Source organism: Candidatus Kerfeldbacteria bacterium (assembly GCA_016214565.1).
In the GTDB taxonomy this organism is placed as follows: Bacteria; Patescibacteriota; Patescibacteriia; order UBA10025; family JAHIVO01; genus JAXDBW01.
This window is the reverse complement of the sequence record JACROE010000002.1, coordinates 518,549-576,219: the sequence shown is the minus strand read 5'-3', so window position 1 is coordinate 576,219 and position 57,671 is coordinate 518,549. Positions and strand designations below refer to the sequence as shown.

Sequence of the window (57,671 nt, the reverse complement as noted above, 5' to 3'; positions counted from 1 at the left end):
TTCAATCTGGTTTCTCGGTACACTCTGGGTAATCCTGACCAAACGAACGCCGTCGAGTAAAAAATAATGTATGCAGACAATCCATCAAAAAGTTTTCAAAAGCTACGACGTCCGCGGAATTTACCCGACCGATTTAACGGTTGAAACCGCTTTTCTCATCGGACAAGCCTATGCCCAATTAACCAGCGCGAAAAAAGTGGTGATTGGACGCGATATGCGCATCGGGTCTCCTGAGCTGGCCGCGGCACTCATCAAAGGTCTCACCAGCCAGGGCGTAATCGTAGATGATATTGGCATGGTATCCATCGACATGACATATTTTACCGTCGGCACCTATGACTATGATGGCGGTATGATGGTGACCGCATCGCATAATCCCAGGGAATACAATGGCATCAAAATGGTAGTCAAACATGGTGACCAACTGCAGTATGTCAGAGGCAAAGAATTATACGACTTCATTCAAGACAAAAAATTTACTGACAGTGACCAACCCGGCACCGTACAATCACGTGATGTCATGAATGCATATATTCAGCACGTGCTCTCGTTTGTCGATCAGAAAGCGCTGAAACCATTCACCATTGTCGTCGACGCAGGCAATGGCATGGCTGGTAAAGTTATTCCTGAATTAACGAAGCAATTACCCGGCACTATCATCCCCCTCAACTTCACTCTGGATGGTACCTTCCCCGCCCATCCCTCAAATCCGCTTATGCCGGAATCACAAGTAGAAATCACTCAGGCGGTAATCAAGCACAAGGCAGACTTCGGCGTTATCTTTGACGGTGATACCGACCGACTATTTTTTGTCACCGAGACAGGAGTGTTTATTCGAGCCGATGCTACCCTATTAATCCTGGCAAAATACTTCCTGGAGCGGTACCCCGGTGCTGGCATCGCCTACAACGTTATTTGCAGCAAGGCAGTGCCCGAGCGCATCGCCGAGTGGGGCGGGCGACCGCTGCGCAGTAAGGTCGGCTTCGTCAATGTCGCCCAAACTATGCGAGAGGGTGACGGTGTCATGAGCGGCGAATTATCTGCTCACTACGCCTATAAAGACAATTTCTATGCTGACTCCGGTTTTATTTCGTTTGCCATTTTGTGGATGCTCATTTCCCAACACAACAAAAAATTATCTACCCTAGTCGCCGATCTCATCCCCTACGCAAAAAGTGATGAAATCAACATTGAAACGGATGAAACGCTCAAAGTAATCACTGAGGTGAAGCAGAAATATGCCGACGGTACCCAAGACGAGCTGGATGGTCTCACGGTGCAATACCCCACCTGGTGGTTTAATGTCCGCCCCTCCAATACTGAGCCACTCCTCCGCATCACGCTTGAAGCTGATACGCCTGAACTGCTGGAAGAAAAAAAGACCGAAGTGGTTAGCTACATCAAATCAATTATTGCATGATCGAAGCGATTATCTTTGATATGGACGGGGTCGTTATTGACTCCGAGGATCTCTGGGCTGAGGCCTATCGTCGACAGTTAGCAAAACGCGGACTGGAAGTGCCCACCTCTGCCTCATACCGCCGTTTCGTCAATACGCACTATCGCGGGCGAAATCAGCGACATGCCATCATGATGATGCAACGGTTTTATGGCATCACCGATCCCTACCATCTGCTCTACCGAGAGCGAGTTAAATTCCTCTTGAGCATTTTTGATGAGCAGCTGAAACTCATTCCTGGAATCCGTGGTCTACTGGCGAAAGTTTCTCGTCGTTTCCCCCTGGCACTGGCCTCATCATCACCCCACCCAGTCATCGCCTATGTACTTAAACGATATCAATTAAAAAAATATTTCTCAGCGGTGGTCTCCGGTGATGATTTTAGACACAGCAAACCAAGCCCGGAAATTTTCCTCACCACTGCCAGGAAATTACATACCCCGCCGGAACGATGTTTGGTGATCGAGGACACGTTGAGCGGAGTCGTAGCCGCCCATCGCGCGCGGATGCGCTGCATCGGGCTCAAGCAACGGTATAATTCCGCCCGGGATTTACAAAAAGCCGACCGCATGGTACAACGATTAACTCAGATTACTATCCCTGTAATTCAATCCTTATGATCGGTGTCTTTGATTCTGGTATCGGCGGCCTGACGGTCGTCAAAGAATTACGTAAACAATTGCCTGATTACCAGCTGGCGTATTTTGGCGATACCGCCCGCACGCCCTATGGCAACAAAAGCACGGATACCGTCATCCAGTACGCCAAAGAAAATACCGAGTTCCTCATTGCCCAGGGCGCCCAGATTATCGTGATCGCCTGCAATACCGCCTCCGCAGTTGCCACCGAAAGCTTACGCGCAGCCTACCCACAGATCCCGTTCTTCGAAGTGATTACCCCGGCGGCTGAGGCTGCCGCTCGTCACTCCACATCAGGCCATATCGGCGTTATCGGTACCCGTACCACAATCAATAGCGACATCTACCAGAAAACTATCGCCAGTCACCGGCCACAAGCATCAATTACCAGCAAAGCTTGTCCGCTCTTCGTGCCATTAGCAGAAGAAGGTTGGATCAATGACCAGATTACGAAGATTACTGCTCGCCGCTACCTCACCCCGCTCAAACGGCATCAGATTGACACGCTCATCCTCGGCTGCACGCATTACCCCATCCTGCGCAATGTCATTCAGCAAAAAATCGGCAAGCGTGTCTTTCTAATCGACCCAGCTGTTCCGACCGTGGCCGCACTTCGCCAGTACCTGACGGCTCACCCCGAGCTTGAACAGTCATTGCCAAAAAATCCCAATCACCAATATTACTTTAGCGACATTCCTTCGCACATGGCAGAGCTGGCACAGCGGTGGCTCTGGGAGCCGGTCAAACCGCAACTTCATCGCATGCACTAATAAAAAATCACCCGCCATTCATATAGTGAATAGCGGGGATGTTTAGGTTTGGAGGTGTAACTCCCTCAAGCAGCGATGTTGAGACGAACACAGAGTTCGTCGGTAAATGCGATGACCTCAGGGTCATTCACCTCTATGTTCCGGAATCTCCGCATGAGATTCCGCCAGGTCGCCAGGTTGAGCAAGTTGTATTTCCGCAAGAATTCTTCGTGCGGATACCAGAGGCCACCAAACGGGGCGAACTCGGGCAAACAACCCGGAAAAGGCTTATCGCCATCATGGGCGTACTGATCACCCATGGCCATGAGCTCATGGCATAGTTCAGCACGGGGAACCCGACGCAATCCCTGAACTCGGCGATATAAGACCACCAGGACCTGCTCATAAAAGAGCCAATCAACTTTAGCCGGATACAGCATAGCACGCCTCCTTAACGTGTATATAACCAATTCGTGAATTTCAGTTTTTGCTAGTATGCCATACACAATACCCACTTGTCCAGTGGGTATTGTGGTTTTAGCTATTTGATTGGGTTATTCTGCTTTTTGCGGTAGTGCCTGAGCGGCTTCGGCGGCAGCGGCTGCCTCAATGATTTTCTCTCGAATCGCCTGCATCAGTTTCGCATCCTGACGGAGGAAGAGACGAGCAGCTTCACGGCCAACGCCTAATTTCACGTCGCCAAAGCTGACTGAGTTGCCCGACTTCTGTAATACGTTATATTTGATGCCAGTGTCCAATAAATCGCCGGCAATGGAGATGCCTTCATTGTACATGATGTCAAATTCAGTGGTGCGGAATGGCGGGGCTACTTTATTCTTTACGATTTTAACCTTCACCCGATTGCCGATAGATTCCTCACCTTTCTTGATCTGAGCGGAACGGCGAACTTCGACGCGGACAGAAGCGTAGAACTTCAGTGCCATACCGCCAGTGGTCGTCTCAGGATTGCCGAAAAAAACGCCAATCTTCATGCGAGTCTGGTTGATGAAAATAACCACAGTTTTGGTCTTGCTGACAATGCCGGCTAATTTACGCAATGCCTGACTCATGAGTCGCGCCTGGAGACCCATGTGCGAGTCACCCATTTCACCTTCGATTTCAGCCTTGGGCACGAGTGCCGCCACCGAATCAACTACCACCACGTCCACGCCGTTTGACCGAACCAGTGTCTCGGTAATTTCCAATGCTTGCTCACCGGTGTCTGGCTGAGAAATAAAAAGTTCATCCACGTTCACCCCTATCTTGCGGGCATACTGAGGATCAAGGGCGTGCTCAGCATCAACGAATGCAGCAGTGCCACCCATGCGTTGGACAGACGCCACGATGTGCTGGGCAAGAGTTGTTTTACCTGATGCTTCTGGCCCATAGATTTCGATGATGCGGCCACGCGGTACACCGCCGACACCTAAGGCGAGATCAAGTGAGACGCATCCCGTGGGGACCACGTCCACATCCACCCGCTGCGCTTCTCCCAGCTTCATGATTGACCCTTCACCAAAGCGCTCTTTAATCTGATTAATTGCCTCAAGTGCGGCTTGAGCCCGGGGGGAGGTCGCTTTCTTGTCGGTTGATTTTGGCATACCGTTATTATGAATGATTAGAGGTATTCTCCAGTATACTATTCTTGGGACGCCGCTTCAAGCTTAATAATGCGAATGACCTGAGTTGGTTTGCTGCGTTTTTTTGCTGAGGTTATTTTTATCTGGTTAATCCCTTCGGTCAGCGTAATGGTTTCTTCGAACACACCACCGGTATCGAGAAAAACTTCACGTCCATTAATCGTCACCGTGGTCTCTGGTTCGGTCACGCCCGAAACCGTAATCGTCGGCGCGGTAACTACGACATTAGTGTCGGGACTGGTAATAGTGAGTGGTGGAGGAGAAAAAACAGTAACCACGGTATATATGAGATACGCAAAGGCAATGACCACTACCACAATAATTAATAGTCGTCGGATAATACGCGGCGTGACAAATTCTTTTGGCATGGATGCCTGTTGCGGTTCAAAACGATGCCGTTCCATCGGCGCTACGACCCGCTTCTCCCGTTCACGATACAGATCCAGGACATAGGCACTATCCACTTTCAAAAATTCCGCATATCGTTTCAGGTACTGCTCAATATACAAAGACCCTGGCAGTTGTGTATACTGCCCGGTTTCCAGCGCTTCGAGATAAACTCGACGAATTTGGATCGCTCGCTCGACTTCCTCGAGCGAGTAGCCCGACTCTTCTCGGACTTTGCGCAAGCGCTCGCCGAGTGTTTTAAATCGTTCGATGGTTCGGCGTTGGAATACTGCCATAGCTAGGCCCTCTCATCATCGGTCTGGTCGGTTTCATCCGTCTCCTCATCCGCGGCAGCCTCCTCCGTTTCATCCGTTTCCGTCTCCTCATCCGCATCAGTTTCTTCGCCAGCGGGGAATTCATCGTCGCCAAAAGAATCAGTCATACCGCTTCGCGAAACTAAAATTTCGCGAGGCTTCGCCCCATCACCAGGCCCAATCACGCCTTGCTCCTCGAGAATATCAAGGAGTCGTGCAGCGCGTGCATACCCAATACGCAAACGACGCTGTAGGAATGAAGCTGAGGCTTTTCCAGCTTTGACTACAATGTCTTTCGCCTGCCCGACCAGCTCGTCATCGCCCATATCGTCGAACGAACCGATCAAGGTGCGATCGACCACCTTCTTCACCACTTCTTCCTGGTACTCCGGCTGGCCCTTGCTCTTCAGATATGCCACGACTCGATTTATCTCATCATCGGAAATAAAAGCGCCCTGCAACCTCCGTGGCTTCGATAATTGCGATGAGGTGTAGAGCATATCCCCGCGCCCGAGTAATTTTTCCGCTCCACCGGTATCTAAAATGGTCCGTGAGTCAATTTGAGAGGCAACCGCAAAAGCAATTCGGGTGGTAATATTCGCTTTGATCAAACCAGTAATGATATCCACCGACGGACGCTGGGTAGCCAGAATCAAATGAATGCCAACTGCCCGCGCCATTTGCGCCAGACGAACGATGGCCGCTTCCACTTCATTGGCTGCCACGGACATCAGGTCAGCTAATTCATCAATGGCCACCACCAGATACGGCATCATATTGCCATTATCCCGATTATACGCGCCAATATTGCGATGTCCTGTTTTTGATAATAGTTGATAGCGGCGATCCATCTCTCCGACCACCCAGCGCAAGGCATTGATTGTCTTGTCCACCTCATTAACCACCGGCGTTATCAAGTGCGGAATGCCGTTATAAATAGATAGTTCCACGCGTTTCGGATCAACTAAAATAAGTTTTAAATCATCGGGAGAATTTTGATACAGCAAGCTCAAAATAATGGCGTTGAGCATTACGGACTTACCCGAGCCCGTCGATCCGGCAATCAATAAGTGCGGCATCGGGCCAATATCCTCGATCCAAATCGAACCAGATACGTCTTTGCCGATACCAATAGCTAAATTTGATTTGCGTTTCTTGAATTCCTTGCTCATCAATATCTCCTTGAGCTTCACCACAGCCACGGCTTTGTTGGGCACTTCAATGCCCACCAACGATTTGCCAGGGATCGGCGCCTCGATACGAATCGGATGTGCGGCCAAGGCTAAAGCTAAATCGTTGCCCAGGGTCGTGATCTGGGCAAGCTTAACGCCTTCATCTGGCTTAAGGGTGAACTGCGTGACAGTCGGACCTACCTTGGTCTCGCCCATTTCCACATTGATGCCAAAATTCTTAAAGGTATTGTAAATTGTTTCCTTATTCTTTTCGATGTCCCCGCTGGTTGGTTTTTCCGCGCTGGATTCGAGTAAATCAATGGGTATGTCAATCTTCCGCTTACGTTTTTTCTCTTCGGCAAACATGGCAATCTGCTCCTGCGATTCAGCGGCCGACGCAGTGGTCGCCGGTGTCGATTCGCCGGTAGTATCAGCTACCGAGGACACCTGAAAACTCGGCGGGGCAGCCGTTTCATCGGATGCCATATCCTCAACAGTATCATCAATTGCGGCGCCATCTGCATCGTCAACATCGTCGGAACGATTCATATTCAACCGCAATTTATAGAAAAATTCCCGAAACCGTTCGCCGATCCGTGCCATAAAATTCCCTTGCTCATACATACGCTTAAGCGACACATCAAACATGACCATGAGGGAAATTAAAAACACGGCCAACAATATGACGCCCGTTGCCCAGGGACCCATCACGCTTTCCAATGGATAGGAAAGCAGCAGTCCGACGTACCCGCCGCCGCGTCCTGAGCTGATAGCCGAGGTCGCCTCAGCCAGCGGCAATCCCACCAAATGAAGAAAGCCCGTGCCGCTCAAAAATAACAACCCGAGGCCTATGCCATTGGCCAGGCGAAATGAATACTGCTGCGGACGAACCAGTAAATAGCCAATAATAAAGAGTATCAGTGGAACTGCAATTTTCCCCCAACCAAAGACGTATAATAGAACAGTGCGAACCGCTTCACCGAATTGCCCAGCCCAACCAAACAAGCTAAAGGTAGTAACGATGGCTAACGTAAAAAGCAGTACCACATAAATGCCGTGCTTGGTTTCTGGCTTCAGGCGGGACGCCACCGGTAGCCGGGGTTCCCCATCCGCGCGCTGCTCGCGTCGAGCCTCTTTTTTGTATTTTTCAAGCTTTGATTTTTGTACCATGCGAAATAATGAAAACGCCTCACTCTTCTTCTACTGGCGTTGCTTGAGTATACCATTATTCAGGCCTTTTTTCAATCCAAAAACCGTCCCGCAGCGACTCTCGACGAGTGAAGCAGGACGGTTTGAATTCAAAATGAATACGAGCGCCTAGGCGTCTTTTGCGGGTGGGATATTCTTTCGAGTGGCAAAACCGCTGCCAGCCGGGATGAGCTTACCGATAATGACGTTTTCCTTCAAACCACGTAAGGTGTCAACCTTACCGGAGACAGCCGCATCTATCAAGACACGAGCCGTTTCCTGGAATGACGCCGCCGATAGGAAGCTATCAATGGAGAGCGAGGCCTTCGTAATGCCCAACAACAGCTGTTCAACATCGGCCAGTTCGCCCTTTTTCGCTTTCACTTCAGCATTGGCATCGACGTACCGAGTCCGTTCAATTATCTCACCTGACAAAAGGTTAGTATCACCTGGGGTTTTCACATAGACACGTGAGAACATCTGGCGGACTACAATTTCAATGTGTTTCTCATTCAATTTTTGGCCCTGAGATGAGTAGATATACTGAATTTCACGGATAACATAGCGTTGCACTGCTTCCTGGCCTTTGAGATAGAATAACTGATGTAAATCAACGCTTCCGTCAGTCAATTGATCGCCGACATTCACGAGATCACCTTCCTTCACCCAGACGATTTGCCCTGGGGTAGCGATAAATTCGCGCTCTTTCTCATGCTCCGCCACAATGCTGACACCTTGATCAGACAATTTCACGGTGCCGCCAAATTTTGCCTTCACTTCATTTGATCCGTCGACAAAGAGTACTGCGTCATCCTTCACCACCTGACCGGCTTTCACCTTCAGTGTTACTTTTTTCTTGTCTTTCCAAGGATATTGATGATCCTCAACTGCATCATAGCGAATCGTAATCACTTTAGTGCGTTTATCCTCACCATCTTTAATGCTAACCTTGCCCGACACATTGGCGATTAACGCGGGACGACGGATCGGGCGCGCTTCAAATAATTCCTCAACCCGAGGCAACCCTTGGGTGATATCACGACCAGCCACACCACCAGTATGGAACGTACGCATCGTCAACTGCGTGCCTGGTTCACCAATTGACTGAGCGGCGATAATACCCGCGGCCACACCCAGCTCAACCATTTTGTTAAACCCAAGGTCGTAGCCGTAGCAATGCTGACAAATGCCCCAGCTTGATTTGCAGGCGAGCACTGAGCGAATTCGCACTTTATCAAATTTTACTTTCTCGATTTTCGGCATGTGCGCCTCGGTCACGAGCTCATTCTTTTTTACAATCACTTTTCCTTTTGCATCTTTGATATCCTCAAGCACGACCCGGCCGAGTAGGCGTTTGGCCATGGTTTCACCAAATTCCGAGCTATCATCAAGCAAAACAAAGCCATCGGTGTCGCCGCAATCCTCTTCGCTGACAATCACGTCTTGGCTGACATCCACGAGACGACGAGTCAAATACCCGGCATTGGCGGTACGCAGAGCTGTATCAGACAAACCTTTACGAGCACCATGCGTAGAAATAAAGTATTCCAATACATCAAATCCTTCTTTGAAACTTCCCTTGACCGGCAATTCAATCGTGTCACCAGCCGGATTGGTCACCAAGCCCTTCATGCCCATCATCTGGGTAGTCTGGGCCCAGGAACCACGGGCGCCGGACTCAATCATGCTAAAGATAGGACCTTTTTGATCAAGCGCGCGACGACTGACTTCCTGGATGCGGTCCTTAGCCATCGCCCAGATCTCAATCACTTTCATGTGACGCTCGTCATCAGTCAATAACCCTTGCTCGAAGTGCTGTTCGATCTCTTCCACTTGCTTTTCCGCTTCGTTCAAAATCGGGCGCTTTTCAGGCGGAGTCACCAGATCATCCATACCCCAGCTGATTCCCGAGCGGGTCAAATAGGTAAATGAAGTCGATTTCAATTTATCAAGAATATCGGTAGTAGTGGTATTGCCATACGTATGCAATATGGTGCTTATCAATTTCGACAAATTCTTCTTATCCATCGTCTCATTGACGAAACCGTAGTCATCGGGCAGCAGACGATTGAAAATAATGCGGCCAGGGCTGGTCACCACAATTTTCCCGTTAATCTGCACCTTCGCGGCATCCTGAATATGCATCAATCCCAATCCTTCACACATCAATGCTTCATCAGTCGAAGCGAATAACCGCAATTCTGAATCTGGATGTTCCCGCAATACGGTAATGTAATACATGCCCAAAACAAGGTCTTGGGTCGGACTGACAATTGGTTGCCCCGTAGAAGGTTTGAGCAAATTGTTGATAGAAGCAATCAGCTCAGCTGCTTCCCGTTTCGCGTTCTCAGTTAAGGGCACGTGGACAGCCATCTGGTCACCATCAAAGTCAGCATTGAAAGCCGGACAAACGAGCGGGTGCACTTGGATAGCCTTACCTTCGATTAAGACAGGACGAAATGCCTGGATACCGAGACGGTGAAGAGTCGGTGCGCGATTAAGTAAAACGTGCGCGTCTTTGGAAACTTCTTCCAAAATATCCCAAACTTCAGCGCGACCGGATTCAATAAATCGGCTGGCGCTGCGCACATTATGCACAAATTCCCGCTTGATCAATTGACTAATGATAAAGGGTTTGAAAAGCTCCAAGGCCATGCGTTTCGGCAAACCACACTGATCCATGCGCAAATGCGGGCCAACCACGATAACGGAACGACCTGAATAATCGACGCGTTTACCCAGCAAATTCTGACGGAAGCGACCTTGCTTGCCTTTCAAGATGTCGGCGATTGATTTCAGCTGACGCTTCTGGCCCGTCGAGGCAGTCACGGTTTTTCCGTGGCGAGCATTATTGTCAATCAATGCGTCAATCGCCTCTTGGAGCATGCGTTTCTCATTGCGACGAATAACTTCCGGAGAGTTCAAGGCGATCAACCGTTTTAAACGATTATTGCGATTAATAACACGTCGGTATAAATCATTCAGGTCAGAAGCGGCGAACCGACCACCGTCGAGCTGCACCATAGGCCGCAAGTCTGGCGGAATCACCGGAACAACGGTCATAATCATCCACTCCGGACGGAATTTATTAATTTTGAAACTCTTGAAGAGCTTCAGCCGTCGCACAGCACGGCGAAGTTTTGCTTCTGGTAAATCGATAATTTCTTTCTCGAGCTTAGCAATCTCAACGTCCAAATCAATCTTCAACAATAAATTGCGAATTGCTTCAGCGCCGATTTCTGCTTCGAAGACATGACCGTATTTCAACGATAAATCACGGTACTGCTGTTCGGAAATAATCTGCAATGGCTTCAGGCTCTTCAATTCTCGCTTGGCTAATTCAACCGCTTCATCCAAATCCTCCATCTTCTTTTCTTTGCGCTGCTGATTTGCCTGCAATTCGTCATTCAATTCTTTGATAATGTCTTTCGCGGCATCAGTGCCGGCGGCGGTTAAGCGCTGTTTGATGTCATTAGCAATCCGACTGGTATCTGCTTCAATCGATTTCTTTTTCGCCTCGAATTCGACATCAATCTGAGCAACCGTTTGGTCGCGCAATTCCGGATCAACACTGGTAATAATGAAATTTGCAAAATAGATTACTTTCTCCAAATCTTGGACTGATAAATCAAGCATCAAGCCGATCTTCGAGGGAACGCCACGAAGGAACCAAATATGTGAGACTGGAGCGGCCAATTGGATGTGGCCCATCCGTTCGCGACGAACAATACTGCGCGTCACTTCAACGCCGCATTTGTCGCAGACAATGCCTTTATAGCGGACTTTCTTATATTTACCACAATAACACTCCCAATCTTTGGTCGGACCAAAAATCTTTTCACAGAACAACCCGTCTTTTTCCGGTTTTTGAGTTCGATAATTAATCGTCTCCGGCTTGGTAACCTCGCCATGCGACCAGCCCAAAATACCATCAGGGCTCGCCAGTTTTAGACGAATTGCATTAAAATCTACGGTGGTTGAGCTTACTTCTCCAATCATAGGTTATTCGTTAATCTCCTCTTCTTTGGTCTTGGATTCTGGCGCAGCTTCGCTGCGTGCTTCAGGCGCCGCATCCATCATCGGTTTGCGAGCAGGGAAATCATCCACCGCTTCGCGTTTTTCACCAATCAATTCCACATCGAGGCCCAGGCCCTTTAATTCGCGAATTAATACATTGAATGTTTCAGGAATATTCAATTTCCGAATTGGTTCACCTTTAATAATCGCTTCATAAGCTTTCGAACGGCCGGGCACATCATCAGATTTGATCGTCAACATTTCTTGCAGCGTATGCGCGGCACCATATGCTTCCAGCGCCCAAACTTCCATTTCACCGAATCGTTGGCCACCAAATTGTGCTTTACCACCGAGTGGCTGCTGAGTAACTAATGAATACGGCCCGATTGACCGCATGTGAATCTTGTCCTCTACCATGTGGTTGAGTTTCAATATATACATAAATCCGACGGTCACCGGCTGATCAAATTTATCTCCCGTGCGTCCATCATAGAGCTCCATCTTGCCGGTGCTGGGGAAGCCTGCTTTGACTAATTCTTCACGAATGGTCGACTCATCGGTACCATTCAGCGGCGCGGTGGCCACTTTATAACCTAGATAGTGTGCGGCCATGCCCAGGTGCGTTTCCAAAATTTGACCGATATTCATACGCGAAGCAACGCCGAGCGGATTGAGAATAATATCTACCGGGGTGCCATCGGCCAAGTGCGGCATATCTTCGATCGGCACAATGCGTGAGATGACGCCTTTGTTACCATGACGTCCGGCTAATTTGTCGCCAACTTGAATCTTGCGGAGCTGAGCCACAGAAATCTGAATCGATTTCAAGATACCCGAGGATAATTTATCACCCTGCTCACGGGAAAAAATCTTCACATCAACCACTTTACCCTGTTCTCCATGCTCGAGATAGAGTGAGCTGTCTTTAACATCTTTCGCTTTTTCGCCAAAAATTGCACGGAGTAATTTTTCCTCGGCCGAAAGCTCGGTTTCGCCTTTCGGAGTTATCTTCCCAACCAAAATATCACCTGAGGAAACCTCCGCCCCGATACGAACAATACCCTCATCATCCAAATCCTTCAATTTCTCTTCGCCAATATTCGGGATGTCTCGAGTAACTACTTCAGGCCCGAGCTTGGTGTCGCGCACGTCAACGGTATAATCTTCAATATGAATTGAGGAGTATTTATCTGCCTGAACTAATCGGTCAGAGATAAGAATAGCGTCTTCGTAATTGCCACCTTCCCAAGACATAAATGCAACTAAAGCATTTTGGCCGAGAGCGAGCTCACCTTTGTCAGTGGCTGGGCCATCGGCTAACACATCGCCCGCCTTCACTTCCTGGCCGACATTCACGATGGGACGCTGGTTAATGCAGGTGGAGGCATTTGATCGAACAAATTTCTGCAATCGATAACTATGCGTCTTTCCATTCCGATCCTGGACGGTCACGGCATTGCCACCGACCGCGGTTACGGTACCATCGACGCGAGTCACAATTGTTTGGCCAGAATCTACTGCCGCCTTGTACTCGACGCCAGTTCCAACCAATGGCGAATCAGGAATGACGCAGGGAACTGCTTGGCGTTGCATGTTCGAACCCATTAAGGCGCGTACGGCATCATCATGTTCAAGGAACGGAATCAATGCGGTGGTAATACTGATAATCTGATAGGGCGCCACATCCATGTAATCTATATTCCATACATAATCAACGGTTGGTTCACCACGACGGCGTACCTCGGCTTTTTCAGTCAGGAAATATCCATTCTCATCGACTGGAGTAGTCGCAGCAGTGGTGACGCCTTTTTCCTCGACAAAGGCGTCCAGGTAAAGGAGTTCATTGGTAGCGTGTGGTTTGACGGCAATCGTAGCCACACCAGTTTTCTCAAGCGCGGTGGCTAATGACTTAGTAATCGTCTCGCCTGCTTTGCCGACAACCGAACCGTCAGCGGCTTTGACCGGTTCACGTAAAATCTCTCCTTCTGTCTGAGCGGCTTTATTTTCAACTGTATGAATTACTTTGCGGAATGGCGTTTCGATAAACCCAAATTCATTCACGCGAGCGTAACACGATAAGTGCCCCACCAAACCAATGTTTGGTCCTTCCGGAGTGGCGATGGGACAAATGCGACCATAGTGGGTGCGATGCACATCACGCACGTCAAATCCGGCGCGCTCCCGAGAGAGACCGCCAGGACCCATGGCAGACAACCGCCGCTTGTGCTCCAATTCAGCTAAGGGATTGGTTTGATCCATAAACTGAGACAGCTGAGATGACATGAAAAATTCCTTGATTGAGCCGATGATCGGACGCGCATTAATCAATTGGTTCGGCGTTAAGGTATTGATATCCATGGTGCTCATCCGATCTTTGACAATGCGCTCCATGCGAGCCAAACCGATACGGAATTTATTTTGAACTAATTCACCAATAGCACGAACCCGACGGTTGCCCAGATGATCAATGTCGTCTGCCTCTTTCTGTGAATTGTTCAATTTGATAATTTCGGAAATAATCGCTACCACGTCTTCTTTTTGCAAGACGCGATATTCTTTTGTATTCGGAAAATTGAATCCAAAACGCTGATTCAATTTGTAGCGACCGACGCGACCGAAGTCATAGCGATCAAATGAGAAAAACATTTTGTAAATTAATTCGCGCGCATTATCCACCGTAGCGAGATCACCCGGACGAATGCGTTTGTACACTTCTCGTAAACCCTCTGCTTCATTGCGGGCGGAATCCTTAGCCAGTGTCGCGGCGATATAGTCAACATTGTCTTCGACCGGAACGGCGGCGAACAAACGTTGCAATTCTTCGTCAGTGCCATAGCCAAAAGCACGAAGCAACGAGGTGATTGGCACTTTACGTTTGCGATCAATTTTTACAGAAATTACATTATTCGCATCAGTCTCGATTTCGAGCCATGCGCCACGATTCGGAATAATCTTCGCGCCATAGTACGTCCGGCCTCGAATAATTTCTGAAGTGAAAAAAACACCAGCCGAACGGATCAGCTGGCTCACCACAACACGCTCAATGCCATTAATAATGAAAGTGCCGCGATCAGTCATTAAGGGGAAGTCGCCCAAATAGACCTCTTGCTCTTTAATTTCACCAGTTTTCTTATTAACCAACTTCGTCTCGACGCGTAATGGTGCTTCGAAGGTAACATTTTTATCTTTAGCTTTCCATTCATCAAAGCGCGGTTCGTCGAGATAGTAATCTAAAAAATATAATTCCAAATCACGCCCGATGAAATCTTTCACCGGGGAAACTTCTTCAAATAATTCTTTCAACCCTTCTTTCAGGAACCATTCATAGGAGCGGCGCTGCGCCTCAATCAGATTAGGCAATTCGGCCGTCGCGGCCATTTTCGTAAAGCGTTTGCGCTCGAGATGCGCTACGATTGGTTGTGGCGTAGACATAAAAATAGACACTCCCCACCCTTTCACGTGTGAAAGAGGTTGAAACTTTGGCTCAATTGTTATGATTTGTATCTAAACGTCATCGAATATTTTGACGTCTCCGTATGGATATGTACATCGGATAGTAACAGATGCCCTAAGTCGTGTCAAGTTTCAAGCAGATTGAACTAAATATGTCAAATATACACTACTATTAGCCAAAGGATGAGCGCCACAAATAAAAATATTGGGGTTTTTAAATAAAGTCACCCACAAGTTATCCACAATTCTAATGCTGAACCCCTCAAAACCAAAGAAATTTCCCGACTTCTTCATTTGCCTCAAAAATAAAGCAAACAAAAAGACAGGTTTTGACACCGGACTGGTAACTTTTACTCACTTACGACAGAAGCTTTTTTAATGCAGTCCGATCATCCCAGGGGACTAGCTTCCCTCCAGCCACCGCCATCACTGTTTCACTGCCCTTACCCGTTACCAGTATCATATCGCCTGCCGTGGCGAGATCGAGTGCTGCCTTGAGCGCACGCTCCCGATCAATTATTTTCCAACAATCAATATCGAGCCGCTTGCCTGCTTCCATCGCCCCTGCCGCCACCTCATCAATGATATCTTGTGGATTCTCATCATAGGGGTCCTCGTTGGTCACTATGACACAGTGAGCATACTGGCCGGCGAGCCGACCTAAGACTGGCCGCTTAGCTTTGTCGCGACCGCCTCCCTGCGAACCCAGTACGGCAATCAACCGTTTTGGCTTGAGTAATTGCGCCGCACGATAGATCGCCTCCAATGATGCGGGCTCATGAGCATAGTCAACAAAAATTCGGACATCGCGATCGTTCGGTATTTCCTCCATCCGTCCTGGTATCTGTACATTCTGTCCCAATGCTTCGCTGATGATGCCTATAGGAATGTGCTGAGATACACCAACTGAAGTAGCCGCGATGCAATTCGCAACATTATGAGCGCCAATCAACCAGGGACGGAAGAGCTGATGATCAATAATGAATTCGCTATGGTCATCAAATAATCTAACCTGGTGCGCGAGAACAAAAGAATCAACCCGAGCCGCGATTGGTTGGTCGGCGTGCATTGAAAATGCGTAATGCAAGTCTGCCCTTGGCTCGAGAAATCGTACTGCTTCACCGTCATCGCCATTGACCACGATTACTTTTGAAATGCGCTCACCAGCAATCCATTTATTCTTATGTTGTGCAAGCGAACGGAACAACAATAATTTAGCATCGCGATACTGCTCGAAACTGCCGTGTGATTCAATGTGTTCTGGTGATAAATTAGTAAAAACTGCTACGTCGTATTCGATACTCACCTGTCGGTGTTGCGCCAAACCCTCAGACGACGTCTCAATAATCGCGTAACGACAACCGCTGCGCACCATTTCGCGAAGCAGCCGCTGCAGCCGCATCCGGCCAGGCATTGTCTGCTTCGTCTCATTCACCCATTCACGATCGTTGATTTTGAAATGCGTGGTGGCGATCACCCCAACGGCAAAACCCGCCTGCTCAAGCACGCGCGTAATCAGCGCAACGGTTGTTGATTTCCCCTTAGTGCCCGTGACGCCGATAACGATCAACTGGCGCGACGGGTGCCGGTACCACCACGCGCCGAGGTGCGCCATCGCTAAATGATACGCATCGAGAATTGAGTGGGGCAACAAACCACGAATTATTGTTTTTATTGCGTGAATCATTTTGAATCAGTCAATGTAGTTTCTGCCAATAGCCAGCGATGGTACGCCGGCAAAGCATGCGACACGGGTAAGCGAAGAATGCAGGGAATGGCATATGAATGGTGCGCTAACACCAACCGCTCAATTTTTTTATAATGCCGTGGTTGCGTGGCGATGAGCGTAATCACGCCGGTACTTGCAACAAGCTTACCCCGCCACCAGTAGAGATCCTCTTGCTTAATAAAATTAATACAGGCGGCCAGTCGCCGCTGGAGGATGAGCTTTGAGATCCGCCGTGCCTCGGCACGGCTCGGATAGTGAATGTAGACGTGAATCATATTACTCAGCCCGAATCACATTCCCCGCAAGATCAATTTCCACAAAATGCCTGACGGTTCCGTCACGATAGGCACTACACTGGTTTGCCGGATCATCATCAATAGCCTGACGAGGATTATGAGCAACATCGGCAACCCAATCCGGTATTGCCTGATTTGTCAGGCAAGGACCAGCGGATAAATCAGTCCCCTCGAGCAAAGCTTTCCGCCACAATTCCTGAGCCTTGACAATAGCCAAATCCTTATCTGCCTGTGCTTTGATCTGCAAGTCAGCGGCACCAGTGACAATCTCTCCAGCGCTGAATGTATTGTCGTTATTTATCCCAATGCTCTCAGGACGCTGAAGTACCCAATACACGCCCACGCCAACGGCAATCATGATAATAATGACGATAATAATCCCCTTGCTCATACGCATATCAGTATACTGGCACCAGCCTAAAAAAACAATTTAACCAAAAAGGGCGCGCCATAGGCGCGCCCTCATTGCAGCCGATGATTATTTTTTCTGGCGTACCAGGTCAAGCTTGTCTAATTTCTCCCAAGGAAACTCCACATCTGTTCGGCCAAAATGGCCATAGGCAGCGGTTTGCTCATAGATAGGTTGCTTGAGATTGAGTTCACGAATAATATCTGCCGGTTTCACGGGAAAATGCTTCTCAACCAGCGCCTCAATCTCCGCATCCGGTATGGTGCCGGTCCCCTTGGTATCAACCATGATCGAAACAGGTTTGGCTACACCGATAGAATACGCCAGCTGCACTAAACATTCACGTGCCAATCCAGCAGCTACCACATGCTTGGCGATGTACCGAGCGGCGTAGGCAGCGCTGCGATCAACCTTGGTAATGCATTTCCCCGAGAAACAACCACCGCCATGAGGGGCGTAGCCACCATACGTATCGACGATAATTTTACGACCAGTCAAACCAGTGTCTGCCGGAGGACCACCAATCACAAACTTACCCGTCGAATTAATAAACATTTGAGTTTCGGCAGTGTACCATTCGCCGAGGACGGGCTTAATCACCTGCTCGGTAATATCTCTACGCAATGTTTCCATTTCTACACTTTCCGCATGGTGTGCGGCAATCACCACGGCCGTTACCCGAGAAGGTTTGCCATCAATATATTCAACGCTGACCTGGGACTTGCCATCAGGTCGTAAATATGGCAATGTGCCGTCTTTGCGCACTTCTGACAACCGTCGTGCCAAGCGCTGGGCCAGCGAAATCGGCAATGGCATCAGCTCCGGCGTCTGATCGCAGGCATAGCCGAACATGAGTCCCTGATCACCCGCGCCCTGCTCTTTGAATTCGCCGGCGCCTTCGTCCACGCCCTGCGCAATATCCGGGGATTGTTCATGAAGCGTACTGATAACGCCAATATCTTTGTAGCAAAAACCAAAATCAGGACTATCGTAGCCAATCCGTTTCAATGTCTGACGAACCACATCCTGAATATCCACGTAGGCTCTAGTGCGGGCTTCACCGCCAACCATCACGAGACCGGTGGTCGCAAAACATTCGATGCCAGCGTGCGTCTCAAGATCTTGGCGCAGCATCGCATCGTAAATGGCATCTGAAATTTGATCACAGACTTTATCGGGATGACCCTCGGTGACTGACTCTGAGGTAAATAGTTTCCGTACGGACATAGAAATGATTATACATTAATGAATAAAAAAATCTCCACGTTAGGGAGAAAGTTTGAGGCTAATGCTTATCTTCCTACACGATTGTAGTCTGAATGGAGCACCATTGAATGGCCCTGAAGTACATTCAGGGCGCTTCGCGGTTGCCGGAGCATCATCGGGTCAGATCCCTACGCTCACTCTTGATAAGGTATGTATTTGTAAATGTAATTAGTAGTATACGATTGACTGCACTGCTTTGTCAATAAAAACAGCCCGCACCATGTATGCGCGACATTCGCGCTGCTGCCCATGCACGGTGCGGGCTCGTTTTACGGGAGGAATCCCCCTTTGCAAAGTAGAGGACTTGGGTCCTGGCACACTTTTTATTGCGTGTACGTAGACCACCATAATCAATTATAGCACGAAAAACCTAAAAAATCAAGGGGTTTTGACTAGCGATGGCGGGCGGAAGGAATCTTTTTCCCCTGCTTGCGCGAATGCTTCTTGCGCGCAACTTTTTGCTTTTTGTTCATAGCGTTAGTAAATTATTAATTACCGTTTCATCGTAGCGTCCTGTGCAATAGTATGTTTGCTCAGGACGTCGGTGTCAATGCCCCGGTCATGCGCCACATCCTTCAAATCTTTCGGTATATCAAACCAAACGCGCTCTTCAATAACAGGTAATGTCTCAACCGTTGCTCCATACGTTGATCGCAATCGGTCAACCACTGCCTGCACGATTGACTCGGGTGCTGAAGCGCCCGAAGTAATGCCTACCCGCATAGGAGCGGACAGCCACTCAGGCTGAATCTCCGATACCTGATCAATGCGATAGGCTGGTGTGCCAATTGCACGGACGACCTCTACTAACCGATTGGTATTCGAGCTGGTGATTGAACCCATTACCAAAACAATATCGCACTGCCGCGCCAAGGCTTTTGCAGCCGCCTGCCGATTGGTGGTGGCATAACAGATATCGGCCGCTGGCGGAAGGATTGCCTGGGGAAATACCTTCTTTATTTCGACTAAGAGAGTCGCCGTATCATCCACGGATAATGTAGTTTGGGTCAGGACGGCAATCTTTGTATCCTTAGAAAAACCAAGGGCATGGACATCTTCAATTGTTTCAACCAAATAAGTATGCTCCGGCGCCTCTCCCATGGTGCCACGCATTTCCACATGGCCACGGTGACCTACCAAAATAATCGTATACCCTTCCCTCACATAGCGCTTGACCTCAAGATGTACTTTGGTCACCAGTGGACAGGTCGCATCAATGATTTCGATTGAGCGATGTCGAGCCGCATCATAATCAGACGGCGGGCTGCCGTGGGCGCTAAAAATAACCCGGCTGCCGATCGGTATCTCCTCAATTGATTCGACAAATGTCGCGCCCTTCTTTTCCAGATCTCTCACCACATGTGCATTATGCACGATGGCATGCTTTACATATAATGGCGCGCCATATACCTGCAGCGCTAATATAACAATATCGATGGCGCGATCAACGCCAGCACAAAAGCCGCGAGGTTGGGCAAGTATAATCTTCATGGTAATAGGAGTATACCAAAAAACTGCCATATCTTATACTCGGCACACACCAACCATTCTATGACTCAACAATCGGAGTTTGATTCTGTTTCGCCATCTTTATCTCCCGCCAGGACAAATACATGAAGATGCTGAGCAAGAGTACGGTATTGAGCGGAGCGAGCCAGAAAGGATACTCATGACCAAAGCTCTCAAATACCATTAGGCCACCCAGCATGCCGATGGCATACATAGCACCATTTTTCAGATAAGCAAACCTCGCGATCCAATTAATACCCCGCACGGTAACTTCTCGAACAACGAACGCGCCCAATCCATTTCCCAAAATAATAATGGGCACCGATAAAGTAAAGGCAAACGCGCCGATGACGCCATCAATAGAAAATGAAGCATCCAATGCCTCGAGGTAAAGAATCTTGCTCCAGGCTCCGAGCGATGGATCTGCCAATTGTTTTTCTTTTTCTTCCGCATTCTTCTTAAATCCATCCGTCAGGAAAAAAGCGGAAGCGCCAATTGACGCGGCTAAGGCCATCATCGGGTTGACCCGCATTGAGAGAAATATAATAGTCGTTAAGCCAATTGAGGAAAGGGCATAAAACCAGAATCCCTGCCGATGAATAAAATGTTCCACAAAAAAAGCATACTTTTTTTCCTCCAAAAATAACCAAGCCATAAATACTAAGAAGAGATAGGTGCCACCACCAATCAGCAACAACGGCTTAGAGGCCTCCAGATATCCCTGAATTTCTTCTGAATGATTGAATGCCGAAGAAATGATTTCGCCAATTCCCAAAGTAGGATTAGCTATCCACACTATGATAAATGGCAGTACACCGCGAACGACAAAAACAGCAAATAAAATCCCCCAGAAAAGGAAAATCTTCCGGTACTTCTCCGGCATGGTGCGCAGTACATGCGCGTTAACAATGGCATTGTCCACGCTGGAAATGATTTCAAAAATGCACAGCCCGATGATAACGATGATAATTTCTAACATAGATGCATTATAGCAATATTCGTTGAAAATGGCTTTTGACCTCAGTAGGAATCGAACCTACATTATCCGCCGAAGGCGGACGTCCTACTATTTCACTTTTACTTTCATACGCCTAGCTATAAAAATCATTTGCCCCCGAGAGGAGTCGAACCTCTGTTACAAGATCCGGAATCTTGCGTCCTATCCACTGAACGACGGAGGCATGTCATTGCTATCAACGATGAGGGCATAGCGAGCTACTGGCGCGTACTGAGATACTGCTCAAACTGATGAATATCATCTGGATTACCAAAGTCAATCCAATACCCGTCAATCTTCACTACTTTTACTTTCCGTAATGCGGCCAATGCAGTGATCGCATCGGTGATCTCATACTCGCCACGCGAGGAAAGCGGCACATCATCAATCACATCGAAAATATCATGCGTAAATTTATACGCACTGCCATTCACCAAATTTCCCATAAAGGTAGCTGGCTTTTCTACAATACTTTCGAGAATCCCATCCGCATCTGTTACGAGCACCCCTTTTGTTTCAGGATGGTCAGTTGTCTTGGCGCCCACATACGTAAATTCGTCTTCGTGAATCATCTTAGTGATGTCAGAAACCTCATAATAATTGTCACCCGCCAAAGCTATAAATTGATCAGTGCCAATGACATCTCGAACAACTTTAATCGGACAGGCGGTGCCGTATTCTTCGGTCCCCAATAGCTCAAACTGATTCATGACTCGAACCGGGTATGGCACTGTTTTCAAAAATGACTCAATTTGATCAGAGAAATACCCGCTCACGATAGTAATATCAGTGAGGCCAGCGGCACGGACATTCTCAAGTACATAATTTAAAAAAGGCTTCCCACCGACTTCAATTAAGTGTTTGGGGCGACGCTGTGAGAGATGCTTCATCCGGGTGCCGCGACCGGCTGCCGATATCACAACTTTAGTGATCATATGACTGACCGTAGTTGACGAATTAATTTATACACTCTATACCACCCCGGCCGGAGAATCAAGGTGTGGGCTCCTATATAGTTCATTGGGGTTCCACCAAAACCCTGTTTAAATCGAGTAATGCCCGCCCAGCGATCCTGCGTCCCCGCCTCTGCCGATCCGACTCCGCCAAAATCATACCATTTCAATCCCGCCGTTTTCGCATCCAAAATTTGCTGCCACTGCAACAGATACGGAGCCATGACCGATCGCTCCCGATCCGATGATGCACCATGAACATAGGTCGCCATATCGCCGGCATGCAACACAATATTTGCCGCAAGAGCCATGCCTTCATATTCTGCAATAAATACTCGCGCCATGCCTGACGGCCCAAGCGTTTCCATCATCTGCTGGTAATATTCCTTTGCATGTGAGCGAAACTGATCGCGCTGAGTGGTCTCAGTATTTATGTCCCAAAAACGATCAACATCGGCAACCGCGCTCGAAACGCGCACTGTGACTCCGCGCTTTTCTGCCAAACGAATATTGTACCGCGTCTTCTGGTGCATCTGTTCCAACAACTGCTCCTCAGTGCCACCCAGATCTAATAACTGCGTATCCTGAGGCTGGCGAAAACGAGCTGACTCGCCCGGCCAAGCGCTCATCATTGATTGCAGCAATGACAAGCGTTCCCGCCGCCAGGCTGGTTCAATAATAAGTGAAAGCGCACCGACGTCACCAGCTTCATCAATAATATGTTCAAGCAATGCTCGCATGGTGTGCGCTACCTCATCATCATTGAGATCGTGCCGTACCACCGGCCCTCGCGGTATATACCAATACTGCCAGCGCCCAGGCAGCTGATGAATGATGACTTGAGCCACGGCTCGAATAGTCCCGCCATCAAAAACGCCATAGCGACGCGCTGACCGTCCTGTCTTTTCTTGAAATACACCCCAATCCCATGATTGCGTAAACTGCGTCTGGGGCTGTGCTCGCACCCAGGCATCAAATATTTTTTGATCAGTGCAGCGGCGTACGTCCATTACTGCTTCGTGCCTAATAATTTGAGAGCGGCTTGAACTTTTTGTCCGCTCGATAGCTTTGGATCCGCGACATGCTTGAGCACTTCGCGTGCTTCACGCACGGAATATCCCAAGCCCACGAGTGCGTCAATCGCGTCGCCATCTACGCTCGATCGACTGCCCGCGTCACTGCCGCTAGCAATCTTTCCTTTCAGATCAACAATGATGCGCGACGCTGTTTTCGTCCCGATACCGGAAACTTTCGTCAGTAATGCAGCATCGCCCTGAATGATAGCTGCCTCCAATTCATCAAGCGTCGTTAACGACATAACGGTCAGGGCGGATTTAGGGCCTACCCCCGTCACGCTTATCAATAAACGAAAAAAACTGCGCTCGGCACTTGTCGCAAAACCATATAATTCCAAAGCGTCCTCGCGCACGTACTGATGCGTGTACAATGTCATCTCATCGCCAATACGTGTCTTCTCCAAAAGAACAGCTAAACAGTATATCTCATAGCCAACGGCGCCAGCCACGAGGGTGAGTGTTTTAGCTGTTTTTTCGCGGACTGTTCCGGTGAGTAATGCAATCATAATGTCCCTATACTATAGCAAAATCAGTGCAGAATGGACACTCTCCAACCCAGCCGGACCCGCTCATGGTACAATAGATATATGTCTCGATCATCAGGGATATTTCTCCACCCTAGCTCACTGCCCAGCCCCTATGGCATCGGCGATTTCGGCCCAGAAGCGTATGCTTTTGTTGATTTTTTGTATATGAGTAAACAGCGGATCTGGGGGGTGCTCCCTCTGACCATTCCCGATGAAACCGGCTCGCCCTATGCTTCGGTCTCGGCTCACGCCCTGAACTGGCTATTAGTCAGTCCTCAAGAATTAGTCCGAGATGGTTTCCTGAACGAAGCTGACGTGCCCGCCCCCAAACCTGTTGAGCCCATTAGCTTCCGTCATGCCTATAGTGTCAAATGGAAATTATTGCGCCAAGCGTATACGTATTTCCAAACAAACCGCGATGAGGCACTCATCAAAGATTTTCACCATTTCATCACCATTGAACAATGGTGGCTTGATACCTACGCGCTCTTCATGGCAGTCAAAGAATCGCACGGGGGGAAACCGTGGCCCCGTTGGCCAAAAAAAATAGCACTCAGGGATACCGCCACCATGCAACAGTGGCAGGAACATCACCTAAATCAAATCCGCTATTACCAATTTGAGCAATGGGTGGCCGACCGTCAGTGGCGGAAACTAAAATCCTACGCTCAAGCAAAAAATATTTCTATCTATGGCGACATCCCGTTCTTTGTCACCACGGACAGCGTCGACGTCTGGTCACACCAAGATCAATTCTTGCTGGATAGCCGACAGCGCCCTCAGGCCGTTTCCGGAGTCCCACCGGACTACTTCAGCCGCCGAGGACAAATATGGAACAACCCTCACTACAATTGGAAAGTCATGCAGCGAGACAATTTCCGCTGGTGGCTCGAACGTTTTCGTCGCGCTACCTATCTCTATGATATGATTCGACTCGATCACTTCCGCGGATTCGACGCTGTCTGGCACATCCCCTACGGCGCACGCACCGCTCGCCATGGATCCTGGCAACCCGTGCCTGGCGACGCGCTCTTTGCAATCGTGACCAAAGCATACCCCCAACTCTCCATTATTGCCGAAGACCTCGGCATGATTTCAGAGTCAGTCACCGTCTTGCGCGAACGCTACCATTTTCCTTCAATGCGCGTGCTCCAATTCGCCTTCAATGGTTTCCCTAATAACTTTCACCGGCCAGAATTCTTCACTGACAATATCGTGGTCTACACGGGCACGCATGATAATACGACCAGCCGCGGTTGGATAACAACCGAAGCGAAAGATAATGAACGCAGCGCCGCGCTTCGAGAACTCGTGGCGTCACCGGAAACGTTTGCCTGGAAATTAATTGAATATGGCATGCATTCACGAGCGCACCTGTGCCTTACCCCCTTACCAGACCTGCTCAATCTTGGAGCTGAAGCACGCCTCAATAAGCCCGGCACCAAACGAGGTAACTGGCGCTGGCGGTTTTCAAAAGAGGCATTGTCTGCTATACTGTCCCGACGATTGGCCGAGCTAACCACGACGGCCAAGCGCGGATCATGAAATTTGAACTGACTTCCCCATTCAAACCAACTGGCGACCAACCGACGGCTATCAAAAAGCTGGTGGCAGGTTTAGCGCGACACAAACACCAAACCCTCTTGGGCGTCACGGGCTCAGGGAAAACCTTTACCATGGCTAATATTATTCAGCAGGTGCAGAAACCAACTCTGATTCTATCGCACAACAAAACATTGGCCGCCCAGCTTGCCTCAGAATTTGAAGATTTTTTTCCAAAAAATTCCGTTCACTACTTCGTTTCATATTACGACTACTACCAACCCGAAGCCTACATTCCACGAAGCGATACATATATCGAGAAAGAAACGCAGATGAACGAAGAGATTGATCGTTTGCGCCATGCGTCAACGGCCGCCCTACTTTCCCGAAATGATGTGATTATTGTGGCCTCTGTTTCGTGCATTTACGGCCTCGGCTCACCGACGGAATACAAGCGGGATGTCATCCACCTCCAGCGTGGGGATACAACAAAACGCGACCTTATTCTCCATGCCTTGGTCAACATCCAATACGAACGCAACCAAACCGATCTTTGGCGCAATCGATTCCGAGTGACCGGGGAAATACTTGAGGTGTTTCCGTCTGATTCGGCCAATAATTTTTACCGCATCCGTTTCTGGGGAGATGAAATTGAAAAAATCGAAGAGATTGATTCACTGACCCAATCAGTCGTTCAAACGCATGAACGGGTAGACATCTACCCGGCGCGACACTACCTGGCTCCCGATGAAGTGGTCAAACAATCACTGAAGGAAATCCAGCTCGATATGGAGCGGCAAGTGGCACTCTTCAAAAAGAACCACAAATATATCGAAGCGCAACGCCTCGAAGAGCGAGTTCGCTATGACATTGAAATGATTAAAGAAGTCGGCTATTGCAATGGCATCGAAAACTATTCACGTTATTTCGACCTACGCACCGCCGGGGAACCGCCCTCGACCCTAATTGATTTCTTCCCCAAAGATTTCCTACTCTTCATCGATGAATCCCACATGAGTATTCCCCAGGTGCGGGGCATGTATTTCGGAGATCGCTCACGGAAAGAAACGCTGGTGAACTATGGCTTCCGTCTGCCGGCGGCCATGGATAATCGGCCATTAAAATATGAAGAATTTGCCAAAAAATTAAATCGCGTCATCTACGTCTCGGCAACGCCCAGTGAATATGAAATAGAAATGTCAGGGCAAGTCGTCGAGCAGCTTATTCGGCCAACCGGATTACTCGACCCAACCGTCGAAGTACGGCCAACCAAAAACCAAATTGATAACCTATTGGATGAAATCAAAACCCGCGTGGAAAAAAAGCAGCGGGTGCTAGTAACAACACTGACGAAACGAATGTCGGAAGACCTTACGGAATACCTCGCTGACCTGGATATCAAAGTTCAATATCTCCATTCCGAGGTAGACACGATGGAGCGCCTCGAAATATTGCGTGATTTGCGTACAGGAAAATACGACGTTTTGATTGGCATCAATTTATTACGTGAAGGCCTCGATCTGCCAGAGGTTTCATTAATTGCTATTCTTGATGCTGACAAAGAAGGCTACCTACGGTCAGACACCGCCCTGATTCAAACTATGGGTCGTGCCGCCCGACACGTGCAGGGGCATATCATTATGTACGCTGACAACATTACTAAATCAATGAAACGCGCCATCGACGAAACCATCCGCCGGCGCACCATCCAGGCAGCGTATAACAAAAAACACGGTATTACTCCGCAGACAATTATCAAAGCAATCAAAGAAACGCGTTTAGCTGGCGCCAAAAGAAAAGAGGCCGAAGCTGAACATCCGTCATTCAAGGACATCCCCGCAGAAGAAATCCCGCACATTATCGCCGATTTAGAATCCCAAATGGAATTAGCAGCGCAAAATTTAGATTTTGAAAAAGCCGCTCAGTTACGGGATGCCGTTCAGCTCCTCAAGAAGCCGACGCAGAAAAAACAGCACTATAAATAACCCTCCGTCAGACTCTGACGCAGGGGCCCCAAACACACCCTCCCAACGCTCTGATCTAGCGAGACTCTTTGTCGATGATGAGCAGAATGATTATACTTCCTAAGATAAAAAAGGTAAGCGCAACCGTTCTCGAAATAGGCAATACCAAATCAATCAGTCCAGTGGGTAAAATACCGATGTAATGATCAATTCGTAATAATCCAGCTATTAACAGAGAGATGGCGGTTGCCGCGAAGAATTTGAAAGCCAAATCAAGGCGTTTGCTGGTACGGAAAACAACCATCAACATCGTCAGCGTAGCAGCGATGGCTAATACGAGATTCAAAACATCAATCGTGATACTTAAGAGAGGCATAATATTACTTCTGAGTATACCGAAAATACCCACGGCTGGCTAGCAACGATTCATCAATAGGTTGATGAATAAAAAATCGTCGATATTCGTTGGCAATTAAGGCGAGAATAAGTGACACTAATAAAAGTACAATAATCATGTTCAGCATGACAATCCGGTTTGCTTCACCAATCGGTACTTGTTCACCGCCCACGGTAGCAAGAAATTTTGGCTCGATGGTGAATGGCTTATTGACCAAATAAATAACGTTCCCAATGCGTGCCTGAATAGAAAGGACATATCGCCCAGGTGTTACATTTTCACCCAGCCAAAACGATTTTTCTAAATATTGTCCCGACACCTGCAGCGTGGTTTCCTCGGTATTACGGTACAGGGGTTCTGCATCAGCTGACTGGGCAGCGTCATGGATACTATAGGTCAGTTCCATGGGCAGCGCCCGGCTTAACTGCACCGGAGACACGGTCATGCCAAGCAGCAATTCTTGCTCGGGCTGATAGCGCAATGGCGGATTAATGAGTTCTGCATCAAATAATATCATTGCCTCATCAACCGACTCAGAAAAATTGACCGTACTATCGGCTATCGCAGCCGCCTCCCCAGTACTCAATACCTCATTCAGATCAAGTAGTGCGGCTGCTGTATCAATACTCATGGCAGTTACGAGAAATGTATATTGCTCTACATATACAGTCGTAGCGTCATCAGTGGTGACCAGCGTATGCACGCGAATATGATGCTCCCCTACATCGAGCGGTGCGCCATAATTCGACCAGCTCCAATTACCAAAATGATCACTGACGGTTTGCCCGCGAATTTTCAGCGATGATAACTCAATAATCACCGGTGCGTCAGGGAATGCCACAGTGCCCTGAAAATTAACTACTGGTCCGGTCGTAGGGATATCTGCATTCGATGGTGGCACGGCGCTCGACGCTGGTGCCGCAATAATGTAGCGGGTATCCGGAACAGTGCTGTCCTCAACCGATACTGATAGATCACTCACAGTTTGAAATTGTAAGTGCGGATCAATGACCTGGGTGAGGGTGACGGTTTGCTCTGAATCAGCAAACAACGTCACAGAAAAAACAAACGAAGTTACCAATACAAGCGTCACAACAGTCACGACCATCAGCTGCCGTATAGTGAGAATCCGATGCGCTGTTTTCTGCTGTTCGCTTCGTTTCATATATTTTTGAGTATACCAAGCGACTACCCGGCTGCCTAGCTCGCCACTACGGACAGCACCATATTAATATCATAATCCGAAGCAATCGGTTGCTCCATGGGGATAGTCTGCGATACGCCAATACCAGTGACGTCCCAATAGCAGCCCGTGCCGGTACTAGCTCCTGCTGTTACCAAAGTAATGGTATTGGTCACTCCTTCAGAAAAGCCAGTCGAAGCCCCCTTAGTCAAGCCAGTTGTACTACATCCTCCCTGCGGCGTAATCGTGGAAACAGACGGGTCAATAGTCAAACGACCGCCAACCGAATCAGCGTCGCCTCCGTCAGCCGCACCGGCCGTCGGATCATTAAAATCATAATCAGTACCCACGCTGTCCCACACTGCCGTAGTGGCCGAGGCAGCCAAGGAGAGTGTCCACGTAGCCGTACCCGTCGTGTTCGTTACTCGAATCTGCTGCGACGATATGCCGAAACTCCCGGTAACGGTTTGGAAGGTAAATGAAAACGTCGCATTGTTCATCACCATACTCGGGCTGGACACCGAGCTACCTCCGCTGTCGACAATATCAACCGTCAAGCTTCCGCTTGCCGTGGTTAAACTCGGATACGTGCACGTGGCAGTCGCGCAATCGTTTGAACCATCATTATCCTGCTCACGCCGCACCGGCCGACCCTGATCGACATCATACATGCGGAAATAGTAGGTGGTGCTGGAAGCGACATTATATGCTTCGACTGGAAATTCGAGTTCACGAAGTTGCAATGCAGCATGATCCATGGCTGCACCACCAACAGCGTCCTTGTCTAATGTCCACCAACCCACAGTCGGCGAGCCGGAAAGAGTGGTCCCGCCCAGTGCTCCATTGTCATCGCAGACCGAGCTGCCACCATTACAATCGAAGTATCGCCAGGCTGCGCCAGTTCCGCCCGGATCATCAACGTCTGTCCAGGTGGTGGATGTGGCGTCAGGATCAGCCGTTGCATACTGCAATTTTTTTCTTGAGTTATCTTGTCCCATGCCGGAGAGTTCAGCCACAGAAAATCGAAGCCGAAATTTTCCGCTAAAACTAGTAGGCGCCACATTCTCATTTGCTAATTGATTTGTCGGCGTATCAGTCGTATCAGTCCCCTGCCAAAATTTCCAATTCCGAGACCAGGGTGAATAGGGAATATAGGTAAAGGCAGCGGGCATGGCACTGCAACCCGTAGCAATATTATCAGCCGAGCAGAGTGACAATGACGCCTCAAGCACTCCCGCATCACCTGTTTCCCAGGCAGTGCCATTCCAGTGTTGGGTAATTAAATTATTGTCGATATCAGTGAGCAATACCATGATATCGTCGCTATTGCGAGAAGCGGCGGTACGAATCATTTGAGCATCATCCGTTAAACCGGTCGTGGTGATTGCCGTTTGAGCGGTCGACACACTACAACCACTGCCAGTACAGGCATAGCGAACATAGGCACCGGTGTCCCCAGCGCCAGCATCCATCAAAACAAATAGAAACTCAGACCCGGTTTGCTCCCATTGCACATCGGTATAGGCGGGTCCGGGCGTGGAACCATTACCACCCTCAAGCGTGCCATCACTCACCAGTGCCGTAAACCCAGCACTCGTACCGTTGCCCTTCCACACGGCGCCATTGAAATCATTTGATGTATCATTAGTAGCAATCGCAATCCGATCAGACTGTGGATCGCTCTCCGCATTCACCCAAACGGTGACCGCTCCATTCGTCAGGGTCTCAAATCCACCCTGCTCAGTACCCCAACTGCCGCCGGAGGGTAACAATTTATATTTTATCTCATTACTCGTAGCCGTAGTGGCATACATGACCAGAGCGTCGCCCGAATTACTCTCCCACTCAACATCGAAGACAGCCCCTTGCTCGTTTCCGCTTGATGACGCATTGGTCGTATCAGTTGCTACTACTTGGTTACTCCACGTCGAACCAGTCCAACGGTACGCCTCCACTTCATGGGTGCCCGCCACATCGATGCCTACCCCGAGCAGCAGCTCATTAGAACCACCTTTCGGTTTCAACGAGACAAAGGTCGGTCGGCCATTCGATGAGAGGGTAATGTCATTAGTCCCATTCGTCGGGGCGCAATTCGAAACCGGCCCCCAGTTGGTGCCGTCATAATAACAATAATACAGTTTTTGATTCACATTATCAGCGTAGACAACCATGGCTCGGCCAGACAAACGCTCGTATGCAATGTCAAAAGCGCGAGAACAATCGGCTTCAGTGCCTTCACAGGTCATGGCCGGCGTTGTACCGGTATTACTCCAGGCCGTTGAGTAATCAGTGTTGACGTCATACCCGTTGACACCTTTTATAACCGTCAATTGGCCGTCTGCTTTCAAGATGCCCACCATCACCTCATCACGAGTAACCGCGGGCTTTGCCACGATGAATCTAATTAAACTAGCACTGGCGCCATGCGTGTATGATTCTTCGCCAGTGGAGAAATCAAAATCATAAGCGTTTTCCTGGAAGCGCAGTACCGTGTTTGTCCCATCACCATAATACAAGCGTCCATTATTCGATACCGTCGCCCAGGCTGACTCAGGTTGCGATGGAAAAGAGTCAGACAGTGGCGGCCACCCGCTGAATAACCAGCCCGTGACCAGCAAAAAAATAACAATGACACGAAATGTCTGACGCATACCTTATGGAGTTGGGGGAGGAACTTTAATCGAGGTGCCGGGAGTCAGATCAAACGGCGCTTTCATGCGATTTACCTTGACCAGTAGCTGCCATGATACATTATATCGTTTCACAATACTCTTGACGGTATCCCCTTTTTTTATCTTGTATGAAACCCAGGTTTTCTCAATCCAAAGTTTCCGACGGCGCGTCCACCACCACACTCCTGCCAAAAATATTAGTAATAACATGACACCGCCATATATCAACAATGCGTAGAGAGAGGGCATCAAGAAAAAGGTCACGGTCGGGCCCGAGAGCTGCACATGATCCACGCCAGTTTTGCCCAATTCCAGAGTCGCGTCACGATCATAATCGACCATCATGGTGGTATGGAACCACCCTCCCCAAAATTGAGCGGGCAACTCATAATTCCACGAGGAAGTCGTCTCGCGTAAAATAGAATACTCACCACCATGATCCGCCACCATCTGACCCAAGAAATTCTTAGTCACAACACGCACCAGTGCATCAACTGATACGTTACCGCTGTTTCGAACCGTCGGACGGATCACTGCGCTCCAATTCGTCTGTGGAGTGACCGTCAATCCTATGATCTCCAATTGCCGGCGTATCTCACCAGGGATAGTTACGGATACGCGCAGCCCCGTACGCGTCGCGATGCTAATACCCTCAGCGGTCGCGTCTTGTGCTTTTGGTTTCTCCTGGATAAGAATGCACCCATCTAGCTCGCCCACATCGGCATCCTGCGGCACCTGAATAGTAAATGGTACGACGGCATTAGTCACCGGAGCGAGTGTCAACACTACCGGTTGCAATGGATCGTTCCCCTCTGCTACTTCAAGAGCGTCAGCATCACCATCCCCGTCAGTATCTGCCTCGGTTGGGTCGGTGCCAAATTCAACTTCTTGTGCATCGGTTAAACTATCTCCATCGGTATCAGCGCCCTCGAGCGCATCAGGGGCTCGGACGAGACGCTCTTGTGGTACCACGGCAAAGGTAATCCATGAACCAACACCGTTCTTGTCGGTGGACAGTTTCTTGGTCGACTCTAAATACTGTTTACAAGCAAAACCTCCATCAGAAGACGGCGTCGAATCAGCTGAATAGAGATATATCGTTTTCTCTTCCTGCGTGTTATTGATCACCACAATGCCATCATCATAGCTTGACCCGGATTCGAGCGTGTATACAAAAATATCCTGCGTGCGGGGATTATCCGCTCGAGGATTGGCCGGTCGGCCACCAATACCACCATACTCAATGGCATGAACGGAGATCGGGGATGCCAGTAAAAATCCGACGCCCACAGCGATCGCCATCACAACGATTTGTTTCTTCATAACCCTTCCAGTATACCAAAAATAAATCAAAAGAAAAGCGGCGCAGTAATGCGCCGCCTGAAAAAATCAAAACGTAATAAATTATGATGCAACGATGGATAAGGTCGTATTGATATCATAATCAGCAGCTGCGGGCTGTTCCGCCGGAATTTTTTGTGAGAGGCTAACCCCTTGCAATGTCCAATCGCCAATATCATTCGAGGCGGCGGCACCGGTCAAAATGGTAATACTATCAGTTGTTCCCTGATTAAAGCCAGTCGATGTTCCTTTGGTAATATTTGATGTGGCACAGCTGCTGCACTGACCGGTAGCCAAGGTTCCCGCATTTGGATCGACGGTTAATTGTCCAGCTAAACTGTCCGCGTCGGCGCCGTCAGCGCATCCAGACGTAGTGGGATCATTAAAATCATAGTCAGTACCCGCGCTATCCCACACCGCGGTAGCGGCTGATCCAGCCAATGACACGGTCCATCCATTATCTGCCGCATCCGGATTCGAAACGTAAATTTGTTGGGTGGCACTGCCAAACGTTCCCGTCGCAGTCTGACAGCCAAAACTAAACGTCACGGCTCCCATGGCAACCGACGGACTCCCCACCGTAACATAACTGCCATTCACGATATCAACGGCAAGAGTCCCGGCATTTATGGTTTGCTGAAAATTCGAGGTGGAACTCGCTTGAACATACAGTCCAATGCTTGAGCCCATGATCACCAAAACAGCCACCACAATGACTGTGGCGACCCGTATTTTACGATATAAATAATGTTGTATCCGCTCCATTTTTTATTTTTTGTTTTTGCTTTTTTAAAAGCTTCAATACGGTTTTGTATTGAATACACCATAATTATAGCGCATTTTTAGGCCTTTGTCAAGTAACGTAAGCACCAAACTGCCTGAGACACACTATTGCCTCAGTGGCCAAACATGTTAGAGTAACGGCATAGTTCACCGGCTCTTTTGTCCCGCTCTCCTGACTCAGCCCGTTGCGCTGATCTGCATCTTCCCAGCGATGCAGCCTGTTCCGATCCCGCCTTTCTTTGGCGGTTTGCCCCTCATCAATCACCCTCCCTAGTCCAACGCGAGTAGGAACGTGTCCGGACGCATAAGGAATTCACGTCGCTGAAGCGTAAGAGGATCGTTGATGAGGGTTTTCTTTTTGTAAAAAAGAAAAGTCGTCATGCGTGTGATGGTGCATAACGACTTGCTTAATGATTTCCTCCTTGTTCAAATGTATCGAGATACGATCGGAGCGACCGGGAACGGCTGGCGTGACGCAGCCTTCGAATCGCCAGTTCTTTGATCTGCCTGACTCGCTCTCGAGTCAGGGAAAATTGAGCTCCGATTTCCTCCAAAGTCATCGGATGTTCATGATTGAGCCCAAAATACAGAGTCACCACGTCTGCCTGTCGGGCAGTTAAGGTATCCAGCGCCTTTTCGATTTCGGCACGCAACGACTTGGTCATAAATGAATGATCAGCGGACACGCTTGACGTGTCCTCGATCCGATCAATCAGATTATCACTACCAAGTTCATCGGAAAGCGGCATATCAAGCGAAAGATGAGTGTCTGCAATCGACATGGTATAGTCTACCTCATCCTCGCTTAAGGCGAGTTCAATAGCGATTTCATCAGGGGTTGGTTCGCGTCCTAAGACTTGAGTGAGACGATCGCTCGTCTTCCGTATCTTATAGAGCTTACCCGACCGATTCAGGGGCAGTCGGACGATGCGGGAATTCTCTGCCAGAGCCTGAAGGATTGCTTGGCGGATCCACCAGACCGCATAAGAGATAAACTTAAATCCCCGTGTTTCGTCAAATCGCTTAGCTGCCTTCATCAGGCCGATGTTCCCCTCATTGATCAAATCGCCGAGGGATACGCCCTGATTTTGGTATTGCTTTGCCACCGAAGTAACAAAGCGCAAATTGGCATTAACCAATTTTTCATACGCGCACTGGTCACCCTTCCGGATACGCTGCGCCAGACGAACCTCTTCAGCAGTATCAATCAAATGCGTTTTTCCAACTTCTCGGAAATATACAACAAGCGATCGATCCTCGTCCCTGAGGCCAGGTGTCCGATCGCTTTTGGGGCGATCAGACGATCGAGCCAGTTGAGCTGATGAGCGCGTGGTGCGTTTGCGTTTTTGGCGGACGGCTAGTTGAGCCGGCTCGGACACTTCCTGAGGAAGCGCTTCGATAACGACCGAACCGTCATTTGCAAAGAGCAAACGAAGATCGCTCGCCTTTACCAAATTAACAAACGCCGCTCCGTGCTGAACCACGAACGATTGCAGCCACGAAAGTGTGACGCGATTGTCCTGCTGGAACAGCCGACTCAAAACACGCGACCAACTACGATTATATTGCCAAAGATTCACGATGCGTTGGGCAATAATGCCGCCGCCGATCCCACTGAAGGGTTCGGCTGAATCTGCCGAGGCAATGGCTGCCCCGGCCGCTATGGTCGTCTCAACCAGCGCATTGTCATGTGCTCTGACCGCGACGCCATACCGTTCCGCCAGGTATTCGAGCCAGGACAGGGCAATGTCATTGCCCAATACTGATGTCCAAATCAGCGCAATCGCCGACAAAGACAGTCCGCGGACGTGGTGCCACTCGCGCAAGAGGTCGTCCATGCGATCCTGACAACCATAGTGGTCTTCGATCCGAGCAATCAATATCAGCTCCGCACGAGTGGGGAATGGTGAAGCTCGAGACGGAATCATTCCGTCACTGGTAATAATGGTATTACGCATGAGCTACTCCTTGCTCTTCAGCACCTTCTTGGCATCGATTCCGAGCTGCTTGACGATGTATGTCCGACCCGGGGCATTCAGCTTCTTCAGGAAATTAAACTGCTTCGGGTTATTCACCAGAATCTCTTCAAAAGCACGGCCGATGGCGCCATGTGCCTTTTCCTTTCCGGCTTTGCGGATCGCATCAGTCAAGAGCTGAGTTGCCGCCGCTTCATCACCGCAAGCGGTGATAAATTTCGACAGCGGAGAATTCGCCGAGCGAGAACGGCCAGGAGACGACGCATCCTTCGACGGTTGCACCGTCTTGCCTTTCGGCTGACGCGTCTTCCGAGGGCGCCGCGTGGTCGGGGTATCAGATGAGAACGGTAAATCGCTTTCCTCTGACAACCGCTGCAGCGTCCGGAAGAGCTTCATGGCAAATGCCGGAGCATCATCCATACTGACATCATATGACGCCTGTACGTACTCCATGATGCGATCAAGGGTGATCGCGCCGTCACGGCCCAGCTGGACCGCAAGCTTCATCACATCGTGCCGACTGGTGTCAGCAAAAAACTCATCTGGATCAAATTCCCCCGCATAAACCTCAAATAGGCCTTGTAGGGTATTCTGAACTAGTTTTAGAGATTTCGGCATGATAACCTCCTTGTGGTTTTGCCGATGGTTGATGTATGGAATTACGATAAAACGAGCTGTTTTTGATATATTAGGCCATCTTACCAGCCACGGGGATTGCCGTCAAAAAGTCTGGCTCATCCGCGTCTTTGACGTGCGCAGGTTTCCGCACTATACTAACTACTTCCCAAAAAAATAAAAAACACAACAGGAGTGTCCATGACATATAAAGTATATAGGCTTCACAAACCGAAGATGCCTGAAGTTGAAGTTTCCCAAGCCCTGGGACTGAATCCCACCACCATGTACGGAGGCCTCTACCGCAAAGCAGATATGATTGGCACCGTCGAAAATGGCCTGCTCTCCATCAAGGAGAAATTCATCGAACCAGCTCTTGTGAAAAAAATTCTTCGTATCGCCACGCCGTTGCCTTAGCTTTCCTCGCACAAACCCAAAACCGCCGCCCCTGAGTATACTCAACGGGCGGTTTTTCATCGACAGTCTATTGCTGCTGCATCTCCTGGCGAACTTGCTCGCGAATGCGCTGTTCTTTCTCCCGGTCTTTTTTTCTCCGCCAGATTATGTAGAAAATAACCGAAACAATTAAGAGCAGCAGGATCCCCAGGGCAATGCTAATTTCCAGTACCGGCACAATCCAAAAACTGACTTCCTTATTCAATGGCTTCAATGGATTGCCATACAAGAGCGTGAGCTGGGCGCGGTACTTACCAAACATGAATCCCTGACCAAATCGTGGCGTTTCATAGAGACGTGAAGTTCCTGGCAAAACAATTTTTCCATCCTGATTGATGGCATATTGTTCAGGTTCTCCGCCAATCAGGTCGTTGATGATTTTGATGTTACCGTCTGGCTTCTGATGGGTATTCCCCTGATTGACCACCTCCAGCAGGAAATCCACGGGTGGTTTCGTGAAGAATGTTTTTGGCGTAAATGTTTTTTTTCGCTCGGCTAATGACGTCTGCGGATCTGTATTGGCAAAATGTCCGACTTGAAAATCGGCATCAATCGTATCAATCGTCACGCCTGACACTTTGAGAAAAATATCTAAAGCCACGTTAGCACCGATGATCACTTCCGTACCTTCTTCTTCAGCATCTTGAGGCGCACGCGTGCGGAAGACTAATGAAATGAGATGGGTACCTGGCTCAGCATCCTCAGGCACCACAATGCGATACGGAAAGTCAACCAATGTTCCATCAGCGGGCAGAGCGACCAGCGCCTGGTCATATTGTATCCAGGCACGGTCGGGCTTGAGATCCTTCGGATCGGTCAATATTAAAGCCGACCCCTCGCGACTTGGATCCTGGGTAAAATTGTAAACCCACGGGAAAACCGTGACGCCACTCTTCGAATCGTCATACACCTGAACAACCTGTTCAATCGTTTCGCCGGGATCTGCATTAATCTCGAGGTTCAGCTGTGAAATGGTCACAGCCTGCGCTTGGCTGACGTGTCCAAAAAGAAAAAAACCAGTCGCGACACAAACGCTGATGGTCAGCCAAAAAAGAAAATGTGTGTGCTGTCTCCTGGGTACCTCCATAATAGTGAAAAGTATAGCGCAAAAAAATAATTTAGACAATAAAAAAGCATGCCAGGTCTGTACTCCAGGCAGGCAAAGCCGAAGGTTATTCGTTGATTAAGCTAGAAATTTCCCGTGGCCGTCCAGGTCACGATATGTGAGTAGAGAAACGCTGGCACGGTCGAATCAATGGCTACTTTATGCGTGACGGTAATATCTGCTCCGGCAATATCATTTTCAGCGGCAGTGGTCGCGACGTTAGTAGGCGAGGTAGGTACGGCAGTTGCGTCATCCGTAAAATTACCCTGCTCCGTCCACCCGACATCAGAGGCCAAATCAATACCATATTCCTCCGTACCGGCGCTTATCGCTCCCGAATCCTCAACATAGGCGGCAATTGTATTCGCACCATTCCGCAGCTGGCCGTCGCTGGTGAGCTGCAACGTGGCGCCGCTTGAAGCATTAGTGCCAACATTCACATCGTAATTCCCTTGAGCCACGGTGGTTGTTAACACTGTCCCCAAATTACAACTCGTTACACCAGCGGTGGTCGTGCAGCGGGTGCCATCAGCATTATTCACAGTTAATGCTAGATTAGACAATAGTTGAACTGACACCGTCACATCGTTTGCATTACCCACGTAGGCGATGCCCGCACCCGCATCCTCAGTCGTCGCAACTGCAACTGAATAACCATCAGCTACCGTCGGGTTGTTGGGATTATTAGCGCCGCCATCGCCGATCAAACACGTCACGGTCGTGGCACCGGCACCAACTGTCGTAGCAGTAAAAGCAACGTTCATGGCCACGCTGGCACTCGCCGCATTGACCGCCGTCGCTGTATACGTTTCACCCGCACCATTATCACTACAGCTAATATGACTAGTCGTGATACCGTCGAGCTGCCATTCATCACCAGTCGTATCCTCCCCCAAATAAATCCCAATCGTCTCGCCGTTCGATAAATTCCCTACTTCAAATGAAACGGTGACACGCGCATCAGTATTAACTGTTTCATTACTTAATGACACCGTAACACTATCTAAACCAGCAGCATCTAAACGTGGTAAATAATAACGTACGCCAAAAGCAACAACCGCAAAAACAATTACCAGCGTCAGTAGATCGTGTTCAAAACGAAAGAGCCGGCCAGTTGCTTCATCCCGGAGCCGGATGCCAAAAAAGCTATGAGTTGTTTTTTTGGTTTTCATTTTTATTTTTGTTTGAGGCCACTAGAAATTTGCTGTCGCCGTCCATGTCACAATGTGTGAATAGACCAGCGCAGGAACCGTAGAATCCACCGCGACCTTGTGCGTTACGGTCACATCATTGGTATAGGCGACTGCCCCTGCTGTCGTAGCCACCGTGGCCGGCCCGGTCGGAATAGGCGTATCATCATCATTAAAGTTACCCTGCTCCGTCCATCCGCCATCTGATGCGACGGCGATGCCGTAATCAGTCGTTCCTGCTACGATCGTATCATTTTCAGTAGCATCAGCAATCTCATTTGCGCCATTACGCAGATTGCCATCCTCGGCGATCTGTAAAGTAGCTCCACTCGTAGCGTTGGTACCGACGTTAACATCATAATTCCCTTGACCAACGGTAGTGGTCAGCACGGTACCGAGATTACACGAAGTTACGCCTGATGATGTAGTACAATTCGTGCCATCCGCATTATCAATCGTCAGCGTCAAGTTGGGCAATACATTCACCGATACCGTAACATCGTTTGCGTCACCGATGTAAATAATACCAGCTCCAGAATCAGCGCTGGTAACCACCGCAACAGAATAACCATCCGCTACTGTGGGGTTCGTTGGATTTGGAGTGCCGTCACCAATCACGCAAGTGGTAGTCGTGGCGCCAGTACCGACAGTCGTAGCCGTGATCGCTGTGCGCATCGGCAGAGTGGCTGATGCGGCATTTACTGAACCAACGGTATATGTTTCACCAGTTCCATTATCTGAACATGAAATATCTCCAGTGGCCACTGCATTTAATCCCCACTCATCACCGGTCGTATCCTCTCCCAAATATATTGTAAACACCTCGCCATTTGAGAGCACAGAAGATTCAAAAGTAACGGTCACCGCAGCAGCAGCGCCGGTGGCATCAGAACCTTCTGGTACCGAAGCGGTCACCGCATCGATACCAACCGCTTTTACCTGCGTGCCCGGATAGACTAAAATTACCCCAAGCATGGCAATCAGCGTGACGAGTGTGGCCACCCGATTCAGATTGGTCGTTGTTTGGGAACTAAAAACCGCAGCTATGACTTTATGTTTCATATGATTTTTGTGTTGGTTTTTTGAATATTGGTGTGCAAAAACGCACAAATTTCCTATATTCTACTATCATTTTAGCACTTTTCACGCCTCTTGTCAATGATTTAATTAAAAATCGCCCGTGCACGTCACCGTCACGATATGTGAGTAAGATAACCCCGCTGTTGCTGAAGAAATCGCCGCCTTATAGTAGAGCGTGGTCACTCGAGCGACCGCGGTAGTATTGTAGGTAGCAATCGTTAATGGCGAACCAGACAAGGCGTTGTCCCCCGACAACTGACAATCAGCGCCAGTACAGCTAATCCCATACTCCTCGCTGCCCGTCGTCACCGCGCCATCAATCACATCATCAATGTCGCTGGCGCCATTGCGTAAATTGCCATCTTCCGCCGCGCGACAGGTGTAGCCGCTCGGAGCATTAGACGTGACCGTAATAGTGTGGCTACCACTACCGGTTATCAATGGATTTACCACACCGAGATCAATGCTATTAGCACTCACCGCTAAGGTTAAATCAGAAAACCATTTGACCGAAGCGCTATTTACCTCATTATCATTGGCTTCACCGCCTTTGCCACCGCTCCATTGCAACATTGTCCAATCAATACCACTGCCATCGGCATTAATATTGTAAACGACATTACTGTCAGTGCCGTCGCCACTCTCATCAAAAACAATTCGGAATAAACTCTTTGACGAAGTGAGACTGGTCAAGGTCAAATAGCTTGATGACGCACCGCTGGCATTATTATCAAATGACCCATCGGATAATTCGGTAACCGTGGCAGTGCTGGTCAGATTCAGCCCGCTGGCATTGAGATAATCAAAATCATAATACTGCGCATTGATGGTACCGCTGACGGTCAATCCATAGTTGCCCGTGCTCTCACGCGTGACCAGCGATCGGTTAGCGCCGGCGCTCTGCCCAAGAATTTCCAGCGTATCACCGTTATCTACGGTTAGTGTGGCGCTCGGGGCGAAACGCACGTCAGTTTGCCGCGTCACCGCTGCGCCATCAAAATCAGTGGTGTAGCTCCAATACTCGTTAGCGCGTGAATTGCAGGTGCCATAGATATTCAAGCGCCCGGCTGAACCACTATGGTCTTCGGAGAAAAGACAGCCACCCGCATCAATGGTGTAGGCCGTCGCCGCGCTGGAATCCCACATGGCAATGTCTTCACTACCACCCACTCGCAGCGTGGCATAGGTATCACCGCCGTGCGTCTTAGTATTGATGTCATACATTCCCCCACTGCCATTGAGGTAGAGCGTCGATCCAGTCCAGGTAGTATTAGCCGCGACAATTGCCTGGGAATAATTTCCCTGCACCTCCAGCGTGCGCCCGGATTCCAAAGTGAACGTTCCCGACGTCAGTGTCAGGTTGTTGGTTGTCATATTGTTTGTTTGAACCGTCCAATTGCCCGAAGCATTTGCAAACACAACGTTATTAAAACTGGAGGAGCCAGCTTCAACTGTTTCCGTAGAACCCGAACTAAACGTGACGGTTGACGTGCTTGCGGTAAACGTTCCGTTGTTATCCCATGTTCCTGACACATCAAATACACCGCTGGTCCCCGACGTAATTGATCCGCTGGCATCAATGGTAACGTTATGCGAATTCAAAGTCTGGCTGTTGCCAATAGATAACGGGTCTGATGCGGTCGCTTTTAACGTTTCATCGGAATAGCTGTTGGCCGGGTTAGCGCCGCATCCGGCGTCCGTCCCCTCAATATCGAGCACGCCCGCAGCCACACTATGCATCACATTTTCGTTGTCCGAACAGCTGAATAAATCAAGATCGGCCAGGTCGATGGTTTGGTTATCATCGCTGCCAATACTCAACACGTTGGTATTGAGCACCATGCCGCCGATATTGCCCGTACCGTCGTATTGCGCCACGCCAGTCGTTTCCGCGGTATCCACACCTTCCACAAAAACTGTGACAATATCGGTATTATTAACCGTCACGCCTGTGATCGTCCAGCTTGCGGCTAACGTCGTAGTTTGCGCTTGTAATGACGTATTGACTGCAACCCGCACCGTGCCGCCGGAACTGTTGGAAGTACCGGCAATATCGATACCACAGGTCGCTCCCGCGGAAACGCCCCAATTTGTATTGTTATCACTAGTCGATTGCGAAAACGTGGCGCAAATCGCCGCCCCAGTGTTATTAGAATCGTTCACGTCGACGTATGAAATTGAAGCTGATGTCGGATTAATAGTCCACTGATTGCCTAAACTTGTCGATTGTAACGTCACGAGCTGACCCACAGCGCCAGTTACGGTCCATGTTCCAGAAACTGTTGTTGTAGAGCCATTCGTAAAATTGATTGTTTTGGCTGCGCCGATGCTCGTAACTGAGAAGTTATTAAATGTTGTGTTGCCAGCTATTGTTGCTGCAGTAGTCGTCGTTAATGCAATCGCTCCGGAATTATGAGTGAAAGTTCCTGAATTGGAAAAATCATCACCAAAATTCGTCGTTGTCGCCGAGCTCGCCTCAAACGTGGTATTAGCAGCAATCGTTACGCTGCCCGTCACGGTGAACGCCGGGTCCCACGTATTTACCTGGAAGACAGTAGTACTTGGATCTGCCCCGGTGTTCATCAGATCGAGCGTTGAGTTGATGGTAATAGTTTGAGAACCAGCCGTCCCGACGGTTACCGTCCGTCCAGCAGTCGTGCCGCTATTATCAATTTCAACTTTCTGGTAATCAGTCCGCTGCCCCATACTTTGGTTGGTGCTCGTACTATCCATTTTGAGAATAAGACTGGAAGCTAATGTACCGGTCGTGGGGAATGCCGTAGCACTTCTGTACGTTAAGCGTCCAGGCCCGTTCATGGTCCCAGACAGCGTCAATGTCGCGCCAGTATGGGTGACCGTAATGCCGGAATTGATAGTGAACTGGTCGCCAACTGCTACATTTAATGTCCCTCCCACGGTGAAGTCTGACGTTTGAGCGGTGATTGTACCCGCCGACGAAGGATTGATCGTCAAATTATTCAGTGTCTGCCCGGCTCCAGTAATCGCGTGAGCGGTACCGGTCATATTAATAGTCGAAGTGCCAGCGGTAATAGTGCTGCCAGTCAAAACAACATTACCTTTTATCGTATGATTGGCATTTGCCAACGTAATCGTCCCGGTCGCAGTGAAGTTTTGCCATGAGGTGAGGCTTGACGTTAACGTTTTTGAGGAACCATCCATGAGTAGTGTATGAGAACCAGTAAAGGATGAGCCCCAGCACAGTGTCATATTTACATCACCGCTTGCTGTCCAGGTACCCGCATCAGCAATAAATCCAGGGTTACCATCTACCATAGTGCAAGGACCAAAAGTTCCGGTTATGTTCACCGTCGGGTCGTGCGTAGCCGCGGTAACCGTCATGCCCCCAAAATTATCAAACACAGTAAACGCCCCAGTCACATTGATCGTTTGCCCGCCTGCGGTTCCCATGGTCAACGTTCTCGTAGAGACACTATTATTATATGATTCGACGTTGCCTCCATACGTACGAGCTCCCATAATTTGACTGTTGTATTCTGAATCAAATCGCAGAATCGAAGTAATCGTGCCGCCAGTTGGGAAGGCCGCGGCCGGCTGATAAGTGAGCCGCCCCGCCCCGCTGATGGTTCCGGAGAGAGACACTGAGCCTGAAGTTCTATCGACTAATAAAGTCCTATTCACTTCGATGGCGAGCTCATCACTAGCCGCTACCGTCAATGCAGCGTATACCGTCGGATCATCCGCGCCAACATCGGTATCAATAGTAACGGTCGCCGGTGAAGATGGATCAATGGTCAGATTATAAAATTTACTGTCCGCACTTCCGGTAAACTGCCCGCCACGCAGGGTAACCGTGCCAGCCGATGGCGTAGTCATGGTGCCGTTGTTCACCCAGCCGCCGTCAACGGTCAGGTCTTCACCATTCAAATTAAAATCCTGAGCGCTATTTATAGTAAACTTATTTTTAATAGGAAATGCATAAGTCTGCGAACTGCTAATAGAACTACTGGCGACAACGGTCACATCATAAAACTGGAACGAACCGGAATTCGCATTGTACAAAATATTTGATGCCTGAGTGCCTCCATATCCCAGCTGCAGCGTACCTCCTGATACGGTGGTCGTTGTCAATGTATAAGACCCGTACACCAAATACGCGCGTGATTTCATTACCCCGCCCGACATATTGAAAGTCGTGTTACCGAGCGTACCATCAGAATTGCAATCTACGCCCCCTGAATTTCGAGCGAATTCAACAATAGCATCTGACGCTGTTTGATGAGTCCCACCAGTTAAGTTAATCGTGCCACCATTAAATCGAAAATGTGATGAGCTGGCGGTTGTCCCATCAGTCGTCCCACCGTCCAGATTAACAATTGCCCCCACTTGGGTACAAAACACACCGGCAAAATCTACATTTGCACTCGGGTCAATATCGAGCGTTCCGGTATTTACATCGAGATCACCACCGAGCGTAAACGTAGTTGAAATGGTTGCCGTTCCGCCATCTTGTTCTAAATCTCCTCCAAGCGTGTATGTCCCGCCGCTGATCGTTAAAGCGCCACCATTCAAATCAATAATATTGCCCGTTGTATTGTCGTTATGATCCATGGTATCGCTCACTGCCACGGTTCCCGCATTCATTACTAAATCATCTTTGATGACCGTCGTGCCGCTCGACAGTGTGACGCTCGCACCTGTATTCGTGGTTAAGTCTTCATCAGTGCCATTACCTATGGTAAAGGTGGGCGTACCTGATGTCTGATTGAGCGTACCAGCCACGGTCACACCGCCTGCTGCCGCGCCCGTCACGGTTGTACTTGCTATGACGTTAGCAGTCGCACTGGCGTCAATGACTAAATTGGCTCCGACCGTACTGGTGGCGGTATCGAAATCAAGCGTGGCGCTGTCATCTACATGCACGTCACCGCCCGTGGCATCAGTCGTGATAGTGCCGCCCGGATCCAGCGCATCGCCAGTCCAAATATGTAATTCCCGACCGCTTGATGTCGTCAGATTATACGTACCGCTCAGATTGGACGTATATCCGATTTCCGTATCGGCACAATTCGTACCGGAATCGTTATCGCAACCAGATAAATCTTGATTGGTCACCAAACCCGTGTGCTCATTACGAACAACTACAGCGTCTTGATATAACTTTAACCCCGTACAGCTCGGGGTGCCAGTACATGATGCGCCGTATTGGAGTACTAGCGTGCCGTCGGTAGCCGCGCCGTCAATATAAATAATCAAATCATTCCCATTGGTAGGGGTGGGGACATTAGGGATAGACCAGACACCCGACCCATCCGTGCCGTCGGTATCAGAATTTGTAGCGCCGGTTGCGGAATTCACTAGTTTAATTGCGCCTCCGCTACTATTGAGCGTGGCACCCTCGGTATGACTGGTATAAGCCGTGCCTGAGATTATGACAGTGTCATCTCGACGAAAGGCAAAATCATACGCTTTGGTCGGTAATGAAGTCGACAACGTAGCACCAGTAGACAGGTCAAGTTCATAACTCATGTTAGCTGTTTGAGTAAGCCAGGTTCCCGCATCAGTGCCATTCCACAGCTGCACTTCAGGTTTGAGATCGAGCGTCAAATCTTCGCCAAGTAAAATGATTTTTCGCGAGCTGGGATCTGCATTCAAATCAATACCAGAGACTTCATTTTCCCATGACATCCCTACGTCGGCTGAACAGGGGCCGTTAGAATTTTCTGCAGCCGACAATCCACCCGTAGCCACATTATCATCACTGGCCGTACCAGTAAGATTGCATGTTGCCGTGCCGGCGCCATCATCATCAGGTGCAATAAATACATTGCTTCCGAGTGCATGCCCAGCAATGTCAAACACCATGTACCGAACGTAAAGTTCGCTGGTCGTACCATCACGCCAGACAAAGAGCGCTCGATCCGAACTCGACCCGTATTCCCAAGCAACATCCATCGGTTGAGCATACCCATTATTGTTAATGTCTGTATCGCCCGCAGGTGTAGTCACGGATGTCCAATCTGTCCCGTTCCACATATCAACATACATGTCAGCAGAAGTGGTGCTCACCACTGCATTGTACATTGAGGCGATGTAGTTGTTATTCGGGCTGCCCGCGATACGAATCCACTGCACGGCAAGTGCTGGATTGAAAGGACTTGAATCCGCTGCCCAACCCGAGCCAGCAGTGTATGTCGAAGCGCCCGTTGTCGTACCAGTCGCATACACAATCTTCCCCTTACCTGATGTGCCCTCCCAAGCAATATCAAAATCTTGCTTGGTGGTAATCGACCCAGCAGCGGTTATGAGGGTATACAAATCGCTCCCACTATTCACCCAGGCAGTTCCATCCCAGCGCATGGCGTACACATCATTATTCGTACCATCCTTAAACGCCAATAAAATATTATTTGATCCGTAATCCGCTTCAAGCTCTACCCAAAAAGCCACCCCCGCGACATACCCACTAACGCCAGAATACGTAAGCGTTTGTTCAGCTGACCAGTTGGTGCCGTCCCAAGTGCGGTACATAATTGTGCCATTGGCAGTGCTCGAGGACTCATACACCACCATGCCATCACCAGATGTATCTTCATAAGCGATATCAAAGGCGCGGTACACGTCATTCGTCGTTCCGATGCCCGTAGTAAAATCACCGTTGGTTGGCGCACTGCCACCATTGCCCCAGGCAGATGTATTTCCGTTCCATACCTGAACATCAAGGTGCCCGGCATCATTTAGGTCCCCGCGAATACACTCATTGCGCGTCGTGCCGCACTCGATGATACTGTGGTTCACATCAACCGTCACGGTTTCGTCCGCCTGGGCGCTGGCCTCATTACCCAAATCCGTACCAGACCAGGTCCGATAGCGAGGACTGGGGCTGTTCGCGCCATCTTCGCCATAGACTAATATGCCCGTACCAGCCAGCGCATCAGACGCGATCTGCCAAACGCGCGTCTCCTGATAATTACCGATCGCCAGCGGCCCCAGAGTAAATAACGCCGGGCTGATATCAGGCGCGTCAAAGGTATAGCTCAGATGATATGTCTCACCCGCCCGCCAGTCTGCCTGCCACTCAACCGATGTGGTGACTTCATCTTCTAAATACGCCCCATCCTCACCTACCTCGGTAATAATGAAGTCGCCGGGTACCTGCTCTCGAATCATACCCTGATAATCCGCCTCCGGGGTAACTGTCAGGGTCATATGATAGGCAGCCTGCGGCCAAATACGCGATGGACCGACACGCCGGATGGTGAAGGGCGCTGTTTCAGTGACATCCACCGTGCCATCCCACGTATGGGTAACCCCGTCATACTCGGCGGTGAGTGCCATCTGATAGGTGCCCGTGAGGGTCAGCGGGGCTACCGCACGGTAGTCAGGAGCGTGAGTGACAGTCGTCGGTCCGCATTCTGCGGATCGTTCGATCGTACCCGCCGCTGAAGTGAGAGTCGTTTCTTGTCCATCGGGTGCAGTCACTACCAGCCGCATATCCGCATCACAAACCGTCACCCCGACGTCATCCACTGCGCCCATCTGAAATACTGCGGTATCGCCCGGACGATAGGTGTCTTGATCTGTATTCAACACCAAGACGCCCCAATAAAAATCTCGTTCAGTAGTTACTTGTTCCCCGTCCTCGGTTGTGGTGACGAGCAACTGATATTTCCCCGGTGCCGTAGCATACTCGTGCGGTATGGTGTACTGCTCATAGGCGCTCCTCCCGTTCGCCTGGGTTGAATTTGCGGCTAATGTTAGCTCAATATCATCGCTTGGCGTCATTAATGTCATACCATCAATGACACGTTCAACTTTCCCAAAATTAAAAATTGGTAGAATCGGTTTTTGCGCTACCTCAATCGAAAATGGCACGTCTTCGCCTGCTGCAAAATCTGATTGCGCCAGGTGGAACACTTCTGCAGAGAGCATTGACGTCTCGATCACTGCATTGGTATTACTCGCCGCTTCAATCGCCATCAAGCTTGTGACGGGAATTGCTTGTAAAATTATTATGCCAATCACCGATCCAACCACCCGAATAATACCAAGGCGGTGAATTTGAAAATACGTTTGCCGAATCTGCTCTTCTACAAAATTTATGGTGATGCGCGTTTGATGTATTTCTTGGGACGCCAAAAATTTACCACCCAGCAGCTTGAGGGGTCGTATTAGCCAAAACGATATGTTCTTAAACAAGAAAAACATGATAATTTTTATTTTGGTTTTTTCTTCCCCCCGATGCTTTTTACGACACATCGGGCTTTCCAAAAACAACAAAAATCCTAAGGAAATTTGAGGTTTTCCCTCTATTAATTTCCTTAAGTACAATGCTATTATAACTCATTTTATACCTTTTGTCAAATTGCTCCCCCCGCCCAAGCATTGTCATTGCGACGTAAAGCCGCGTGGTGCCCACGTCGCTTTACGCGAGGATGGAGCATGAGCGACTGACACGGCAATCGCAACTCGCCTACAGGCTAGTGGTACCCCACCCGATTAAATGACAAGGTGTTAGGGTCTGCTATACTGACTGCACTATGAAAAAAGTATTAGTCACCGGTACATTCGACTTGATCCATTCAGGTCATCGAAGACTACTCCACGACGCACGACTGAAGGGGGATTTTTTAACTGTAGTGATTGCTCGTGATGTAACCGTTCGCCGGGTCAAAGGCTATGCCCCCTACTTCACCCAAGCGGAACGTGTGAAAAACATGCGCGCCCTCCGCCTGGCCGACCGGATCATACCCGGCGGGAGTGGTGATAAATTGTCGGTTATCGAATCCGAGCGGCCTGATATCATCTGCCTCGGGTATGATCAATTTGCATTTACAGATGATCTAAAGAAAAAATTGGCAACACGAGGACTCCACCCACGGATAACCCGTGCTCGTAGATTTTCGGCTGGCGGATTCCGCACCGGTGGCCTGCATGCCGCTGGTTTAGTGGCACTGCACCGCCTCAATCCAAGTATCAAGATAGAACCACGCTATGCGACCGCCCGCAATTTTACTGGCAAGCAACTGTACCAAAACCGGATCATCCTGGGGCGATCCCACGTCGCCACCATGGTCAAAAAAGCGCAAGCAATACTGCAACGCCAAGGTTATGGTCTCAAAATCTGGGATTGCTACCGGCCACTCTCAGCACAAAAAATATTATGGCGCCATCTTCCGGATGAGCGGTACGTCGGAAATCCTAAAAAAGGACCGGTGCATACGCGCGGTACCGGCGTGGATTGTACGCTGGTGGACAGAAACGGGCGAGAACTCCCCATGCCGACGCACTATGACGAATTTTCGGATCGCGCACATCGCCAACACCCCGCGCATCCCACCCCCAGGGAGCGGCATGCACTGATTCTAGAAAAAGCCATGATCCGAGCTGGTTTTGAAGCGTTGCCCACGGAATGGTGGCATTTTTCTGACCCACATTGGAAAAAATACCCCGTACTTGATATCGCCATCTAACCACGCTTGCCATACTGAAAAAGCTTTGCTACACTCAAGCCTACTTATTATTCAGTAACTATTTTTCTCTCACTCGTATGCCTATTAAACACGCTGCTTTCAAGCATCTTCGCCAAACTAAGAAACGGACGGCTCAGAATAAATCGGTCAAAGGACGACTGCGTTCTGCCATGAAAGATGCGCGCGCTGCCATCACGGCCAAGGACAAGGCAAAAGCCGCCGAACTGGTGAAGGCCGCCGTCAAAGTATTGGATAAGGCCGCTCAGAATAAGGTGGTGCCAAAAAACACCGCCAGCCGATACAAATCCCGCTTGATGACGGCGCTGAACAAAATCTAGTTTTTCACGCTACACAGACGCGCAATCACCATGTCCAAGAGCACCCGCGGATCACGCGAGGTGGTTTTGAGCGCAATATCCGTATCGAGCAACTGACGGTACACATCCACTAACTCCTCCATCTGGAACTTCCGCACATCCCGGACTGCCTTTTGGGCGACAAACGGATGAATACCCAAACGATGAGCGATGGTGGCTGGATGCGGCTCGCTTTGGGCCAGCGAATGAACCTGGAGTAAAATGCGCATCTGGCGAATCAGCATCGTCAGGAGATACAAAGGTGCGGCGCCGGCCGCAAACTGATCGTGCAATAATCGAGTTGCCAGCTTACCGTCACGCGCAGCTAAAGCATCGGTCAAGTGGAAAATATTTTCATCAAAACCGCTGTGCACCATTTCCGCCACGTGCGTTTCGGTAATTGATTTACCCGCTGTAAAATTAATCAGTTTCTCAATTTCCGCCGAGACGGCCCATAAATCGCCCCCCAATCGAGTAGCGAGATCCGCAGCGGCGGCAGGGGCTATACTACCCCCGCGACGCTTTACTTCCTGTTGTATCCAACTGATCAGCTGGGTGCCCGTTAACAACGAAAATGATTCTGCCGTGGCATGTTCATCCAGAAAAGCGCGCAACGGATTAGCTTTCGTACGGCCTTTAGGGCGCGGCGCGTCGGCAGTCTCTTCTTCCACAAAAATCAGTACGTTGTCGTCATGTTTTGACTCAGACAAATAGCTCGCAATGGCCTCAACCACCGTGGTTTTCTTGATTGAGAGCAACTGTTCGATCACGATAAATCGCTTGGCTGCCAACAAGCCCCCCTGGCCAACTGCCTCGCGGAATTTTTCCAGGGTTAATGATTCGCCTAAGAGCGACGTGACATGATAGCCAGCTGGATCATATTTTTTCTTAAACCCCTCACGATAAAAAGAGAGTCGCTGGCGCAATCGATAGGTGTCCGGTCCATGCAGGAGGAATATCATACGTCGAGTGGTGTTAATGCCCCCCAATTCGGGCCGGCTTCGACTTCGGTGACGATAGGTACGTTCAGTGTGTAGGCAGTGTTCATTTTTTCCGCAATAAATTTTCCAACCTTTTCCACATCAGCCGTGGGCACCTCAAAAACCAATTCATCGTGTACCTGTAAAATCATTTTTGCTTTCGGGCTCAACTGCGGCAATTCCGCGTCAATACGAATCATCGCGACTTTCAATAAATCTGCGGCGGTTCCCTGGATCGGCATATTGATAGCCATACGCTCTGCCGCTGCTCGCACCTGTTGCATTGATGCATTGATATCAGGTAAATACCGTCGGCGGCCAAATAACGTCTCGACATATCCTTGTTCATGCGCCAGGGCTATGGTGGTGGCCATATACTCCTGAATTTCGGGATGCACCATGAAATATTTTTCAATAAAAGCACGAGCCCGTTCGCGGGACATGCCTTGGCGTGCGGCTAATCCCCAGGCGCCCATGCCATAGAGAATGCCGAAGTTTACTTCTTTTGCTTCATAGCGCTGTTGCTTGGTCACCTGTTCCAGGGGAATTTGGTTCACGTCGGCGGCGGTACGGCTATGAATATCCTCGCCATTGCGGAATGACGCAATCATTTTTTCGTCACCCGCGATCGAGGCGACGATGCGCAGCTCTATCTGAGAATAATCAGCCGCCACGATGGAAAACCCCGGGCTGGCAATGAATGCCTCACGGATACGACGGCCTTCTTCAGTACGAATGGGAATATTTTGAAAATTCGGGTCCGAGGATGACAGCCGGCCCGTCGCAGCCACGGTTTGATTGAAGCTGGTGTGAATTCGGCCTGTTTTTGGATTTACCAGAAGCGGCAAAGCATCTAAATAGGTTGATTTGAGCTTGGCCAACTCACGATATTCCTGAATTAACGGGATCAGTGGATGCCGATCATGCAATTTCTCCAGCTCGGCGGCAGCCGTGGACAGACCTGTCTTTGTCTTGCCAATGCCCTCAGTGCTGATCTTCAATCGCTCAAACAATACTTCTTTCAGCTGGGCGGGTGAATTGATGTTAAATTCTACGCCAGCCAACTCGTAAATCCCCCGTTCTAATTTCTCAATTTTTTTACCAGTTTCGCGGGATAATTTTTCTAAAAAGTCAGCATCAATCTGCACACCATTCTGCTCCAATCGTGCCAACACCGGTATCAGCGGTACCTCCATATCTTTCATCAATCCGTCTAATTCTTTTTCCTTCAGCTCAGTTTGGAAATGTTCATACAGTTGCCACGTATAATCAGCATCTTCAGCGGCGTACCATGACACATGATCAAGCGGCACCAGGTCCATGGTAATCGCTCCTTTGCCTTTACCGATCAAATCGGTAATGGGCTGCATTTCATATCCGAAAATGCTATACGCCAAATCATCCAGGCTGTGTCCGCGCGAGCCGGGATTCAATAAATACGACGCAACCATGCTATCAAACACGATCGGCTGTAGATTGATACCCACCTGCCAGAGCATGGCCAAATCATACTTTATGTTATGGCCAACTTTTTTGATGCTCTCGTCTTCAAGCACGGTCTTCAATTTTTTTATCCATTGCGGGTGGTCTTTGACGTTCAGATAATATGCCACTCCTGGTTTCCAACATACACTAATACCAAGCAGTGTGGCACGAAATGGATCAACGCTGGTTGACTCGGTGTCCACGGCAATGCATTTTTGCTTTTCTAATTGCGCCAGCAGATCCGCAAAGTCCGCATCAGTATTGATCAACGTGTACTGCGCCTGTGTTTCCCGATGCGGCTTGATAACCGGCGCAGTGGGTTGAACAGAAACGTCCTTCTGTTTCTTTTGTGGGGCAGGGGCAACAACCGCAGCGGGCGTCTCGCCAAATTCAGGTAATCGAGTCACCAGGCTTTTGAATTCCAAATGCTTGAATAACGCGTAGGCAGCTTGCTTGTCGTATGTTTTAAGTTTTGCCGCATCACTCTGATACTTGATCGGCGTGTCACAAACAATAGTAGCCAATTCTTTACTCATGCGCGCATCCTTTTCGTGCTCAGTCAGCAACTTAAGATAGCGGGGCTTAATCCCGGATTGCTCACCCTGCTTCACCGCCTCATAGATTGCCTCCAGCGTAGGAAATGCTTTCAGTAATTCCGTGGCTCCTTTTTCACCAATACCACGTACTCCCGGAATATTATCTGATGGATCACCGGCAATCGCCTTAAAATCAATCATCTGTTTAGGCGCCAGCCCGTACTTCTCCTTAAATGCGTCAGTATCAAACAGCACCGTATCAGACATGCCTTTGCGCATGGTGTACACCGAGGTGTTGTCATCAATCAGCTGGAAGGCGTCCTTATCTCCGGTCACAATGATATTGCGGATGCCCTCCTTCGTATTCAGGGTGACAATCGTGCCAATCACATCGTCTGCCTCATAGCCATCCAATTCGAAAACCGGAATGCCAAAAACCGCCAACATCTCTTTGACAATCGGGATCTGGGAATAAAATTCGTCGGGCGTTTCCGCACGGCCAGCCTTGTACTCGGTAAATTGCTCATGGCGGAACGTTTTTTTCGCCTTATCAAATGCCACTGCGATATGGGTGGGTTTGAACTCTTTCAGCACTTTCAAGAGAACGGTGGTGAACCCGTAGACGGCGTTCACCATCTGGCCATCCGCGGTGGTGAGGGTCGGCGGGAGCGCGTGAAAACTCCGATGCAGCAAGGCATTGGCGTCGATAATGAGACTAGTCTGGTGTGATGCATGGCGTGCCATAGATTCATGTATTGTACCAGCTTTACCTCGCCCGTTCCATGACAACCTCATGCACAGATCATGAACAGGTAAAAATGCTTGACAAAAGCCTTTTTTTGCGCTATAATAAGGGTAGAAAATTAAAAACAAAAAGAAAAAGGAGCTCATTCCAATTTTCTAGGGGACAATCGCTTACACGATTTCGTGAGTATTTGCTCGCGGGTTCATGGTAGCGATTGTCCCCGGTTTTTTTATTTCACCAAAAAAATAAGGCGCACGAGTGGAATATCGTACGCCTATGATGAACAGTCTGAAAAATAAGTTGACTAGCGTCCCCTGGAGGAACCCGCCGTCATATCCGTATCCGGATTAATCTCCTCCGGTGAATCACCGAGCAAATCGACAATCTCGTCGCTCGGTGGCAAGAAATATTCCTCGCCACAAAGCCCATGAATTGCCTCAATCTGACGCGGCTGATCGGGATGAGCCTCTTTGACCTGCTTAACAATCACTTCGGCGCGATTAATCCGATCCTGAGAAATGCCCAGCGCGGTCAATTTAGTATGCCAGAACTTTCTTGTCGTCGCACCGACTCTGATCAGATCCAGCTGATATCCGGCCAAAAACGATTCCTGAACGACTGATTCCGGCTGATGCATTCCACTGAGATCGCACAGAATTTCAGTGACAGGCTGACCGTCGGCTAAAGCCTGATCAAGCTCAATCATCTTGGCCCTGACCATATGGCCACGGGCGGAATGAAGCAGCGGTATGCATTCATCAGCGAAACTTGTAGCGATGCCTACTTGGCGGTCTGGATTCGGTGTCATCCTATGACTCCTTCTCTTGTTTGGGGGTTGTAATAAGAACTATTGTTTATTTGTCATCAAACATACCAGGCTACAACAAAACCGGCAAGCTGTCAAGGGCCTACCTATTGACCGTTCAGACGTTATTTGCTATATTCCTTCAGCCTGGCTTTCTGTATTACTTGTTATGCAAGCCGTGGCGGTTTTTTTCTTCGCGGCCGTAGTTTCTTACGGCGCATATTATTACCGGGAGTATCGACATAATAGAGCTCCCGGTATTTTTTTATTCAATCGTCATAGTGACAATTTCCGGACGGTTACCCGTGCGCAATGGCGGCCCCCAAGTACCGACGCCAGGTGACGTATATAGTGTCATGCCTTTCACTTCAGAACGGCCATAGTGATAGCGATGATACATTTTCTTCGTGATATAGCTAAATGGCCAGAGCTGCCCCACGTGCGTATGGCCACATAACATCAGGGTGACATTTTTCTCGGCGGCGTGCTCGACGATTTCTGGTACAGGCTCATGATACAAGACAATAGCGGGTCGAGCGTGATCAAGCCTATCAATCACCGGACGCGGGTCATGCTGATGACCCGGCAGATGATAATCTGCCCCGAGCAGCTGCACTCCGTCAATCTCTACGACTTCATCGCGCAGTGTCCGCATCGGCAAATCCTTGAGCGCATCGAAAACCCGATCAAGCCCAACATAGGTCTCATGATTGCCAATGATGTAATACATGCCCAAAGGCGGCCGCAACTCTGCCAACGGTTGCGCCATCAACCCCAATTCACGACCCACGCCGTCATACAAGTCGCCAGTAATAACAATGAGGTCAGGTTGAGCCCGCTTCACCTCGTTAACCACACGGCGCATAAATCGGATATGATGAACCGCGCCCAGGTGTACATCAGACAACTGCACAATAGTCCGGCCGCGCCAGGAAGCAGGAAACTTTTGTGCGCTCAGAGTAATCCGTTTCAGCCGGGGGAACTGAGCATTCCACACGCCATATCCCGCGTAGGCCAACCCAAGTGTCATAAAAATGCCGGCAATAACCGTGCGATATTCATCAACATCAAACACCCACACACTCACGAGTGCAATAGCACTGGCAATGGCGATATAGAGCGCACTGCCCAGCCAGACAGCTGCACCTAAATACAGTGCACTGGTGAAATTATTTTCCTTAACATGCACCAGGTAGGTGGTGGGGAGAAAACCAATTGCTAGCAAGCCAAACAGCACGCCGAGAACCCATTTCACGCTGAGGCTATCGATGGCAAAGAGAAAAATAATACTCTGCCAAAGCCAAACATGCGCCGCAGTCAAAATCGTAACCGCCACAATGGTGAGAAGCGCAATAACCGTCCGTTTCATGGATACAACGTATTAATATCTGTTTATCGAACAACGTCTATGGTGATATCGTCAGCCGAGGTGCCCAGGGGAACCGTGCGAACCTCCTTCAGATCGCTTAAGGTGTGCGCCTTCAAGTATTTATTGGAAACAGTATACAATAGGTCATCAATATACAGGCTTCGTTTCACCATCGTGTCATAATATTGATAGGAGTAGAAATAGTCAATAGTATTGTCATCGGCGGTTCCATCAGAATGGTCGATCCGATCGCGGAATTCAAAACCGCTCGGTGAAATGCTAAATACCATCGCTCCATGCGTCGAATATGAACCAAACACATCGTCCGTCACCGTACGGAGGGAAACGGGGATGACAAGCAAATTTTTCTCCTTATCAAAGAGAAATGCTTTGTGGTCAGTAAGAGCGATAGAATCACTGCCCGCATCACCGAATTCATAGGTGTCTACTTCTTTCAGATTGGTCACGTCAGACACATCGAAGAGGGATAATTTCAAACCCGTTACCTGGCCATCATCCGTCGCTTGCTTGCCAAAGCCAATTAACAGATTGTCGTCGTAGGGATGAAGATATGAGGAGAAGCCAGGCACTTTCAATTCGCCTAGAACTTTTGGATTCCGCGGATCAGACAGATCAATAGCAAAGAGCGGGTCAGTTTGCTGGAACGTCACCAAATAGGCGCGATTCTGCATAAACCGCACTGAATAGATCTGCTCCCCTTTAGCCAGCTGTTCGAGGCGTCCAACTACCTCCAAATCTTTATCAAGCACATACACATTACTATATGATTCCATTTCCTCTGAAGAAAATTGTAACCAGGTTTGGCTCTTCGTCGTGGCAATGCGGAAATACCCGCCTGACTCATCCATAGAGAACTGGTTGAGAAGATGCCCCGTCACCTCGCCGCTCGCATCATAAGTCACCGATCCCTTATTGATTGATAAACGATGTATAACCGTTTTCTCTAGCTCAGGCGCAATCCGCTCATAGGCCGCCGTCACGGCCTGCTCGACTTCTTTCTGCAGCGTTTCCTGATCGTTATCGGAAAGCGCCTCAACCATGAGCGTTAGGATATTCATTATTTTCTGAGCTTTTTCATCAACCGAGAGCACGTGATTTGGCGCCGATTCAATATCTTTGATCTGCTGCCGCTGTTCAGCGTTCAAACGTGGGTTCAGCACTTCCCGATATATATCCATGGTCAGCTGAAGTTCATTTACATATTTCGTCGAGGCCAAATACAAATTAGTTGGCGAAACGTACACTTGCTCTGCTCCGCTAGAGAGAATCACCTCGCTCGCCACATCTGCCTCGGCTGATTGGATATCAACTGCCGATACCACCGTAAAGGTCTGCGCTTGATATGGCGCATCAATATAATAGAGACCTGGCTGAGTGCCAGTAGACATCTCTTTACCCTCTTCTAAGATAAGGGGAATCGGATTATCATAGGCGATATTCGCCGGTTGGGTAGTCACCAAGTAGAGATGATTCTCAATCATACGGGACTGGAGATAATATCCCTCAAAGTCTAAATCTCGTAACTGCACGGGATTTTTAACGTCAGTCACATCAAAAATCTTCAGGAAGGTATAGCTTGATGAACGCACTAGATCAGTTGCGGCCTTTTCGCTGATTGAGTAATCAGCGCCAAACACAACCAATCGATCGCCATTAATAAACATATCCTGAGGCGTATCATCAAATGTAATCGTTGCCACCACTGCCGCTTCCGCTCCCGGCTGTGCATCAACAATGTATAATTTTTGTTGCACCACCGCATAAATATACTCCCCGTCAGTTTTGACGATATCCGCCTCATCCACGCCCGCTACCTGAAGATTAGTGCCAGAGTAATCA

General features: G+C 49.2%; 40 protein-coding genes, 1 tRNA gene and 1 riboswitch (2 of these 42 running past the window's edge). Of the genes, 9 read left to right on the top strand and 32 right to left on the bottom strand.

Annotated elements, in window-relative coordinates:
- The 4 genes in view from HZC01_02820 to HZC01_02805 are tightly spaced (at most 3 nt apart) and all read left to right on the top strand, a layout consistent with a single transcriptional unit that may run on beyond the window.
- On the top strand, positions 1–67 hold the 3' portion of the coding sequence (locus tag HZC01_02820) for a polymer-forming cytoskeletal protein (GenBank protein MBI5037609.1). Its footprint begins 1,085 nt before the window's first position; only the last 67 of its 1,152 coding nucleotides appear in the window; its start codon lies off the left edge, out of view; it ends in the stop codon at positions 65–67.
- Between the two features lie 3 nt (positions 68–70).
- Positions 71–1,420: a phosphomannomutase/phosphoglucomutase gene (locus HZC01_02815; GenBank protein ID MBI5037608.1), complete on the top strand. Its 1,350-nt coding sequence runs from the start codon at positions 71–73 to the stop codon at positions 1,418–1,420.
- Entirely contained in the window at positions 1,417–2,079 is a 663-nt protein-coding gene (locus HZC01_02810; protein MBI5037607.1) for an HAD family phosphatase, read from the top strand. Before HZC01_02815 ends, HZC01_02810 begins: the two co-directional genes overlap by 4 nt.
- The gene (locus HZC01_02805; protein MBI5037606.1) at positions 2,076–2,867 is read left to right on the top strand and encodes a glutamate racemase; all 792 of its coding nucleotides are present in this window, start codon (positions 2,076–2,078) and stop codon (positions 2,865–2,867) included. Before HZC01_02810 ends, HZC01_02805 begins: the two co-directional genes overlap by 4 nt.
- Positions 2,868–2,932: 65 nt before the next feature.
- Here HZC01_02805 and HZC01_02800 read toward each other — a convergent pair whose 3' ends face one another.
- From HZC01_02800 to ruvA, 16 genes are all read right to left on the bottom strand, one after another.
- A complete protein-coding gene (locus tag HZC01_02800; GenBank protein ID MBI5037605.1) occupies positions 2,933–3,286 on the bottom strand; it encodes a hypothetical protein in 354 nt (117 codons plus the stop codon).
- Between the two features lie 114 nt (positions 3,287–3,400).
- On the bottom strand, positions 3,401–4,447 hold the full coding sequence (gene recA, locus HZC01_02795) for a recombinase RecA (protein ID MBI5037604.1): 1,047 nt from the start codon (positions 4,445–4,447) through the stop codon (positions 3,401–3,403).
- Positions 4,448–4,485: 38 nt separating this feature from the next.
- Complete coding sequence (locus HZC01_02790; GenBank protein ID MBI5037603.1) at positions 4,486–5,169, bottom strand: helix-turn-helix domain-containing protein; 684 nt, start codon at positions 5,167–5,169, stop codon at positions 4,486–4,488.
- A gap of 2 nt (positions 5,170–5,171) precedes the next feature.
- Positions 5,172–7,529 (bottom strand): DNA translocase FtsK 4TM domain-containing protein, encoded by a 2,358-nt coding sequence (locus HZC01_02785; protein ID MBI5037602.1) that lies wholly within the window; start codon positions 7,527–7,529, stop codon positions 5,172–5,174.
- Between the two features lie 147 nt (positions 7,530–7,676).
- Positions 7,677–11,543: a DNA-directed RNA polymerase subunit beta' gene (rpoC, locus tag HZC01_02780; protein ID MBI5037601.1), complete on the bottom strand. Its 3,867-nt coding sequence runs from the start codon at positions 11,541–11,543 to the stop codon at positions 7,677–7,679.
- A 6-nt stretch (positions 11,544–11,549) separates the two neighbouring features.
- Positions 11,550–14,942: a DNA-directed RNA polymerase subunit beta gene (locus tag HZC01_02775; GenBank protein MBI5037600.1), complete on the bottom strand. Its 3,393-nt coding sequence runs from the start codon at positions 14,940–14,942 to the stop codon at positions 11,550–11,552.
- A 433-nt stretch (positions 14,943–15,375) separates the two neighbouring features.
- Complete coding sequence (locus tag HZC01_02770) at positions 15,376–16,704, bottom strand: UDP-N-acetylmuramoyl-L-alanyl-D-glutamate--2,6-diaminopimelate ligase (protein ID MBI5037599.1); 1,329 nt, start codon at positions 16,702–16,704, stop codon at positions 15,376–15,378.
- On the bottom strand, positions 16,701–17,021 hold the full coding sequence (locus HZC01_02765; protein MBI5037598.1) for a divalent-cation tolerance protein CutA: 321 nt from the start codon (positions 17,019–17,021) through the stop codon (positions 16,701–16,703). Before HZC01_02765 ends, HZC01_02770 begins: the two co-directional genes overlap by 4 nt.
- 1 nt (position 17,022) lies before the next feature.
- Positions 17,023–17,433 (bottom strand): hypothetical protein, encoded by a 411-nt coding sequence (locus HZC01_02760; GenBank protein ID MBI5037597.1) that lies wholly within the window; start codon positions 17,431–17,433, stop codon positions 17,023–17,025.
- An 87-nt stretch (positions 17,434–17,520) separates the two neighbouring features.
- Positions 17,521–18,678 (bottom strand): methionine adenosyltransferase, encoded by a 1,158-nt coding sequence (locus HZC01_02755; GenBank protein ID MBI5037596.1) that lies wholly within the window; start codon positions 18,676–18,678, stop codon positions 17,521–17,523.
- A 62-nt stretch (positions 18,679–18,740) separates the two neighbouring features.
- Positions 18,741–18,867: riboswitch (SAM riboswitch) on the bottom strand.
- A gap of 342 nt (positions 18,868–19,209) precedes the next feature.
- A complete protein-coding gene (gene ispH / locus HZC01_02750) occupies positions 19,210–20,214 on the bottom strand; it encodes a 4-hydroxy-3-methylbut-2-enyl diphosphate reductase (protein MBI5037595.1) in 1,005 nt (334 codons plus the stop codon).
- A gap of 52 nt (positions 20,215–20,266) precedes the next feature.
- Positions 20,267–21,205, bottom strand: coding sequence for a DUF475 domain-containing protein (locus HZC01_02745; protein MBI5037594.1), 939 nt, complete (start codon positions 21,203–21,205; stop codon positions 20,267–20,269).
- Positions 21,206–21,335: 130 nt separating this feature from the next.
- Positions 21,336–21,407 (bottom strand) — tRNA-Arg (locus tag HZC01_02740).
- Positions 21,408–21,441: 34 nt separating this feature from the next.
- Positions 21,442–22,158, bottom strand: a complete 717-nt coding sequence (locus HZC01_02735; protein MBI5037593.1) for an NTP transferase domain-containing protein — start codon at positions 22,156–22,158, stop codon at positions 21,442–21,444.
- Positions 22,155–23,186, bottom strand: coding sequence for a peptidoglycan bridge formation glycyltransferase FemA/FemB family protein (locus HZC01_02730; protein MBI5037592.1), 1,032 nt, complete (start codon positions 23,184–23,186; stop codon positions 22,155–22,157). Before HZC01_02730 ends, HZC01_02735 begins: the two co-directional genes overlap by 4 nt.
- Positions 23,186–23,758: a Holliday junction branch migration protein RuvA gene (gene ruvA / locus HZC01_02725; GenBank protein MBI5037591.1), complete on the bottom strand. Its 573-nt coding sequence runs from the start codon at positions 23,756–23,758 to the stop codon at positions 23,186–23,188. Before ruvA ends, HZC01_02730 begins: the two co-directional genes overlap by 1 nt.
- Before the next feature lie 81 nt (positions 23,759–23,839).
- Here ruvA and malQ point away from each other — a divergent pair, with 81 nt between their 5' ends.
- Positions 23,840–25,324, top strand: coding sequence for a 4-alpha-glucanotransferase (gene malQ, locus HZC01_02720; protein ID MBI5037590.1), 1,485 nt, complete (start codon positions 23,840–23,842; stop codon positions 25,322–25,324).
- On the top strand, positions 25,321–27,306 hold the full coding sequence (gene uvrB, locus HZC01_02715) for an excinuclease ABC subunit UvrB (protein ID MBI5037589.1): 1,986 nt from the start codon (positions 25,321–25,323) through the stop codon (positions 27,304–27,306). Before malQ ends, uvrB begins: the two co-directional genes overlap by 4 nt.
- A 55-nt stretch (positions 27,307–27,361) precedes the next feature.
- On the opposite strand, the gene HZC01_02710 is transcribed toward uvrB, so the two are convergent.
- From HZC01_02710 to HZC01_02680, 7 genes are all read right to left on the bottom strand, one after another.
- Positions 27,362–27,661 (bottom strand): hypothetical protein, encoded by a 300-nt coding sequence (locus tag HZC01_02710; protein MBI5037588.1) that lies wholly within the window; start codon positions 27,659–27,661, stop codon positions 27,362–27,364.
- 4 nt (positions 27,662–27,665) lie between these two features.
- Positions 27,666–28,847, bottom strand: a complete 1,182-nt coding sequence (locus HZC01_02705) for a hypothetical protein (protein MBI5037587.1) — start codon at positions 28,845–28,847, stop codon at positions 27,666–27,668.
- 35 nt (positions 28,848–28,882) lie between these two features.
- On the bottom strand, positions 28,883–31,516 hold the full coding sequence (locus tag HZC01_02700) for a hypothetical protein (GenBank protein MBI5037586.1): 2,634 nt from the start codon (positions 31,514–31,516) through the stop codon (positions 28,883–28,885).
- Between the two features lie 3 nt (positions 31,517–31,519).
- Positions 31,520–32,860 (bottom strand): LysM peptidoglycan-binding domain-containing protein, encoded by a 1,341-nt coding sequence (locus HZC01_02695; protein ID MBI5037585.1) that lies wholly within the window; start codon positions 32,858–32,860, stop codon positions 31,520–31,522.
- 81 nt (positions 32,861–32,941) lie between these two features.
- Positions 32,942–33,643 (bottom strand): hypothetical protein, encoded by a 702-nt coding sequence (locus HZC01_02690; GenBank protein MBI5037584.1) that lies wholly within the window; start codon positions 33,641–33,643, stop codon positions 32,942–32,944.
- Between the two features lie 425 nt (positions 33,644–34,068).
- Positions 34,069–35,499 carry an RNA polymerase sigma factor RpoD/SigA gene (locus HZC01_02685; GenBank protein MBI5037583.1) on the bottom strand — a complete coding sequence of 477 codons (1,431 nt, stop codon included), beginning with the start codon at positions 35,497–35,499 and terminating at the stop codon, positions 34,069–34,071.
- Between the two features lie 123 nt (positions 35,500–35,622).
- Entirely contained in the window at positions 35,623–36,255 is a 633-nt protein-coding gene (locus HZC01_02680; GenBank protein MBI5037582.1) for a hypothetical protein, read from the bottom strand.
- Positions 36,256–36,453: 198 nt separating this feature from the next.
- Here HZC01_02680 and HZC01_02675 point away from each other — a divergent pair, with 198 nt between their 5' ends.
- Entirely contained in the window at positions 36,454–36,669 is a 216-nt protein-coding gene (locus HZC01_02675) for a hypothetical protein (protein MBI5037581.1), read from the top strand.
- 67 nt (positions 36,670–36,736) lie between these two features.
- Here HZC01_02675 and HZC01_02670 read toward each other — a convergent pair whose 3' ends face one another.
- The 4 genes from HZC01_02670 to HZC01_02655 all read right to left on the bottom strand — a co-directional run bounded on the left by HZC01_02670 (position 36,737) and on the right by HZC01_02655 (position 48,270).
- Positions 36,737–37,795, bottom strand: coding sequence for a hypothetical protein (locus HZC01_02670; protein ID MBI5037580.1), 1,059 nt, complete (start codon positions 37,793–37,795; stop codon positions 36,737–36,739).
- Between the two features lie 101 nt (positions 37,796–37,896).
- Positions 37,897–38,985, bottom strand: a complete 1,089-nt coding sequence (locus HZC01_02665) for a hypothetical protein (protein ID MBI5037579.1) — start codon at positions 38,983–38,985, stop codon at positions 37,897–37,899.
- A gap of 21 nt (positions 38,986–39,006) precedes the next feature.
- Positions 39,007–40,065, bottom strand: a complete 1,059-nt coding sequence (locus tag HZC01_02660; GenBank protein ID MBI5037578.1) for a hypothetical protein — start codon at positions 40,063–40,065, stop codon at positions 39,007–39,009.
- A gap of 105 nt (positions 40,066–40,170) precedes the next feature.
- Entirely contained in the window at positions 40,171–48,270 is an 8,100-nt protein-coding gene (locus HZC01_02655) for a hypothetical protein (protein ID MBI5037577.1), read from the bottom strand.
- A 332-nt stretch (positions 48,271–48,602) separates the two neighbouring features.
- Here HZC01_02655 and HZC01_02650 point away from each other — a divergent pair, with 332 nt between their 5' ends.
- Complete coding sequence (locus HZC01_02650; GenBank protein MBI5037576.1) at positions 48,603–49,535, top strand: adenylyltransferase/cytidyltransferase family protein; 933 nt, start codon at positions 48,603–48,605, stop codon at positions 49,533–49,535.
- A 77-nt stretch (positions 49,536–49,612) separates the two neighbouring features.
- Positions 49,613–49,873, top strand: a complete 261-nt coding sequence (rpsT, locus tag HZC01_02645; protein MBI5037575.1) for a 30S ribosomal protein S20 — start codon at positions 49,613–49,615, stop codon at positions 49,871–49,873.
- Here rpsT and holA read toward each other — a convergent pair.
- The 5 genes from holA to HZC01_02620 all read right to left on the bottom strand — a co-directional run.
- The gene (gene holA, locus HZC01_02640) at positions 49,870–50,853 is read right to left on the bottom strand and encodes a DNA polymerase III subunit delta (protein MBI5037574.1); all 984 of its coding nucleotides are present in this window, start codon (positions 50,851–50,853) and stop codon (positions 49,870–49,872) included. The genes rpsT and holA overlap by 4 nt on opposite strands.
- Positions 50,850–53,636: a DNA polymerase I gene (gene polA / locus HZC01_02635; protein ID MBI5037573.1), complete on the bottom strand. Its 2,787-nt coding sequence runs from the start codon at positions 53,634–53,636 to the stop codon at positions 50,850–50,852. The genes holA and polA overlap by 4 nt, the downstream gene beginning before the upstream one ends.
- A 305-nt stretch (positions 53,637–53,941) precedes the next feature.
- Positions 53,942–54,445, bottom strand: coding sequence for a hypothetical protein (locus HZC01_02630; GenBank protein ID MBI5037572.1), 504 nt, complete (start codon positions 54,443–54,445; stop codon positions 53,942–53,944).
- Between the two features lie 262 nt (positions 54,446–54,707).
- Positions 54,708–55,811 (bottom strand): metallophosphoesterase, encoded by a 1,104-nt coding sequence (locus tag HZC01_02625; GenBank protein ID MBI5037571.1) that lies wholly within the window; start codon positions 55,809–55,811, stop codon positions 54,708–54,710.
- 23 nt (positions 55,812–55,834) lie between these two features.
- Positions 55,835–57,671 carry the 3' portion of a beta-propeller domain-containing protein gene (locus HZC01_02620; GenBank protein MBI5037570.1) on the bottom strand. The gene runs 578 nt beyond the window's last position, so 1,837 of the gene's 2,415 nt are visible here — the last part of the coding sequence; the start codon falls outside the window, past its right edge; the stop codon is at positions 55,835–55,837.

What these genes read in the sequence shown, in the direction of transcription:
- HZC01_02815 (MBI5037608.1), top strand. Translation starts at nt 71, where the DNA reads ATGCAGACAATCCATCAAAAAGTTTTCAAAAGCTACGACGTCCGCGGA.
- HZC01_02810 (MBI5037607.1), top strand. Translation starts at nt 1,417, where the DNA reads ATGATCGAAGCGATTATCTTTGATATGGACGGGGTCGTTATTGACTCC.
- HZC01_02805 (MBI5037606.1), top strand. Translation starts at nt 2,076, where the DNA reads ATGATCGGTGTCTTTGATTCTGGTATCGGCGGCCTGACGGTCGTCAAA.
- HZC01_02800 (MBI5037605.1), bottom strand. Translation starts at nt 3,286, where the DNA reads ATGCTGTATCCGGCTAAAGTTGATTGGCTCTTTTATGAGCAGGTCCTG.
- recA (MBI5037604.1), bottom strand. Translation starts at nt 4,447, where the DNA reads ATGCCAAAATCAACCGACAAGAAAGCGACCTCCCCCCGGGCTCAAGCC.
- HZC01_02790 (MBI5037603.1), bottom strand. Translation starts at nt 5,169, where the DNA reads ATGGCAGTATTCCAACGCCGAACCATCGAACGATTTAAAACACTCGGC.
- HZC01_02785 (MBI5037602.1), bottom strand. Translation starts at nt 7,529, where the DNA reads ATGGTACAAAAATCAAAGCTTGAAAAATACAAAAAAGAGGCTCGACGC.
- HZC01_02775 (MBI5037600.1), bottom strand. Translation starts at nt 14,942, where the DNA reads ATGGCCGCGACGGCCGAATTGCCTAATCTGATTGAGGCGCAGCGCCGC.
- HZC01_02770 (MBI5037599.1), bottom strand. Translation starts at nt 16,704, where the DNA reads ATGATTCACGCAATAAAAACAATAATTCGTGGTTTGTTGCCCCACTCA.
- HZC01_02765 (MBI5037598.1), bottom strand. Translation starts at nt 17,021, where the DNA reads ATGATTCACGTCTACATTCACTATCCGAGCCGTGCCGAGGCACGGCGG.
- HZC01_02760 (MBI5037597.1), bottom strand. Translation starts at nt 17,433, where the DNA reads ATGAGCAAGGGGATTATTATCGTCATTATTATCATGATTGCCGTTGGC.
- HZC01_02755 (MBI5037596.1), bottom strand. Translation starts at nt 18,678, where the DNA reads ATGTCCGTACGGAAACTATTTACCTCAGAGTCAGTCACCGAGGGTCAT.
- HZC01_02745 (MBI5037594.1), bottom strand. Translation starts at nt 21,205, where the DNA reads ATGTTAGAAATTATCATCGTTATCATCGGGCTGTGCATTTTTGAAATC.
- HZC01_02735 (MBI5037593.1), bottom strand. Translation starts at nt 22,158, where the DNA reads ATGATCACTAAAGTTGTGATATCGGCAGCCGGTCGCGGCACCCGGATG.
- HZC01_02730 (MBI5037592.1), bottom strand. Translation starts at nt 23,186, where the DNA reads ATGGACGTACGCCGCTGCACTGATCAAAAAATATTTGATGCCTGGGTG.
- ruvA (MBI5037591.1), bottom strand. Translation starts at nt 23,758, where the DNA reads ATGATTGCATTACTCACCGGAACAGTCCGCGAAAAAACAGCTAAAACA.
- malQ (MBI5037590.1), top strand. Translation starts at nt 23,840, where the DNA reads ATGTCTCGATCATCAGGGATATTTCTCCACCCTAGCTCACTGCCCAGC.
- uvrB (MBI5037589.1), top strand. Translation starts at nt 25,321, where the DNA reads ATGAAATTTGAACTGACTTCCCCATTCAAACCAACTGGCGACCAACCG.
- HZC01_02710 (MBI5037588.1), bottom strand. Translation starts at nt 27,661, where the DNA reads ATGCCTCTCTTAAGTATCACGATTGATGTTTTGAATCTCGTATTAGCC.
- HZC01_02705 (MBI5037587.1), bottom strand. Translation starts at nt 28,847, where the DNA reads ATGAAACGAAGCGAACAGCAGAAAACAGCGCATCGGATTCTCACTATA.
- HZC01_02700 (MBI5037586.1), bottom strand. Translation starts at nt 31,516, where the DNA reads ATGCGTCAGACATTTCGTGTCATTGTTATTTTTTTGCTGGTCACGGGC.
- HZC01_02695 (MBI5037585.1), bottom strand. Translation starts at nt 32,860, where the DNA reads ATGAAGAAACAAATCGTTGTGATGGCGATCGCTGTGGGCGTCGGATTT.
- HZC01_02690 (MBI5037584.1), bottom strand. Translation starts at nt 33,643, where the DNA reads ATGGAGCGGATACAACATTATTTATATCGTAAAATACGGGTCGCCACA.
- HZC01_02685 (MBI5037583.1), bottom strand. Translation starts at nt 35,499, where the DNA reads ATGGACGACCTCTTGCGCGAGTGGCACCACGTCCGCGGACTGTCTTTG.
- HZC01_02680 (MBI5037582.1), bottom strand. Translation starts at nt 36,255, where the DNA reads ATGCCGAAATCTCTAAAACTAGTTCAGAATACCCTACAAGGCCTATTT.
- HZC01_02675 (MBI5037581.1), top strand. Translation starts at nt 36,454, where the DNA reads ATGACATATAAAGTATATAGGCTTCACAAACCGAAGATGCCTGAAGTT.
- HZC01_02670 (MBI5037580.1), bottom strand. Translation starts at nt 37,795, where the DNA reads ATGGAGGTACCCAGGAGACAGCACACACATTTTCTTTTTTGGCTGACC.
- HZC01_02665 (MBI5037579.1), bottom strand. Translation starts at nt 38,985, where the DNA reads ATGAAAACCAAAAAAACAACTCATAGCTTTTTTGGCATCCGGCTCCGG.
- HZC01_02660 (MBI5037578.1), bottom strand. Translation starts at nt 40,065, where the DNA reads ATGAAACATAAAGTCATAGCTGCGGTTTTTAGTTCCCAAACAACGACC.
- HZC01_02655 (MBI5037577.1), bottom strand. Translation starts at nt 48,270, where the DNA reads ATGTTTTTCTTGTTTAAGAACATATCGTTTTGGCTAATACGACCCCTC.
- HZC01_02650 (MBI5037576.1), top strand. Translation starts at nt 48,603, where the DNA reads ATGAAAAAAGTATTAGTCACCGGTACATTCGACTTGATCCATTCAGGT.
- rpsT (MBI5037575.1), top strand. Translation starts at nt 49,613, where the DNA reads ATGCCTATTAAACACGCTGCTTTCAAGCATCTTCGCCAAACTAAGAAA.
- holA (MBI5037574.1), bottom strand. Translation starts at nt 50,853, where the DNA reads ATGATATTCCTCCTGCATGGACCGGACACCTATCGATTGCGCCAGCGA.
- polA (MBI5037573.1), bottom strand. Translation starts at nt 53,636, where the DNA reads ATGGCACGCCATGCATCACACCAGACTAGTCTCATTATCGACGCCAAT.
- HZC01_02630 (MBI5037572.1), bottom strand. Translation starts at nt 54,445, where the DNA reads ATGACACCGAATCCAGACCGCCAAGTAGGCATCGCTACAAGTTTCGCT.
- HZC01_02625 (MBI5037571.1), bottom strand. Translation starts at nt 55,811, where the DNA reads ATGAAACGGACGGTTATTGCGCTTCTCACCATTGTGGCGGTTACGATT.